48 protein-coding genes, 1 riboswitch and 1 other annotated feature (2 of these 50 only partly in view) are annotated in these 57,671 nt (G+C 30.5%); of the genes, 39 read left to right on the top strand and 9 right to left on the bottom strand.

All coding sequences use genetic code 11. The annotated features are described in order from the left end of the window. The 6 genes from KQI86_RS02360 to KQI86_RS02335 form a co-directional block, all read left to right on the top strand. Positions 1 to 2,108, top strand: partial view of a homocysteine S-methyltransferase family protein gene (locus tag KQI86_RS02360; RefSeq protein WP_216437552.1) — the 3' portion only. Its footprint begins 259 nt before the window's first position; 2,108 of the gene's 2,367 nt are visible here — the last part of the coding sequence; its start codon lies beyond the left edge, outside the window; its stop codon occupies positions 2,106 to 2,108. Positions 2,109 to 3,311: 1,203 nt separating this feature from the next. Then, positions 3,312 to 3,552: a binding site (T-box leader), on the top strand. A gap of 150 nt (positions 3,553 to 3,702) precedes the next feature. Continuing rightward, positions 3,703 to 4,875 carry an ABC transporter substrate-binding protein gene (locus KQI86_RS02355; protein ID WP_216437551.1) on the top strand — a complete coding sequence of 391 codons (1,173 nt, stop codon included), beginning with the start codon at positions 3,703 to 3,705 and terminating at the stop codon, positions 4,873 to 4,875. 66 nt (positions 4,876 to 4,941) lie between these two features. Next, a complete protein-coding gene (locus tag KQI86_RS02350; protein WP_216437550.1) occupies positions 4,942 to 5,826 on the top strand; it encodes a branched-chain amino acid ABC transporter permease in 885 nt (294 codons plus the stop codon). Positions 5,827 to 5,837: 11 nt separating this feature from the next. Beyond that, entirely contained in the window at positions 5,838 to 6,791 is a 954-nt protein-coding gene (locus KQI86_RS02345; RefSeq protein ID WP_216437549.1) for a branched-chain amino acid ABC transporter permease, read from the top strand. Then, positions 6,772 to 7,542, top strand: coding sequence for an ABC transporter ATP-binding protein (locus KQI86_RS02340; RefSeq protein WP_216437548.1), 771 nt, complete (start codon positions 6,772 to 6,774; stop codon positions 7,540 to 7,542). The genes KQI86_RS02345 and KQI86_RS02340 overlap by 20 nt, the downstream gene beginning before the upstream one ends. Then, complete coding sequence (locus tag KQI86_RS02335) at positions 7,536 to 8,240, top strand: ABC transporter ATP-binding protein (protein ID WP_216437547.1); 705 nt, start codon at positions 7,536 to 7,538, stop codon at positions 8,238 to 8,240. Before KQI86_RS02340 ends, KQI86_RS02335 begins: the two co-directional genes overlap by 7 nt. A gap of 178 nt (positions 8,241 to 8,418) precedes the next feature. On the opposite strand, the gene KQI86_RS02330 is transcribed toward KQI86_RS02335, so the two are convergent. Continuing rightward, entirely contained in the window at positions 8,419 to 9,837 is a 1,419-nt protein-coding gene (locus KQI86_RS02330) for an MATE family efflux transporter (protein WP_281417213.1), read from the bottom strand. Positions 9,838 to 10,176: 339 nt separating this feature from the next. On the opposite strand from KQI86_RS02330, the gene KQI86_RS02325 reads away from it, so the two are divergent. The 10 genes from KQI86_RS02325 to KQI86_RS02280 all read left to right on the top strand — a co-directional run bounded on the left by KQI86_RS02325 (position 10,177) and on the right by KQI86_RS02280 (position 24,750). Then, the gene (locus KQI86_RS02325; RefSeq protein ID WP_216437546.1) at positions 10,177 to 11,820 is read left to right on the top strand and encodes a M20/M25/M40 family metallo-hydrolase; all 1,644 of its coding nucleotides are present in this window, start codon (positions 10,177 to 10,179) and stop codon (positions 11,818 to 11,820) included. A 135-nt stretch (positions 11,821 to 11,955) separates the two neighbouring features. Next, complete coding sequence (locus KQI86_RS02320; RefSeq protein WP_343216128.1) at positions 11,956 to 13,050, top strand: AI-2E family transporter; 1,095 nt, start codon at positions 11,956 to 11,958, stop codon at positions 13,048 to 13,050. A gap of 10 nt (positions 13,051 to 13,060) precedes the next feature. Continuing rightward, entirely contained in the window at positions 13,061 to 13,759 is a 699-nt protein-coding gene (locus KQI86_RS02315; protein WP_216437545.1) for a DUF1287 domain-containing protein, read from the top strand. Positions 13,760 to 13,772: 13 nt separating this feature from the next. Then, positions 13,773 to 15,806: a helix-turn-helix domain-containing protein gene (locus tag KQI86_RS02310; protein ID WP_216437544.1), complete on the top strand. Its 2,034-nt coding sequence runs from the start codon at positions 13,773 to 13,775 to the stop codon at positions 15,804 to 15,806. Between the two features lie 203 nt (positions 15,807 to 16,009). After that, positions 16,010 to 17,380 carry an MATE family efflux transporter gene (locus KQI86_RS02305; RefSeq protein ID WP_216437543.1) on the top strand — a complete coding sequence of 457 codons (1,371 nt, stop codon included), beginning with the start codon at positions 16,010 to 16,012 and terminating at the stop codon, positions 17,378 to 17,380. A gap of 171 nt (positions 17,381 to 17,551) precedes the next feature. Further along, entirely contained in the window at positions 17,552 to 18,247 is a 696-nt protein-coding gene (locus KQI86_RS02300; protein WP_216437542.1) for a transglycosylase domain-containing protein, read from the top strand. Between the two features lie 215 nt (positions 18,248 to 18,462). Continuing rightward, positions 18,463 to 18,636 carry a hypothetical protein gene (locus KQI86_RS02295; RefSeq protein WP_216437541.1) on the top strand — a complete coding sequence of 58 codons (174 nt, stop codon included), beginning with the start codon at positions 18,463 to 18,465 and terminating at the stop codon, positions 18,634 to 18,636. A 187-nt stretch (positions 18,637 to 18,823) separates the two neighbouring features. Then, a complete protein-coding gene (gene nifJ / locus KQI86_RS02290) occupies positions 18,824 to 22,345 on the top strand; it encodes a pyruvate:ferredoxin (flavodoxin) oxidoreductase (protein WP_216437540.1) in 3,522 nt (1,173 codons plus the stop codon). Between the two features lie 240 nt (positions 22,346 to 22,585). Further along, the gene (locus tag KQI86_RS02285; protein ID WP_216437539.1) at positions 22,586 to 23,731 is read left to right on the top strand and encodes a helix-turn-helix domain-containing protein; all 1,146 of its coding nucleotides are present in this window, start codon (positions 22,586 to 22,588) and stop codon (positions 23,729 to 23,731) included. After that, complete coding sequence (locus KQI86_RS02280; protein WP_216437538.1) at positions 23,731 to 24,750, top strand: alpha/beta fold hydrolase; 1,020 nt, start codon at positions 23,731 to 23,733, stop codon at positions 24,748 to 24,750. Before KQI86_RS02285 ends, KQI86_RS02280 begins: the two co-directional genes overlap by 1 nt. Before the next feature lie 101 nt (positions 24,751 to 24,851). Here the strand turns inward: KQI86_RS02280 and KQI86_RS02275 are convergent, their stop codons facing one another. The 4 genes from KQI86_RS02275 to KQI86_RS02260 form a co-directional block, all read right to left on the bottom strand. Then, positions 24,852 to 25,925: a Gfo/Idh/MocA family oxidoreductase gene (locus tag KQI86_RS02275; RefSeq protein WP_425514345.1), complete on the bottom strand. Its 1,074-nt coding sequence runs from the start codon at positions 25,923 to 25,925 to the stop codon at positions 24,852 to 24,854. 17 nt (positions 25,926 to 25,942) lie between these two features. Beyond that, positions 25,943 to 26,413, bottom strand: a complete 471-nt coding sequence (locus KQI86_RS02270; RefSeq protein WP_216437536.1) for an FUSC family protein — start codon at positions 26,411 to 26,413, stop codon at positions 25,943 to 25,945. A gap of 128 nt (positions 26,414 to 26,541) precedes the next feature. Continuing rightward, complete coding sequence (locus tag KQI86_RS02265) at positions 26,542 to 26,718, bottom strand: CDIF630_02480 family spore surface protein (RefSeq protein WP_216437535.1); 177 nt, start codon at positions 26,716 to 26,718, stop codon at positions 26,542 to 26,544. A gap of 67 nt (positions 26,719 to 26,785) precedes the next feature. Next, complete coding sequence (locus tag KQI86_RS02260; RefSeq protein ID WP_216437534.1) at positions 26,786 to 28,117, bottom strand: VanW family protein; 1,332 nt, start codon at positions 28,115 to 28,117, stop codon at positions 26,786 to 26,788. 194 nt (positions 28,118 to 28,311) lie between these two features. Here KQI86_RS02260 and ptsP point away from each other — a divergent pair, with 194 nt between their 5' ends. The 6 genes from ptsP to KQI86_RS02230 all read left to right on the top strand — a co-directional run bounded on the left by ptsP (position 28,312) and on the right by KQI86_RS02230 (position 38,273). After that, a complete protein-coding gene (ptsP, locus tag KQI86_RS02255) occupies positions 28,312 to 29,964 on the top strand; it encodes a phosphoenolpyruvate--protein phosphotransferase (RefSeq protein ID WP_216437533.1) in 1,653 nt (550 codons plus the stop codon). Between the two features lie 193 nt (positions 29,965 to 30,157). After that, positions 30,158 to 30,811 carry a TVP38/TMEM64 family protein gene (locus KQI86_RS02250; RefSeq protein WP_216437532.1) on the top strand — a complete coding sequence of 218 codons (654 nt, stop codon included), beginning with the start codon at positions 30,158 to 30,160 and terminating at the stop codon, positions 30,809 to 30,811. A 285-nt stretch (positions 30,812 to 31,096) separates the two neighbouring features. Next, positions 31,097 to 33,052: a DNA gyrase/topoisomerase IV subunit B gene (locus tag KQI86_RS02245; protein WP_216437531.1), complete on the top strand. Its 1,956-nt coding sequence runs from the start codon at positions 31,097 to 31,099 to the stop codon at positions 33,050 to 33,052. 27 nt (positions 33,053 to 33,079) lie between these two features. Beyond that, a complete protein-coding gene (locus KQI86_RS02240; protein WP_216437530.1) occupies positions 33,080 to 35,944 on the top strand; it encodes a DNA topoisomerase IV subunit A in 2,865 nt (954 codons plus the stop codon). Positions 35,945 to 36,210: 266 nt separating this feature from the next. After that, positions 36,211 to 37,275: a PTS sugar transporter subunit IIC gene (locus KQI86_RS02235; protein ID WP_246582627.1), complete on the top strand. Its 1,065-nt coding sequence runs from the start codon at positions 36,211 to 36,213 to the stop codon at positions 37,273 to 37,275. An 11-nt stretch (positions 37,276 to 37,286) separates the two neighbouring features. Further along, positions 37,287 to 38,273 (top strand): D-isomer specific 2-hydroxyacid dehydrogenase family protein, encoded by a 987-nt coding sequence (locus KQI86_RS02230; protein ID WP_216437528.1) that lies wholly within the window; start codon positions 37,287 to 37,289, stop codon positions 38,271 to 38,273. A 42-nt stretch (positions 38,274 to 38,315) separates the two neighbouring features. Here the strand turns inward: KQI86_RS02230 and rocF are convergent, their stop codons facing one another. Continuing rightward, positions 38,316 to 39,212 carry an arginase gene (rocF, locus tag KQI86_RS02225; RefSeq protein WP_216437527.1) on the bottom strand — a complete coding sequence of 299 codons (897 nt, stop codon included), beginning with the start codon at positions 39,210 to 39,212 and terminating at the stop codon, positions 38,316 to 38,318. A 287-nt stretch (positions 39,213 to 39,499) separates the two neighbouring features. On the opposite strand from rocF, the gene KQI86_RS02220 reads away from it, so the two are divergent. From KQI86_RS02220 to KQI86_RS02190, 7 genes are all read left to right on the top strand, one after another. After that, a complete protein-coding gene (locus tag KQI86_RS02220; RefSeq protein WP_216437526.1) occupies positions 39,500 to 40,450 on the top strand; it encodes an acyl-CoA dehydratase activase-related protein in 951 nt (316 codons plus the stop codon). Beyond that, positions 40,422 to 41,510 (top strand): acyl-CoA dehydratase activase-related protein, encoded by a 1,089-nt coding sequence (locus tag KQI86_RS02215; protein ID WP_216437525.1) that lies wholly within the window; start codon positions 40,422 to 40,424, stop codon positions 41,508 to 41,510. Before KQI86_RS02220 ends, KQI86_RS02215 begins: the two co-directional genes overlap by 29 nt. Positions 41,511 to 41,840: 330 nt before the next feature. Further along, positions 41,841 to 42,107: a metal-sensing transcriptional repressor gene (locus tag KQI86_RS02210; RefSeq protein ID WP_216437524.1), complete on the top strand. Its 267-nt coding sequence runs from the start codon at positions 41,841 to 41,843 to the stop codon at positions 42,105 to 42,107. Between the two features lie 21 nt (positions 42,108 to 42,128). Next, positions 42,129 to 42,266, top strand: coding sequence for an LDCC motif putative metal-binding protein (locus KQI86_RS02205; protein WP_216437523.1), 138 nt, complete (start codon positions 42,129 to 42,131; stop codon positions 42,264 to 42,266). Between the two features lie 119 nt (positions 42,267 to 42,385). Further along, positions 42,386 to 44,683 carry a spermidine synthase family protein gene (locus KQI86_RS02200; RefSeq protein ID WP_216437522.1) on the top strand — a complete coding sequence of 766 codons (2,298 nt, stop codon included), beginning with the start codon at positions 42,386 to 42,388 and terminating at the stop codon, positions 44,681 to 44,683. Between the two features lie 47 nt (positions 44,684 to 44,730). After that, a complete protein-coding gene (locus tag KQI86_RS02195) occupies positions 44,731 to 45,132 on the top strand; it encodes a NusG domain II-containing protein (RefSeq protein WP_246582626.1) in 402 nt (133 codons plus the stop codon). Between the two features lie 106 nt (positions 45,133 to 45,238). Further along, positions 45,239 to 45,520, top strand: a complete 282-nt coding sequence (locus KQI86_RS02190; RefSeq protein ID WP_216437521.1) for a hypothetical protein — start codon at positions 45,239 to 45,241, stop codon at positions 45,518 to 45,520. 75 nt (positions 45,521 to 45,595) lie between these two features. Here the strand turns inward: KQI86_RS02190 and KQI86_RS02185 are convergent, their stop codons facing one another. Then, on the bottom strand, positions 45,596 to 46,714 hold the full coding sequence (locus tag KQI86_RS02185) for an MCP four helix bundle domain-containing protein (protein ID WP_216437520.1): 1,119 nt from the start codon (positions 46,712 to 46,714) through the stop codon (positions 45,596 to 45,598). 263 nt (positions 46,715 to 46,977) lie between these two features. Between KQI86_RS02185 and KQI86_RS02180 the strand changes: the two genes are divergently transcribed. The 6 genes from KQI86_RS02180 (at position 46,978) to glpK (ending at position 52,125) form a co-directional block, all read left to right on the top strand. Then, complete coding sequence (locus KQI86_RS02180) at positions 46,978 to 47,682, top strand: MIP/aquaporin family protein (protein WP_216437519.1); 705 nt, start codon at positions 46,978 to 46,980, stop codon at positions 47,680 to 47,682. Between the two features lie 35 nt (positions 47,683 to 47,717). Further along, on the top strand, positions 47,718 to 48,716 hold the full coding sequence (gene dhaK / locus KQI86_RS02175) for a dihydroxyacetone kinase subunit DhaK (RefSeq protein WP_216437518.1): 999 nt from the start codon (positions 47,718 to 47,720) through the stop codon (positions 48,714 to 48,716). A gap of 140 nt (positions 48,717 to 48,856) precedes the next feature. After that, positions 48,857 to 49,492: a dihydroxyacetone kinase subunit DhaL gene (gene dhaL, locus KQI86_RS02170; RefSeq protein WP_216437517.1), complete on the top strand. Its 636-nt coding sequence runs from the start codon at positions 48,857 to 48,859 to the stop codon at positions 49,490 to 49,492. A gap of 13 nt (positions 49,493 to 49,505) precedes the next feature. Further along, positions 49,506 to 49,895, top strand: coding sequence for a dihydroxyacetone kinase phosphoryl donor subunit DhaM (dhaM, locus tag KQI86_RS02165; RefSeq protein ID WP_216437516.1), 390 nt, complete (start codon positions 49,506 to 49,508; stop codon positions 49,893 to 49,895). Between the two features lie 12 nt (positions 49,896 to 49,907). Further along, positions 49,908 to 50,471, top strand: coding sequence for a glycerol-3-phosphate responsive antiterminator (locus KQI86_RS02160; RefSeq protein ID WP_216437515.1), 564 nt, complete (start codon positions 49,908 to 49,910; stop codon positions 50,469 to 50,471). Positions 50,472 to 50,634: 163 nt separating this feature from the next. Next, on the top strand, positions 50,635 to 52,125 hold the full coding sequence (glpK, locus tag KQI86_RS02155) for a glycerol kinase GlpK (RefSeq protein WP_216437514.1): 1,491 nt from the start codon (positions 50,635 to 50,637) through the stop codon (positions 52,123 to 52,125). A 153-nt stretch (positions 52,126 to 52,278) separates the two neighbouring features. Here glpK and KQI86_RS02150 read toward each other — a convergent pair whose 3' ends face one another. Continuing rightward, positions 52,279 to 52,719 (bottom strand): SoxR reducing system RseC family protein, encoded by a 441-nt coding sequence (locus KQI86_RS02150; RefSeq protein ID WP_216437513.1) that lies wholly within the window; start codon positions 52,717 to 52,719, stop codon positions 52,279 to 52,281. A 146-nt stretch (positions 52,720 to 52,865) separates the two neighbouring features. Between KQI86_RS02150 and KQI86_RS02145 the strand changes: the two genes are divergently transcribed. Further along, positions 52,866 to 53,420, top strand: a complete 555-nt coding sequence (locus tag KQI86_RS02145) for a DJ-1 family glyoxalase III (RefSeq protein ID WP_216437512.1) — start codon at positions 52,866 to 52,868, stop codon at positions 53,418 to 53,420. A gap of 11 nt (positions 53,421 to 53,431) precedes the next feature. Then, positions 53,432 to 54,661: a M16 family metallopeptidase gene (locus KQI86_RS02140; protein ID WP_216437511.1), complete on the top strand. Its 1,230-nt coding sequence runs from the start codon at positions 53,432 to 53,434 to the stop codon at positions 54,659 to 54,661. Between the two features lie 309 nt (positions 54,662 to 54,970). Here KQI86_RS02140 and uvsE read toward each other — a convergent pair whose 3' ends face one another. Next, entirely contained in the window at positions 54,971 to 56,206 is a 1,236-nt protein-coding gene (gene uvsE, locus KQI86_RS02135; protein WP_216437510.1) for a UV DNA damage repair endonuclease UvsE, read from the bottom strand. Between the two features lie 84 nt (positions 56,207 to 56,290). Then, a riboswitch (TPP riboswitch) is annotated at positions 56,291 to 56,399 on the top strand. A gap of 85 nt (positions 56,400 to 56,484) precedes the next feature. Between uvsE and thiW the strand changes: the two genes are divergently transcribed. Continuing rightward, positions 56,485 to 56,979, top strand: a complete 495-nt coding sequence (gene thiW / locus KQI86_RS02130; protein WP_216437509.1) for an energy coupling factor transporter S component ThiW — start codon at positions 56,485 to 56,487, stop codon at positions 56,977 to 56,979. Positions 56,980 to 57,081: 102 nt separating this feature from the next. Continuing rightward, positions 57,082 to 57,671, top strand: the 5' portion of a protein-coding gene (gene thiD, locus KQI86_RS02125; protein WP_216437508.1) for a bifunctional hydroxymethylpyrimidine kinase/phosphomethylpyrimidine kinase. It continues 253 nt past the right edge of the window; 590 of the gene's 843 nt are visible here — the first part of the coding sequence; the start codon lies at positions 57,082 to 57,084; the stop codon falls past the right edge of the window.

The raw sequence follows: 57,671 nt of genomic DNA, 5'->3' as shown, positions 1-57,671 counted from the left end.
ATAATGGAAAGGAAGCCATAGGAGATAGTGAAGTTTTATTAGCTTTAGATATTGGACCAATAGGTGAACTTTTAGAGCCCATGGGTACTTTAAGCTTTGAAGAATCCTACAATATATTTAAAAATCAAATTATTGCTGGAGTAAAATACGGAGTAGACTTAATTCTTATAGAAACCATGTCAGATCTTCATGAAGCCAAGGCAGCCATACTTGCAGCTAAGGAAAACTCCAATCTTCCAGTTTTCTGTACTATGACCTTTGAAAAGGATAGAAGAACCTTTACAGGTTGCACCATTTCTTCCATGGTTATGACATTAGAAGGGCTTGGAGTAGATGCTTTAGGTGTAAATTGTTCTCTTGGGCCAATTGAGCTTCAAGCTATAGTAGAAGAAATATTAAAATATTCTAATATACCTGTAATGATACAGCCTAATGCAGGGCTCCCTGTAGTACAATGTGGTAAGACCTTATATAAAATTACTCCAAAAGAGTTTTGTAGAGCTGCAGAATCTATGGTAGAAAAAGGAGTAAGTATAGTAGGTGGTTGCTGTGGTACTGATGATACTTTTATAGAAGAATTGTCAAAGCTTCTTAGAGGTAAAGAGGTAAATAAGAGAGAGGTACAATCATTTTCAGGTATATGCACTCCTTCAAAGTCTGTTTTCATAGATGGCGTTAAAATTATAGGAGAAAAAATAAACCCCACAGGAAAAAAACTATTAAAAGAAGCTCTAAAAAAGGGTGACATGGACTATGTTTTAAAAGAAGGGATAAGTCAGATAGAGGACGGGGCAGATATCTTAGACATTAACGTAGGTCTCCCAGAAATAAATGGCGAAGAGATGATGGTTAAGGTTATAAAAGAAATACAAAGCGTAACAGATGTTCCACTTCAAATAGACTCTAGCGACCCTAAGGTAATAGAAAAGGGGCTTAGAATATATAATGGAAAGCCTATAGTGAATTCAGTGAATGGTGAAGAGAAATCCTTAACTAAAGTATTGCCGCTAGTAAAAAAATATGGTGCCATGGTAGTTGGATTAACCTTTGATGAAAAAGGAATACCAAAAACTGCGGATGAAAGATTTAAAGTTGCAGAGAAAATTGTTAATAGAGCTTTAGAATATGGTATAAAAAAGGAAGATATAATTATTGATTGTCTAACCCTAACTGCATCAGCTCAACAAAAGGAAGTGCTAGAAACATTAAAGGCATTAACAATGGTAAAAGAAAAACTAGGGGTAAAAACTACATTAGGAGTTTCTAATGTATCCTTTGGATTGCCTAATAGAGAGCTTTTAAATAGGAGTTTTTTAAATATGGCTCTTTATGCAGGATTGGATTTACCAATAATAAATCCAAATAAAGAAGATATGATTGATTCTATAAATGCTTTTAAAGTGTTAAATAATGAGGATGTTAACGGAGAAAAATATATAAGTAATTACTCTGAAATAGTAAGTGAAACTAAAAATATTAAAAAGGTAGAAAAAAATTTAAAAGACATTATAGTAAATGGTATTAAAGATGAAGCTTATTCTGTTACAAAAAAATTACTTGATGAAAAGGAAGAATTAGAGATAGTAGAAAGTTTTTTAATACCAGCTTTAGATATAGTAGGAGAAAAATATGAAAAGGGAGAGATATTTTTACCTCAGCTTATTCAATCAGCAGAAACTGTAAAAAAAGCCTTTCAGGCTATAAAGGAAAAAATTATTCTTGAAGACAAAAATGAAATAAGTAAAGGTACAATTTTGCTTGCTACGGTAAAAGGTGATGTACATGATATAGGTAAAAATATAGTTAAAACTCTTTTAGAGAACTATGGCTTCAATATCATTGACTTAGGAAAAGATGTGGATAAAGAAGAAATTTTAGAAGTTGTATTAAAAAATGATATTAAATTAGTTGGTTTAAGTGCACTTATGACTACTACAGTAAAAAGCATGGAGGAGACAATTAGACATTTAAAAGAGAATGATGCTAACTGCAAGGTTATGGTGGGTGGAGCTGTGTTAAACGAAGAATATGCTAATATGATAAATGCTGACTTCTATGCTAAGAATGCAAAAGAAGGGGTTAATATTGCTAGGAAGTTTTTTGATTAAAAATCTTAGAAGTTCTTATTAAAGCGAGACATCATAAGAAGCATTATGTAACATTTTTATTTGTCGTATATATAAATTATGTTCACATTTATAAATTTCTACAAAAATAAATGGGTATTCCAAATTAGGAACTGAGGTACATAGTGACGTCGCTTCAAAAAAAGGCGCTCCTCCAACTATGCACCTCAGTTCCTTTATGTTTTACAAATATATTTTCAAATTAGTCTCTCAAACATTGATTTTTAAAATTTCATTATCTAAAACTTAAAAATGCTATGTAATGTGGACTATGCGTTTGAGCAAAATTTAGAAATTCTTGATTTATTTTAAAAAGATGCCGTTAAGATGCTGCACATGTTTGACCGAAGGGAGTTTGTCAGCATTAGGGAGCTTTATTTTATAAAATAAATTTTAGAAGTTCTTATTGAAGCGAGACAGCATAAGAAGCATTATATAACATTTTTATTTGTCGTATCCCTAAATTGTTCTCACATTTATATTTTACAGATTTTTATTGATTAAAATACATACTAAATATCTAATCAAGTAAAAAACTTTTAAAAAATATTAGCTTTTTATAAATTTACCTAAAATTTATGATAGATAAGTTTCATTTTAGCAAATCTAGCATTTCCAATGCATAGAACGTACACAACTTCAAGAACATCACAAAACTATGGGGAGATTAATAGTGAAAACATTACATAAATTTGACTTGATAAGGAAATATGCAAGAAAAATTTCGTCAAAAACAAATGTATTCTCAATAAGAACATATGATTTTATATAATTCAACTTTCATTTTCGTAAATTAATAAATACACTTTAATTAGATTTTATGAAGTAAATTTATCAAAATGATCAGATGTAATCAATTTCAATAGATAATTAACTCAAATTCTATTTAAATTTGAAAGTTATGAGGAAATTTAACATTCGCCAGTGAAAAAACTGCAACAAGCGAAGAAGGAAAACTTGCAAAAATCCGGATTGAAGAAAGTTTTTGTTTAATTATTTATGTATATAGATGCAATTAACAGTTCAATAATTATAATAATAGAACATTAAAAAAGTCTGTTGACCTTTATATTTCAGTGTGCTACAGTGTATATAATAATTTTTGCAGTGTGAAATTATTACCAAGAAATTATATTTATGCATAGATATATAATCCATTTTAACATACACATATAATTAAAAATTTTAACAATGATGATGGAAAGAAAAATATCTGAAAATTAGTTAAAGAGAGCTGGGGATGGTGGAAGCCTAGTGCTAATAGATATATAATGCTCACTCCTGAATTGTGTGGCTGAAATAATAGTAGGTCATTACCGTTTTGCATTACGTTATAGTGCAGGGTTTACTTAAAGAACCTTAAATGAGGTTACTGTTATAAAACAGTAACGAATTAGAGTGGTACAGCGAAGAATACGCCTCTATATGTATTGTCATACATATAGAGGCTTTTTTTTATACAACAATGAAAAGGGGGCGATTCTGTTGGGGCTAGTCAGTGGTCTGGATGAAGATGATATTATAGATATTTTGATTAAGAGAAGAAAGAATTGTATAAGAAGAGAGGAGAAATATTATGAATAAAAAATTATCATTATTTATGGCGTTGTTAATGACAGCATCCTTATTTGCAGGATGTAGTGGAAGTGGAGATAAAAAAAGTGGAGATAAAGGAGATACTATAAAATTAGGATTAAATTATGAACTTTCAAATGAAGTTGCCACATATGGACAAAGCTTGGTTGCAGGAATTGAACTTGCGTTTAAAGAAATGAACGAAGCCGGTGGAGTTTTAGGAAAGAAAGTTGAACTCATAAAAGCAGATAATAAATCAGACACAGCAGAATCTGCCAATGTGGCATCTAAGCTGGCAACTAGAGATAAGGTTGTAGCAATTTTAGGACCTGCAACATCTGGTAGTGTTAAAGCGGCAATTCCTCAAGCTACACAAAACAAGGTTCCGTTAATTTCAGCTTCATCAACAGCTGATGATGTTACTGTAGATAGTAATGGGAAGGTAAGAGAATATATATTTAAGACTTGTTTTAGTGACTCTTTCCAAGGAGTAATACTTGCAAACTTTGCAGCTCAGGATCTTAAGCTTATGAATGCGGCTATTCTTATGGACACTACAAGTGACTATAGTAAAGGTCTTACTAAAAGTTTTAAAGAAACCTATACAAGCTTAGGAGGAAAGATTGTAACAGAACAGGCTTATCAGAGTAAAGATAAGGATTTTAAAGCAGTTTTAACAAATATTAAAAACTCAAATCCAGATTTATTATATTTACCAGGATATTATGAAGAAGTAGGACTAATTGTTAAACAGGCAAGAGAATTAGGATTAAATGTTCCGATTCTTGGTGGAGACGGATACGATTCTCCAAAGTTATTAGAACTTGCAGGAAAAGAAGCTTTAAATAAAGTTTATTATACAAATCACTATTCATCAAAAGATACTAGTGAAGAAGTTGTAAAATTTAAAGATGCTTTTAAAAAGGAATACAACAAAGAACCAGATGCTTTTAATGCTTTAGGATATGATCTTGCCTATTTTGTAGCCGATGGATTAAAGAGAGCTGGAGAAGCAGATAAAGAAAAATTAAAAGATGCACTTGCATCAACAAAAGATTTCAAAGGAATAACTGGTTCCTTCTCCATTGATAGTAACCACAACCCAGTAAAATCTATAACAATATTAGAAGTAAAGGATGGGGAACCAACTTTCTTAAAGAAGCAAGAACCATAAAATTTAGTATAAAGAGGGGATGTTTCCCCTCCTACCCCTTCAATTTTAAGAAAAGGAAGTGATTCAATGGAGAAGTTTTTGCAGCAGTTAATTAATGGAGTTTCCCTTGGAAGTATATATGGGCTTATTGCACTAGGATATACTATGGTTTATGGAATTATAAATCTAATAAATTTTGCTCATGGTGATGTATACATGTTAGGAGCTTATGTAGGATTTGCAATGACATCAATTTTTCATATGAGCTTTATACCGGCACTTCTTATATCTATGTTAGCATGTTCCTTAATTGGAGTTATTATAGAAAAAGTAGCTTATAAACCTATTAGAAATTCTACAAGGATAGCTGCTCTTATAACAGCCATAAGTGTATCGTTATTTTTACAATACGGAACAATGTATTTTGTATCAGCGGAAACAAGAACTTTCCCAGAAGTTTTAAAAGGAAAACAAATAAGCTTATTTAGTGGGAAAGTATTATTGAATACCAAAGATGTCTATATAGTAGTAATAACAGTTTTACTAATGATATTACTTCAATATATCATTCATAAGACTAAAGTAGGTAAAGCTATGAGGGCTGTATCTCACGATAGAGAAGCAGCACAACTTATGGGAATAAATGTGGACAACACAATATCATATACTTTTGCAATTGGTTCAGCTCTTGCAGGGGCCGCAGGAGTTTTAGTTGGAGTATATTACAATTCAATAGATCCTCTAATGGGTATGTTACCGGGACTCAAAGCCTTTGTAGCAGCAGTTATAGGAGGAATCGGCGTCATCCCTGGTGCAATGTTTGGCGGAATGTTTTTAGGATTGACAGAAACAATGGTCAGTGCCTATGGAAATTCACTATATAAGGATGCAGTTGCATTTGCCATATTAATTATAGTTTTAATAATAAAACCTAATGGGCTTTTAGGTAAAAATGTAAAGGAAAAGGTATAGGGGGGGATACTTTGAATTGGTTTAGTAAAAAAAATATAATAAGTTTTATTTCAATAATTGCACTATATGTATTATCTCAAGGACTTATAAGTGCTGGAGTTATAGATTCATATATATTATTAAACTTAGTGCTAATTGGAATTAATATTATACTTGCTGTTAGCTTAAACTTAATAACAGGATACACGGGGCAATTTTCATTAGGACATGCAGCTTTTATGGCTGTTGGAGCCTATGTATCAGCAATTATGACCACAAAACTAAATTATCCATTTTTTATCTCAGTAATTATAGCTGCAATATGTGCAGCCTTCGCAGGCCTATTGATAGGAATACCTACATTAAGGTTAAAAGGAGATTACCTTGCTATAGCTACCTTAGGCTTTAGTGAAATTGTAAGAATAATTTTACTGAACTTTGATTATGTAGGAGGAGCTAGTGGATTAAATGATATACCTCAGTATACTACCTGGACTTGGATTTATTTTGCGGTGGTAGGAACCATTGTCTTAATAAAGAACTTTATAAATTCCTATGCGGGAAGAGCTTGTATATCCATTAGAGAAGATGAAATAGCAGCAGAAGCCATGGGAATAAATACTACTTTGTACAAGGTGCTTGCTTTTGTAATAGGAGCATTCTTTGCAGGTATAGCAGGAGCTCTTTATGCAAACTACTTCTACTTCATAAAGCCAAATAATTTTGGATTTATGAAATCTGTAGATATTTTGGTTATAGTAGTTTTCGGGGGAATGGGAAGCATTGCAGGTTCTGTTGCTGGAGCCGTTGCACTTTCTATAATATCTTTATTCCTTCAAAACATTCCTGAGCTTAGAATGGTAATTTATTCGGTAATATTATTTTTAATTATGGTATATAGACCTGAAGGTCTTTTAGGAAAATATGAAGGTAAGGGAAAATTATTTAAGAAAGGAGGAAAATTAAATGGCAGTATTAACAATTGATAATTTATCAAAAAGTTTTGGGGGTATAAAAGCCGTAACTAATATTAATATGATGATTGATAAGGGGGACATTGTAGGACTCATAGGTCCAAATGGAGCGGGAAAAACTACCTTTTTCAATCTATTAACTGGTATGTATACTCCAACTAGCGGGAAGATTTGTTTTGAGGATTCACATCTTAATAACTTAAAGCCGTATAAAATAACTGATTATGGTATAGCAAGAACTTTTCAAAATATAAGATTGTTTAAAAACATGACTGTTATTGAAAATGTAACTCTAGGTTTTCATAAAAATATTAAATATGGACTTTTGGCTAGCTTTTTTAAACTTCCTTCTTTTTATAAGGAAGAAAAGAGAGTTTATAATGAGGCCTTAGAACTTTTAAAGAAATTTGGCTTAGATCACAAAAAAGATGAACTTGCTAAAAATTTACCTTATGGAGAACAAAGACGCTTAGAGATTGTAAGAGCTCTTGCTTCAAAACCAAGCCTTTTACTATTAGATGAACCAGCAGCTGGAATGAATCCAAATGAAACAAGAGAGCTTATGGAATTAATAAGATGGATAAAAAGTAATTATGAACTCACAATTATTTTAATTGAACATGATATGTCCTTAGTAATGAATATATGTAATAAACTATCTGTACTTGATTATGGAACTTTAATAGCTGAAGGGGAGCCGCAATCCGTTATAAATAATCCAAGGGTTATAGAAGCCTATCTTGGGAGGAATGCAGCATGTTAAAGCTTGATAAAATTAACGTATATTACGGGGCAATTCATGCATTAAAGGACTTATCAATAGAAGTAAAAGAAGGGGAAATAGTAACTTTGATAGGTGCCAATGGGGCTGGCAAAACATCAATGCTTAAAACAATATCAGGTATAGTAAAACCAAAAGAGGGGGCTATAAAATATATAGATAAGGATATAACAGGTAGTTCAGCGTCAGATATAGTAAAAATGGGAATAGCTCATGTTCCAGAAGGAAGAAGGATCTTCGCTAATATGTCTGTTATGGAAAATTTAGAGATGGGGGCTTTTATAAGAAAAGATAAATCAGAAATCAGAGGAGATTACGAGAAAATATTTGAAAAATTTCCAAGGTTAAAAGAAAGAAGAACTCAGATGGCAGGTACTTTAAGTGGTGGGGAACAACAAATGCTTGCTATGGGAAGAGCTTTAATGTTAAGACCTAAATTAATACTTCTTGATGAACCATCTATGGGGCTTGCACCTATTATGGTAGATGAAATATTTTCAACAATACAAGATATTAATAAGTCTGGAACAACCGTGCTTCTAGTTGAGCAAAATGCCAATATGGCATTATCAGTAGCTAATAGAGCTTATGTTATTCAAACAGGAAAGATAGCTTTAGAGGGAAAAGGCTGTGATCTTCTAAAAGATGAAAATGTAAAGAAAACCTATTTAGGAGGATAGATTAAAAAGAGCTAAGCATATAGTGAAAAAGTGCCTTTTTTTGAAGCGACGTCACTATGTACTTAGCTCTCTATTTCGGAATCTAAATTATTTTTATGGAAACTTATAAATGAAAAACTAATTTTAGATACCTGAATTATCTTTTCGATATAACTAGCTTTGTATTGTAATTTTTCTATTAAGCGCTAAGACTAATTGCTTTGTCATGATTATTAGCATACTTTAAAAATCTTTTCTTAAAGAGCATATATATTCCAAGTCCTTGGAAGGCCCATTGAGCGCCTGTAATCCACCAATTGTAGTATATATCTACTTTTAAGTATCCTATGAAATATAACATTAATGGAATCCTAATTGCCCAAGCGGCGATAAGGGCAATATAGAATGGAGTTTTGGTATCTCCAGCTCCCTTTAAAGCTCCGCCGTAAACTAAATATAAGGCCATAAAAGGCTGCTCCACAGCACCTATCATAAGACATAGAGCACCTAGTTTTATAACTTCAACTTCACTCGTACTAATGAATAATGAAACTATAAATTTAGGGAATATTAAAAACATAATGGAACAAAGTCCCATAAAAATAAGCCCTAAAATAGCGCAGGTATGAGCATATTCATTAGCTTCTTTGAAATTTTTCTCACCTATTTTATGTCCAACTAATGCGGTACAAGCTACTCCAAACCCCGTTCCGGGCATATAAGAAATGGATTCAATAGTAGTAGCTATTTGATTTGCTGCAAAAGCGGTTTCTCCTAAACCCATCACCATAAAAATTCCCCATATTCTAGCTAAGCTATAGGCTGCTTCTTGTAAAGAAGAGGGAATGGCTAGTTTAACTAGACTTTTTAATTTTATTAAGGACATATCTTTTATGTATTTAAATCTAGGTTTTATTTTAGAATATTTAAAAGTATATATAAAAATAAATAAAAAACCTATTATATGGGAGAAGGAAGTGGCTATTGCTGCGCCTTTAACTCCTAATTCAGGGAAACCTGCCTTACCAAATATCATAGCCCAATCTAGAAATATGTTTATAACATTAATGATTGCAGCAGCAATTAGTGGAGTTTTAGTGTTTTTGGTTCCTCTTAATATAGAGTTTAGAACGTTCATAATCATATTAAAAAATAAACCTATGGAAGTTATTTTTAAATATATTACTCCCATATTTAATACTTGGTTTTTAGCTCCAGCGAAAGATAAAATTTTAGGTGCAAATACAAAAGCAGAGCTAGAAATTACTAAAGATAATATAATACCTATAACAAGAGAAAGTGAAGCATATTCCTCTGCTAAATCAAACTTATTTGCCCCCAAATTTCTAGAAACTAAGGATACAGCGCCTACACAGACACCTAAAACAATAAAAATGTTTACAATTCCTGTCATTATTTCAGAACAAAGTCCTACAGTGCTTACGGCAACTTGTCCACCATATTTACCTACCATCATTGTATCAAAAACCCAAACCATCATATAAAGGAACATTTCACCTACTGCAGGGAGAGCTATGGATAGCACTTCTTTCACGGTCTTCTTATTCAATTTACACTCATCCTTTACTATAAAATTGTCATAAATTTGCGCAAACAGAACTATAATATCATATAAAATGCATATAATCTACTTAATTTCCATGTTTCCTATGAATTTTTAGTTTTTCTAAGAAAATAATTATAGTTATAGTTAATAAATATAGAAATTTATTTAGTTATTTTACTAACACATATATAACAAATAATGAAGAATCATTTTAAATTGCTAGATTTAATAGGAAAATGAAATGGTGATGAATATAATATTCCATATAATTCCAAGTTTAATGTTAATTCCCAGGATTTGATCGAAAAATTATAGACAACTAGCCTTGAAACATATAAAATGTTTATGACTAATCAACAATATACTTATTTATAATTTGGAGGTATATGTATGAATATAAAAGATAAAATAATGGACACACTTTTAAAATTAGTAGAAGTGAGGGGAATATCCGGAACTGAGGATGAGAATCTCACTGCTAATAAAATATATGATATTATAAGTGAAATAGATTACTTTAATAATAATGAAGAAAAACTTCAGATATTGCAAATAGAAGGGGATCCTTTAAAAAGGCATTTTGTAAGCGCTTTATTTTGCAGCTCAAAACCATCTAAAAATACCATAGTATTAACTGGACATTTAGACGTGGTAGATGTAGAAGATTATGGACATTTAAAGGATTTAGCTTTTAAACCTTTAGAATTAATGAAAAAAATTGATGAACTTCCATTAAGTGAGGAAGCATTGAAGGATTTAAAATCGGGGGACTGGCTATTCGGAAGAGGTACTGCTGATATGAAATTTGGACTTTCTTTAGGTATAGAAATATTAAGAGAACTCTCAAAGAGGGATGATTTTGAAGGAAATTTATTATTTTTAGCAGTACCAGGAGAAGAAAGCAACTCTGAAGGAATGTTAGGAGCCATTCCTCATCTATTGACATTAAAAAAGCAGTATTTCTTAGAATATATAGGTCTTTTTGTTACAGAATGCTGTATACCTAAGGAAGTGGGAGAAGAGAAGAAAAGGATATATCTAGGTACATCAGGGAAAGTAATGCCTTTATTCTTATTTGTAGGAAAAGAAACTCATGTTTATGAATCCTATACAGGTTTAAACCCTAATCTTTTAGCTTCAGAATTAAATAGATTATTGGAATTAAACCCAGATTTTTGTGATGAGGACAGAGGAGATATAACTCCACCACCTATATGTTTAAAGTCTACAGATTTAAAGGAACTATACTCAGTTCAAACTCCTTTAATGGCTGCCTCTTATTATAATATATTAACATTAAATTTATCTGTAGATGACTTAATGGACAAACTAGAAAAATTGGCTTATCAGGCATTTGATAATGCTATTAATATTGTTGAAGAAAATATTGAAAAGTACAATGTTATTTCAAAAAGTAATAATATTAGAGAAAAAATTGAACCTAGGGTTTTAAATTTTGGAGAAGTATATGAAGAGGTTTTGAAGGAAAAAGGAGAAAAATTCGAAGAGTTTATTAAAGAGAAAATTAAGCTTTGGAGAGAAGAAAAGAAAGATTTGCAAACCATAGCTATTAATATAATGAAAGAAACCTATCTTCAGTATAGTGACAAAGCTCCTTGTATAATAATTGGATTTGCTCCACCATATTATCCTAATAAACACTTAAGTTTATCTAAAAAAGAAGACGAAATTTTACTAAAGGTTATTGAAGATGGGGTCAGATTTTCAAAAGAAGAGTTGAAAACAGATATAGAACTAGATCATTACTATATGGGGTTATGTGATATGAGTTATACAGGAGTAGAAGATTTAAATAATTTAAGTAATATTGTTTCTAATATCATCGGGATAAACGAGTGTTATTATATGCCAGTTAGAGAGCTATCACAGTTAAATATTCCTTCAGTGGTTCTAGGTGGCTTCGGTAAGGACTTCCACAAACATTCTGAAAGGGTTAATATATCATATTCATTTTCATTAGTTCCAAATATATTGGAAAATATAATATATAATCTTTTTAAACAATATGATTAACTATATTTTAGTATAAAATATGCAGCTATTAATTTCATGATATGACCATTAAAATTTAATAAATTGTTAATGGTCTCTCGTGGTAATAAGTGTTATAATTTAGAAAACATATGAATACCACAAGGAGGAGTATAGGTGCAGCTGTTTAAAGAAGACAAAATAAAGTATCTAGATATAATAAAAATAGTTATAACTATAATGATATCAATTAAAATTGTAGACAACTATGAACTGTTTTTTACATGGGTTAATAGAATTTTCAACATAATATCTCCCTTTATATATGCTTTTATCATAGCTTACGTATTAAATCCATTGATGAGTTTTCTAGAAAAAAGGTTCAAGCTTACTAGAGGGAAGAGTATTTTAATAACCTATATAACCATAGTTTTAATGTTAGGGATTTTTTCATCTTATTTAATGCCTAGAATCATAAATAGTGTAATGGATATAATTAAACACATACCTGAATTTACTAAAATAGCTGAAAATTATTTTGATACACTAATTAAAGATGAAAGGATACAAAATATACTTTATTCTACAGGTAATATAGAATTAAAAACTGATTTTATAATATCAAAGGGCAGCAGTATTTTTGCAAGTATATTAAATTCCTTCTTATCCAAAACGGTATCTTTTACAAACTACTTTGTAAAATGGGTTTTTGGTTTTATTATTTCTATTTATATTTTGGCGGACAAGGAAAGTATTTTAGAAACGACAAGAAAAATTTTGCATGCCATCTTAGGGAAGAAAAATGCAGGTAAAGCCTTGGAGTTTATTTCTAATTTACACAACATGATAGGAGTTTATATTGGAACTAAGGCTATAGACTCCACAATTATAGGAATAATGGCTTTAGTTGGCTTGTATATTATAAAGTCTCCATACGCATTGCTAATAGCTTTAATAGTTGGAATAACTAATATGATACCTTATTTTGGACCTTTTATAGGAATGGTAGTAGCTAGTATTATTAACCTATTCTTTAGTCCAATACGAGCACTAGTAGTATTGATCTTTTTATTCCTTCTCCAGCAATTTGATGGATGGTATTTAGATCCTAAACTTATAGGGAACAAGGTAGGATTAAAACCCTTTGCTGTAATATTTGCCGTAACATTAGGCGGGGGACTGTATGGTCCTGTAGGAATGATACTTGGAGTACCAATTATGGCTATAATAAGAACTTATTTAGAAAAACTATTATTAAAATTTAATAATTAAGAGGTAATTTATGAAAAGAAGTAAGAAAAGAGTATTTTTATTAATACCAATATTTTTATTGATTTTTGGATTCTTACTTTTAAGAACTGCGGATTATGATGTACAAAAATTAATTATTAAAATAGAACAAATGCTAGGAAAAAGGGTAGTTGTACCTGAAGAATATTCTAAAGTAGATAGAAATAACAATGGTATACCAGATTCTTTAGATATTGTAAAAGGTGCCAGAGAAGAGGCTAAGAATAAAACTAAATATGTAGATGCATATTATAATGGAGGTTACCCTCCAGATTCAGAAGGCGTGTGTACTGATGTTATATGGAGAGCTTTTAAAAGTATAGAAGTAAACTTGAAAGAGCTTATAGATGAAGATATTAAAAATAACACAAAACTATATTGGAGAGTTCAAGGAAAGCCAGAGCCCAATATAGATTTTAGAAGAGTTCCTAATCAAGATGTGTTTTTTAAGAACAATGCAGAAAGTTTGACTAATGAAATAATACCAGGAGATGTAGAAAATTTAAAGCAGTGGCAACCCGGTGATATAATTATTATGTATAAGCCATATGAACATGTGGTTATAGTTTCTGATAAAAGGGATAGGAATGGAGTGCCGTATATTATCCATAATTACTATCCCCATGCCAGAGAAACTCTTTATAATTATAAAAATTTAAAAGTAGATGGCCACTATAGATGGAAATACTAAAAGAGGGGAAATTATGAGAAGAGAGTATGTAGACTTTTTATCTAATATACCTATAAATGTATCTTATATTAATATTATTGAATATCCTATTCATTGGCACGATTGTATGGAAATAATATATTGCCTAAAAGGTAGGATTAAAATAAATATTGAAACAGAAACTCATATAATAAATGAAGGCGAACTAGAAATCATAAACTTTGATGAAGCGCACAGTATTACCAGTGTAGATAAGGACAATAGAATACTTATATTTCAAATTGACACCTCATTTTTTAATAAATATTATAATATAGAAAATATGTTTTTCTATACGGAGTCCTCAGCAAAGGATGTTCAAAAGCATGCCAAATATGAAGAGTTAAGAAGCTATTTGAGTATACTTCTTTGTGAAATAGCTCAAAGGGGAGAAGATTATGAAGATGTAATTGAGGATACCTTAGTTGATATTTTATATCATCTTATAAATAACTTTCATTATTTAATATATGATGAAGAGAGCTTAAAAGAAAATGAGGAGCAATTTGAGAGATACGACAGAATAATTAAATATATATATTCAAACTATAATAATAAAATAAGCTTACAAGATATTGCGCGAAGAGAGTACTTAAGTTCTCACTATCTTTCTTATAGTATGAAAAACACTGTAGGCTATAGCTTCAATGATTTTCTAAATCTAACTAGAGTTGAAGAAGCTATAAAATTATTATTAGATACGGATAAAACAATATCAGAGATATCAGAAGACTTAGGTTTTTCTCATACTAGATATTTTAATAAACATTTTAAAAAACACTATAAGTGCACTCCGATGCAATATAGAAAAAAATACAAGGTTGATGAAGAAAAATTTATGCAGATGAAAAAATTTACTGCTTATCCTATAAAGGAAGCCTTAGAAGAGGTTTCTTACTATTTACAAGACTATCTAAGATTCAATTATGAAGGAAAGATAAATAGGATAGATGTGGTATTATCATCAGAAGAAACTTTAGATAAGCCTTGGGAGAGTTTATTTGTATTAGGTAGCGTAAGTAAATTGTTTAAAGAAAAAAATAAAAAAATATTAAAGAGAATGAAAGAGGATATCAATTTTTCCTACGTTTTATTAAAGGATGTTATTTCAAAAGAAAATAGGAAATTCTATTATTGGGGGGAAATAAAAGAAGTCATTCAATCTTTACTGGATATGGACTTAAGACCTGCCATATATATAGAAGACTATTCCGTAGCATTTTATTCATTTTTAGACTATTTCGAGGACATCTATAGTAGTTATGAATTAGAAAAATGGAAGTTTTATTTAGATCACAATATGGATGATGAAAGCAAAGATAAGTTGAAAAAGTATTTAATAGATTACGGTTTAGAGGTAGTAGAAGAAGATATTAAAAAACCTAGTTATAATAAAATTCATGATAGTCCATTTATGCTCCCATATTTAATACAAAGAAACTTAGATAATAAATTTACAAATAATAATTTTTATATCATAGATGAATTTAATAGTGAGGAAATTATAGATAACGAAGTGTTTTTTGGATGTAATGGATTAGTTAATATACAGGGTATAAAAAAACCTTCCTATTACGCTTACTATTTTTTATCTAAATTAGGAGATAACGTACTATCAAAAGGTGAAGGATATATAATAACTGAAAAAGACGAAGAGATTCAAATACTTTTATATACCATTAAGGATAATTTGAAGGAAGAAAACTTAGATAATATTTATTATAACTTCAAAAAGGACAAAAGTACTATAGAAAATAAATATTCAATAAACTTTGAAGGATTACCTTGCGATTATAAGGTTATAAAATATGAAATTAATGAGAAAAAGGGTTCTGCTTATAACAATTGGGTAAGCATGGGTAAGCCAAAGCAGATAAATTATGATGAAATAAATCTTTTTAAAACTACAAGCAATCCCTATATAGGCCTGTCCTATAGCAGAAAAAGTCCTATTTATAATATAGTTGCAAAAGTTGAGGGATATGGAGCGGTACTAATTATACTGCAAAAAGTACAAAAGCACTTTTAACAAGGTGCTTTTTTTATATTTACAGAAAAAAACAATCTACAGAAATACTTAAAGTTATACTTTATACTAGGTAGATTGATGAATGAAGGTTGTACAAAAAGTATGTATACTTATATTATAAGACTTAGAAAAGAAGGTGAAAGTAGAAATGAGGGTGTGGCTCTTAAAGCATTATATATTAATTTAAATCGAGGAGGATTTTTATGAATAGTAGTAGTAGTATTTTTTATGAAAAAAGTACTAATAAATTGTTGTTAAAATTTGCAGTACCGTCTATTATATCTTTGCTAGTAGGAGAATTATATAATATGGTAGACACCCTTTATGTAGGAAGAACTATTGGTCCTATGGCAGTTGGAGGTTTAACAGTAGCTTTCCCTATACAAAGGTTGATAATAGCATTAGGTCTTATGGTAGCAGTAGGTGTATATACATCCGTTGCTAGACACTTAGGAGAAAAGAATGAAGAAGAAATTAAAAATTCAATAACGAATTCTATTAGTTTGATCATTTCAATAATTTTAGCCTTAACATTTTTCATTTATATATTTAGGGATAAAATAATCTTAAATTTAGGAGCAAGTCGTAGTATATTTCCTTATGCGAAAGACTACATTTCTATAGTAATATTTGGTGGTATATTTCAGTGTTTAACTGTTGTTTATTGCCATATAATGACTGCCTTAGGAGATACAAGAATAAACTTAAAAGCCACCTCTTTAGGTGCTATAGCTAATATTATTATAGACTATATTTTAGTAGTTCACTTTAATATGGGAGTAAAAGGAGCTGCTATTGCTACTGTAGTATCACAAATGGGTTCCTTTGTATATGCTTATTATTATTTTAATAAAAAAGTAAGAACTAGATTTAATCTTAAATTTCAATTTACTTTAGAAAAAGCAATTGTAGGATCGATAGTAAGTGTTGGATTTTCAACCTTTATAATAGAAATTTCTGATGCCATAGTGGCATTTATACTAAATAATCTACTATTAACTTATGGTGGAGAAGAATCAGTAATTATTTTTGGTTTAGTAACTAGAGTGTCAATGTTCTTGTTCATAACATTGATTGGAATAAGTTCAGCTATGCAACCTATAGCGGCGTTCAATTTTGGTAGAGAAGACTATAAGAAGGTTAAAGATGTGGTAATTAGTACAATAAAGATTGCTGTAATCTCATCCCTTATTTGTTGGGTAGGAATGTTTATATTCTCCCAAAATATAATGAGCTTATTTGTAAATGAAAGTGCAATATTATATGATGCAGCAAAAATATTTAGAATTGTAATTTTAGTATTCCCGATAGTAAGTGTGTATTATGTTGCAATATACTACTATCAAGCAATGGGAGAAGCTAAATCATCATTCTTATTATCTATATTTAGGCAAATAGTTGTATTTATACCTTTATTATTGATATTAATGCAGATGTTTGGAACCCTAGGAGCTTGGATTGCTTATCCATTATCGGATATAATATCGGGACTAACGGGAATATTCTTTGTAAAAAGAGGATTAGATATAGAAGATGAGGACGATACATTTGATTATGAAGTTAATGAGGCATAATATAAAAGACCTACAATCACTTATTTTGGTGGATTGTGGGTTTTTATTTATATATTGGAATTATTACAATTATGTAATAATAAACATAGCTTTTGTAAGATAAAAATATGGTGAAATCCTGTACTTTTTTATAATATATAAGTATAGATTTATAAAAAAGGTGAGTTATGTATGAGAAAAATAAAAAAAATAATTGTATTAATACTTATTATTGTATTTTCCTATAATATATATTTTTTAAACTTCAGCAATAATAACTTTTCTATGCAAGATGACTTAATAGAAAAGTTATCTAGTAATATGCCTAATTATACTAGAATAGATAAAATACCTGAATATCTTAAGAATGCAACAATTGCTGTGGAAGATAGAAGATTTTATACTCATGGAGGTTTTGATATAAGATCTATTGGAAGAGCCGCTGTTGTTAATTTAAAAGAAGGGGAAATTAAAGAAGGTGGAAGTACCATAACACAACAATTAGCAAAAAATTTATTTCTAACTAATGAAAAATCTTATATAAGAAAGATAAAAGAATTGGGATTAGCATTAAAAATAGAGGATAAGTATAGTAAGGATGAAATATTGGAGATGTATTTGAATGTAGTATATTATGGAGCAAATTCCTATGGAGTAGCAGAGGCTAGTAAAAAATATTTTAATAAAGAAGTTTGGAAGTTAAGTTTAGGAGAATGTGCAATGTTAGCAGGGTTAACTCAGGCTCCAAGTAGTTATGAACCTAGCAAATATTATACAAAGGCAAAAAAGAGACAAGAAATTGTACTAAAGAGCATGTATAGATACGGAAGTATAGATGAAAAGCTTATGGAAGAAGGTATAAAGGAAACTATAGATATCTATAACTAAACTCAATAGAAATCATATATTATTATTAAGGTCATCTCTTAAATCTCAAACAGGTGCAGTTGCATTATTTAACACAAATCAAATAATTGCTATTTCTTAATTAGATATAAAGGGATTTGATATTTATTATCAAATCCCTTTTATTATACTAGGATAAAGAACAGTTTATGAGGGAAATATAAGTCTATAATCAATAACTTTGAGGAGGAATTCAAGTGAAAAGTAGAGAGGAAGTAAAAAGCGAAAATAGAAAGAATTATAACCAAAAGGGACACAAATCTAAAGGACAATTTAGTAGCAGTAATATGGTTCAGACTATAGAGAGTCAAGCAATAAATGATAGCATTTTTGAAACTGAGAACGATGGATACGATGGATACGAGGGTTAAAAGAATAGCCTGCAAAAGTTTGCTTTTGCAGGCTATATATTTTAAATTTTAACTTATAAATTATGATTTATCTCATAACTAAGTGGTTCTAATATTCCTATCTATTAATATGCAGTTAATACATAAAACATAGGTATTAATATAATAATAACTTATATATGGTTAACATATATAAGGAGGGTAATTTATGAAAAAGATAACAAAAACAATGGATGGAAATGGTGCAGCAGCTTATGCTTCCTATGCTTTTACAGAGGTTGCAGCTATATTCCCTATTACTCCATCTACCCCAATGGCAGAAGGAGTAGACGAGTGGTCAGCACACGGTAAGAAAAATATATTTGGTCAAAGAGTTAAAGTAGTAGAAATGCAATCAGAGGCTGGTGCTGCTGGAGCAGTCCATGGTTCCTTAGCGGCAGGTGCTTTAACTACTACATATACGGCTTCTCAAGGATTACTTCTTATGATACCTAATATGTATAAAATATCTGGAGAATTGTTACCGGGAGTGTTTCATGTTAGTGCTCGTGCTATAGCTGCTCATGCATTATCTATATTTGGTGACCACCAAGACGTCATGGCTTGTAGGCAAACAGGATTTGCATTACTTGCGTCTTCTAATGTGCAGGAAGTTATGGATTTAGGATTTATTTCACATCTATCATCAATAAAATCTAGAATTCCGTTTTTACATTTTTTTGACGGTTTTAGAACTTCTCATGAATACCAAAAAATAGAGGTTATAGATTATGAAGATGTAACAAAGATTGTAGATTATAATTCTTTAAATGAATTTAAAAATAATTCTTTAAATCCTGAAAGACCAGTATTAAGAGGGACCGCTCAAAACCCTGATATATATTTCCAAGGGAGAGAAGTATCAAATAAGTTTTATAATGCAATTCCAGATATAGTAGAAGATTATATGGGAATGATAAAAAATATAACAGGCAGGGAATATCATCCCTTTGATTATTATGGTGCTGAAGATGCAAAGCATATAATTGTTGCTATGGGATCAGTATGTGACACATTAGAGGAAACGGTAGATTATCTATTAAAGCAAGGTGAAAAGGTAGGCTTTATAAAGGTGCACCTGTACAGACCTTTCTCAGAAGAGTATTTCTTTAAAGTGTTACCAAAAACCGTAGAAAGAATAGCGGTTTTAGATAGAACTAAAGAGCCAGGTTCTTTAGCTGAGCCACTTTGTCTTGATGTATCAAATTTATTTTATAAAAAAGAAAATAGACCTTTAATAGTAGGTGGAAGATACGGTTTAGGATCAAAAGATACAAGACCTTCAGAAATAATTGCAGTATTTGAAAATTTAAAGAGCGATAATCCTAAAGACCATTTTACAATAGGAATTACAGATGATGTTACTTATACATCATTATCTACGGAAAAATTTGTTGATACAACTCCAGAAGGAACAATAAATTGTAAGTTTTGGGGTCTAGGCTCTGACGGTACTGTAGGAGCAAATAAAACTGCAGTAAAAATCATTGGAGATAAAACAGATTTATATGCACAAGCATATTTTTCTTATGATAGTAAAAAATCAGGAGGAACTACAGTATCCCATTTAAGATTTGGAAGTAAGCCTATAAGGTCATCTTATTTGGTTTATAATTCTGATTATATTGCTTGTCACAACAGGTCTTTCTTATATAATTATGACCTTTTAAAAGGGCTTAAAAAAGGAGGTACTTTCCTACTTAACTGCCCTTGGAAGGAAGATGAACTAGATGAAAAATTGCCAGCTTCTATAAAGAAATATATTGCAGATAATAACATTAACTTTTATACAATAGATGCTGTAAACATTGCAAGAAACATAGGACTTGGTGGAAGAATAAATATGGTAATGCAAGCAGCCTTCTTTAAGTTATCTAAAGTTATTTCAATAGAAGATGCAGTAAAATACTTAAAAGACTCTATAGAAACTACTTATGGCAGAAAAGGTGAAAAAATCGTAGAAATGAACAAATCTGCTGTAGATAAAGGAGTAGAAGGATTAGTTAAGGTATCCGTGCCAAGTTCATGGAGTAGCGTAGAAATAGAAAAAGACTTAGAAAAAGATATTCCAGAGTTTGTTAAAAACATTCAAATTCCTATGGCAAGAATGGAAGGAGACGAATTACCTGTAAGTGCTTTCCTAGGAAGAGAAGATGGTTCTTTCCCATTAGGTACAACAGCCTATGAAAAGAGAGGCATCGCAGTACTTGTACCAGAATGGCAAATTGATAAATGTATACAGTGTAATCAATGCTCTTATATTTGTCCTCATGCTACAGTAAGGCCATTCTTGCTTACTGAAGAAGAAGTAAATAAAGCCCCATCAACCTTTAAGACTAAGAAAGCAGTAGGTAAAGGATTAGAAGACTATCAATATAGAATTCAAATAAGTCCTCTTGATTGTACTGGATGCGGCAACTGTGCGGATGTTTGTCCAGCACCAGGTAAGGCGTTAATTATGAAACCAGCTGAACAGGAAATAGAAATGGAAGGGGACAATTGGGATTTTGCTATAACATTACGTGAAAAGCATAATGTTCAAGATATTTATACTGTTAAGGGTAGCCAATACAATAAGCCGCTTTTAGAATTTAATGGAGCATGTCCAGGTTGTGGAGAAACTCCTTACGTTAGGTTGATAACCCAACTATATGGAGATAGAATGATGATAGCTAATGCTACAGGTTGTTCTTCAATTTGGGGAGGAAGTGCACCTTCAGTACCATATACTACAAATGAAAAAGGTCAAGGACCAGCTTGGGCAAACTCCCTATTTGAAGATAATGCGGAATATGGATACGGCATGTACCTAGGCATTAAACAAATAAGGGAAAGATTAGCCTTACTTATGGATGAAGCTTTAAATAAAGATATAGATGAGGAAATTAAAGAAGCTTTTGCTGAATGGATTGATAATATGAATGATGGTGATAAATCAAAGTCTTCATCAGAAAAAGTTGTAAATGCATTGAAGAAAGTAGATTACATGAAAGATCCTATATACAAGGAAATAATGAATAACAAAGACTACTTAGTTAAGAAATCAGTATGGATAATTGGAGGAGATGGTTGGGCCTATGACATTGGATATGGTGGGTTAGACCATGTATTGGCTTCAGGAGATGACGTAAATATTTTAGTTTTAGATACAGAAGTATATTCAAATACAGGTGGCCAGATGTCAAAATCAACACCAACTGCAGCGGTGGCTAAATTTGCTGCAGCAGGAAAGAAGATAAGGAAGAAGGATCTTGGTCTCATGGCTATGAGTTACGGTTATGTGTATGTGGCTCAAATATCTATAGGAGCTAATATGCCTCAAACAATTAAAGTAATAAAAGAAGCAGAGGAGTATAAAGGACCTTCATTAATAATAGCTTATGCTCCATGTATTAACCACGGCATTAAAACAGGTATGGGAACAAGTATTATGGAAAGTAAGAAAGCTGTTGAAACTGGATATTGGCATTTATATAAATACAATCCTAAACTTAAAGAAGAAGGAAAGAATGCGTTTATACTGGAGTCTAAAGAACCAAAAGGATCTTTCCAAGATTTTATAAGAGGAGAAATAAGATATACTTCATTAGCAAATGTATTCCCAGAAATTGCAGAGGAAATGTTTAATGAATCAGAAAAACATGCTAAACATAGATATGAAGTATATAAAAAGCTATCAGAAAACTTTTGATAAAAACTGTTGGATTAGCACAGGATATCTTCAAATATCCTGTGCTTTTTTCTTTTGTTATTTCCTAGGGAATATCCTTGTGAAGTTGTAATAAATATCTACTCACTAATGGAATAAAAGATTATAAATATTCCATGTTTCTTTACAGTTGATTTTGTCAATCAAAGTCAACTGTAAATCCTTTGAGTTCTTTAACCACAGTAAGTATAATTAAAATAAGAGAGCAGTAGAGGTGATGAAATGAAAGAAATAAATATTGCTAGAACACTTGTAGATAAGAGAAAAGAAAAATGCATTACTCAAGAGGAACTGGCAAAATATATTGGTGTTTCAAAGGCTTCCGTTTCTAAATGGGAAACGGGACAAAGTTACCCAGATATTACTTTTCTACCGCAACTTGCGGCTTACTTTAACATTAGTATAGATGATTTAATGGGATACGAGCCGCAAATGTCAAGAGAGGATATTTGCAAGCTTTATCATAAATTATCCGCGGATTTTACATCAAAACCCTATGATGAGGTTTTAAACAACTGTAGGGATATCATCAAAAAATATTATGCTTGCCTTCCTCTTCTATTGCAAATGGGGGTTTTGATACTCTTCCACAGTGATTTGGCAAAAGATACAGAAAAAACCACTGCCTTGATCTTGGAAGCAAAAGAGCTTTTTGTTCGAGTAAAAAAGGAAAGCGGAGATGTAGAGCTTATCAAACAGGCACAATATATGGAAGCGTTTTGCTATATTACTATTAGGGATCCACAATCTGCCATGGAATTACTTGAAGCTATGAACAAGCCCCTGCTCCCTGTAGAAGCACTTCTTGCTTCTGCTTATAAAATGTCAGGAAAAACAGATGAAGCAAAATCCACATTGCAAATAGGAATATATCAATATGTTATAGGCTTATTCAGTGTTTTTCCCTTATATCTTGCAATGTGTATCGATGAGCCAAAAAGATATGAGGAAATATTAAATCGCGCATTGGCAGTAGAGGAAACCTTTAATGTAAAACAGCTTCTTCCTACTGTTATTATGGAGCTCTATATAGTGGCTGCACAAGGGTATATAGTGCAAGGTAATTCAGAAAAAAGTCTTAATATGTTGCAAAAATACACAGAGCTCGCCACAAGTAATATTTATCAGTTGACGCCCCACGGCGATAATTTTTTTGATTCACTTGGTGATTGGCTGAATAAATTAGATTTAGGGGCAGGACTTGTTAAAAATGAAAAAACAATTAAGCAAAATGTGGTAGATTTAGTAGTTAATAATCCTGCTTTTTCTCAACTTGCTGATGAATGTAGTTTTCAAAGCATGGTAGAAAAGCTAAAAGCAATAAAAGGAGAACGGGATGAAGGGAGAAAAAGTGAAAGGAGAAAATAATGAAAACAAAAATTAAAAAAATAGGTAAAATAATTCTTTGGATTATAGGTATTATTGTGGGTTTGATAGTACTAGCTATGCTTACAGGTTTCACGTTGCATAATACTTATTACAAAAACCAGCTAGAGGAAGTAAAACCTTATGGTAAAATGGTTGAAGTAGATAGTGAAAATATGCACGTTTATTCCATGGGTAATGGGGAGGAGACTATCGTACTTTTAGCAGGCTTTGGGATGCCTCTGCCATCAGCGGACTTTGCTCCTCTTATGCGTAACTTAAGTAAAAAATATACAGTCGTGACGGTAGAATATTTTGGGGTTGGATTTAGTGGTGAAACAGACAAGCCACGTACTTGTGAAAATTATATGAAGGAAATCAGAACTTCCCTTCATAAGGCAGGGTTTAAACCTCCTTATATATTAATGCCACACTCAATATCAGGTATTTATAGCGAATATTACGCTACAAAATATCCAGAAGAAGTTAAAGGCATGATTTTGCTCGATACCACCTCAACAGCATTTACAATGGAGGAAATGCCAAAAGAGATGATTGTGCCTTATGATAATATTGGGAAATTTTTGCAACAAATAGGTTTGCTACCATTACTAATAAAGAGGACTCCAGGAAACCTGCTAATGGCGGAAAACGGTTATACGCAAAAGGAAATAGAGGATTATAAAAAACATATAGACTACGCTATAAATGATACAAAAATTGAGCAGATTGAAAACTTGTATAATTGTGTGAGAGAAGTTAAAGATTTACCATTTCCAGAGGATATTCCTGTGCTAAAAATTATAGCTAAACAAACAACGGAAAAGGTGGTACCACTTACAGATGAGGATATGAAAAAGACATTTGAGTATATAGGAAGTATGGAGTTTGAAGAAGACCACTTAAAGCGTTTGGGAGATAGCGCATCCTATGTTATACTTGAAGGTTCTCATATTATTTATCGAGACCAAACTGATGAAATCGTAAGACTTACAGATGAGTTTATAGCCAATTTGAAATAATAAAGCTTGATTTTCTGTAGAAAATCTGAGAATAGCAAGCCCCAGAAGAAGTAAATTGGCACTCCTGGGGCTCATCTAATTAGTTGCATACTCTAATATATTTAAGGTGTATAAGGTAATGAAGATTTATTCATATCACTTTCAATAGCCAATTCGATAATTCTAATCACATCTCTCCCTTGTTCTGGTGAGATTATTAGCTTTTCTTTACCTAAAAGAGTATTATAAATATTTTCATAGTATTTCCTATAGTCACCTAACTTACTTTCAACCTTCCCAATGATATGGGTTCCATTGATGTCTGTATTTATGTTTCCCCATATATTTTCATTTTCTCTTCCCCAGTTATCTTGGAGATTAGGAAGAAGTCCCTTCTTTAAGAATTCTTCTTGAGGATCTACACCATATTTTATAAAGGAGCCTTTATCCCCTAAAAGAGTAAACTTAGGAAGCTCTCCTCTTACAAGCATGCTGGAATTAAGATATACATTCAGATCCGGGTATTGAAGTTTTATATGAAAACTATCTGGGGCTTTTCCGCCTTCTCGTTCAATATATATATTTGCTGTAATATACTCAGGAAGTCCGAAAAGATATATGGATTGATGAATTAAATGAGAGCTTAAATCATAAAGTACTCCAGAACCTGGAGAGGGAGATTCTTTCCAAGTATTTGAAACTATTTCAGGTCTAAATCTATTAAAATTACATTCATATTTCACTAATTTACCCAATAACTTTTTCTCTATTATATCTTTAACTGTTAAAAAATCACTGTCCCAAGTTCTGTTATGATGAACAGATAATAGTTTGTTATTTTCCTTGCTTAATTTTATTAAATCATTACTTTCAACAGTTGTTATAGTAAAGGGTTTTTCCACGATGGTATGTTTATGATGTGAAAGAGACTTATGTGCTAATGAATAATGAAGAGGAGTTGGTGTAGCTATAATTACTAAATCTATATTGGGGTCTTCTAATATATCCTCTAAATTTGATACTATTGTGGCTTTAGGAAAATTATTTCGAGCATGATGAATATTATGATCTTTTCTTTCAAATATTTTTAGTATATTAAAGCCGTTAATACTTGATATTATTGGACCATTATAAATTCTCCCGCCAGAACTATAGCCAATTAGGCCAACATTAAATATTTTATTCAAATTAATCACCTTACCATATTTATATTTTATTTAAATTTATTGAAAAATTTAAAATTAAAGTATTTATTTACTAAAATTGATATTATTATTCCAATGCAGGTATCAACTGTTCTATTTATTACATATATGTATGAAGGAACACCTTTTAGGTTAGTCATTATAGCAGAAAATACAATGCAAGATATGGATATTGAATCATTTTTATTAAATATATTACAAAGATAAATAACCATGCATATTCCTAATCCAATGTAAACAGCATGCACCCAAAAATTAAATTGAGGTAGATAGGAAAAAATTAAACCTACTGTAGCACCTATAGCAGTTCCTATAAGTCTGTTTTGCCCAGCTTTAAAAGAGTCAGAAATTGAGCTTTGTAGAGTTACAACAGCAGCTATACAGGCGTAAAATGGATATTCTCTATTTAAAAGTTCAAATAATATTACACATAGAACTACAGATATAGAGGTTTTTATATTTCTCATACCTATTTTCATAATTTTGAAGTCCTCCTACTTATAAATGCATATATTAATATTTTATCATAAGAAAATAGATTTTTAAAACTAGGATATTGAATATTAAAAAAATAAAACCTCGTTTAAAACAAGGTTTTATTTGAAATTTATTTTTGATTTGAATCTACCCACTCTTTAGCATTAAACATTTCTACTTCACTAGGCACAGAAACTTGAGAAACAGGTTTTAAGTATTCTATATTCGCCCATGCTGCTGTATCGTGTTGTTCTATAGGTCTTTTTTTTGTATTTGAATTTACTTTAATAGAATCTCTAGTATTCATAATAGCCTCCTTTAAAATAATATTCTTTCAAAAATATTATTATCATCAATGATAAAAGTTATGCTTTCTATTTAGTCCCTCTTTTTATTACTTCATCTGAAGGTTTATAAATATCTTTTGATATGAGTTCCTTTGACACTTCTTTTCCGTCTTTATGTCCAATTAAATACACATTTACTTTACAGCCGGGTTTAGCAGATTGAACTTTCTTCACCGTACCTTTAGGAAGAGTAGGATCATCTTCGTATATAGTTTTTGGCTCTGTTTTATCGTAAATTTCATTGATTAACTTATATTTTACTTTGTTTAATGAGGAGTTAGAATAAATATTAAACGTTATCTTCTCTTCATTTGCAATGCCTTCAATATATAGTGGATAAGGTAATGTGTTTTTAAATTTATAGTCTATAGAATTCTCACTAACAGTTGCATCAAAACCTGGATCTATATAAGCTGGAGGTATGGAATGGTTTTTTCTTTCAATGGGTTTTATATTTGAGGTAGTAATAGCATTATATAGAGTTGTAGAAACTTGACAAATACCTCCGCCGATACCTTTTTCTAAACGATTTTTTATTATAACTGGAGCTTCTACAAATCCTCTTTCTACAGAGATTTTGCCCACTTTATCATTGAAGCTAAAACTATTTTCTGGCATTAATAGAGTACCATTAATAAAACTAGTACCTAGATGTATATTTTTAACTCTGCCTGGAGGAGAGCCTCCCAGATTAGTAGAGAAAGATGATATCAAGGAGTCAATTTGCTGCAATTTTTTTTCTGTAATATTAGCTTCATATTGTTTTATTTTTGCTATAATTTCACTATCTTTTGTATTTTCTTTAAGGGTTGAATTAATTTTGTTTATTAAATCCTCCTTGTCTAGCTTTTCGCCTGGTATGTCTTTAGATATTACTGGTTTTCCAGAGGAGATGGATTTAATGTATGCATCTACAGGTGCTTTACTTACATCCTTATTTATTTTCTCTATTATTTTATCCATATTACCTTTATAGTTTAATAAAACATCGTATTCTCTTTTATTAGGATTTTTAATTGTCTTATATTTACTATATATATTAAGGTCTTTACTATAAGCTAAAGCATTATTTAATACGCTGTCTAAAGAGTTTGTTTTACCATCAGATAAATTAAGATTATAAATTTTATTTCCAGCTTTAATTCTTATATTTATATTTTCTATTTCTTTTAAATGATTCTCTAAAATTTCTTTAGCCTCTTCTTTTGTTTTACCAGATACATCAATACCATTTATTAAAGTATTTGGATACATTTTATTATCCCATTTTGAAACTTGAAGATAAAATGAGCCGTAAAGTGCTACAGCTCCTATAAGTAGGGTAGTTATTAAAATCCACCATGTCTTGCCAGCTTTCATAAAATCATCCCCTTATCTTTTATCTATCCTTCTTAGTTTTAGCAACTTAATATTTTTTATTACTTTAATATAAATTTAATTTAATGATACTTACTAATGAATTCCCTATGAACTGGAAATTTTTAATGATATAATATATGTAATATCTTTACATATTTATTTGATGAAACTAATAATATTTGGGAGGATTTTTTATGTTAAAAGGTATAAAAGCGTCATCAGGAATAGCTATAGGCAAAGCATTTGTGATAAAAGAGTATGATTTTAAACCTTTAAAAATTAAAATAGAAGATAGTAGTTTAGAGGAAGAAAGATTTAATAAGGCTGTAGAGAAAGCAAAAAAAGAATTAGAAGAATTAATAGAATCCACTATTAAAAATTTTACTGAAAATGAAGGTGAAATATTTGAGGCTCATTTGACTATGCTAGATGATCCAGAGCTTATTGGAACAGTTAGTGAAAAGATATTAAAGGAAAATATAAATGCTGAATATGCTTTAAAGACTGTATGTGATGAGTTAGTAGAAATATTTGAAGGAATAGAAGATGAGTATTTAAAGGAAAGAATTGTAGATATAAAAGACGTTACTAAAAGGATGTTAAGAATATTAAATGGACAAGTCGAGGAAGGTGTAAACAACATTAAAGAAGAAAGCATAATAATATCAAAAGATATTACACCCTCTCAAACTGCTCAAATGGATAAAAATAAGGTGTTAGGTTTTGTTACGGAGACAGGAGGAGTTACATCTCATTCAGCAATAATAGCTAGAACTTTAGGAATTCCTGCGATATTGGGTGTACACAATTTATTGGATAAAATAAAAAATGGAGATGTTTTAATAATAGATGGAAATGAAGGCGTAGTTATATTAAATCCTGATGAGAAAACTTTAAAAAACTATAGAGAAAAGATAGAACGATATATGGAAGATAAAATAGAACTATTAAAGTATAAGGATTTAGAAAGTATTACTTTAGATTTTAAAAAAGTAGAAGTAGCAGGAAATATAGGATCCGTAGAAGAAGTGGATAGCATAATCGAAAATGGAGGAGAAGGTATAGGACTTTTTAGAACCGAGTTTTTGTACATGGAAAAGGAAGTTTTGCCTAATGAAGAAGAACAATTTTTAGCATATAAAAGTGTAGTTGAGAAGCTAAATGGAAAGCCTGTAGTAATTAGAACTCTAGACATCGGAGGAGATAAAAAACTATCATATTTACCAATTAAAGAAGAGTTAAATCCATTTTTGGGATATAGAGCTATAAGGTTATGTTTAGATAGAAAGGATATTTTTAAAACTCAGTTAAGAGCTCTATTAAGAGCTTCTAAGTATGGAAACTTAAAGATTATGTTCCCTATGATATGCAATTTAGAGGAACTTTTAGAGAGTAAAAAAATTTTAAAAGAGTGCAAAAATGAGTTGAAGGAAGAAGGCTTAGAATATGATGAGAATTTAGAGGTAGGCATAATGATTGAAGTTCCATCTGCAGCTATTATTTCTGATATTTTAGCAAAAGAAGTAGATTTTTTTAGCATCGGAACAAATGACCTTATACAATATACTATGGCAGTGGATAGGATGAATGAAAAAGTTTCATACCTTTATGATTTTAATAATTTAGCAGTACTTAGGTTAATAAAATTAGTAATAGAAAATGGACATAGAGAAGGAATATGGGTAGGAATGTGTGGAGAGATGGCAGGAAGGGAGGATTTAATTCCGTTACTTTTAGGAATGGGACTAGAGGAGTTTAGCATGAGCCCATCCTCTATATTAAAAGTGAGAAAAATAATAAGAAATTTAAGCTTTAAAGAATCTAGCAAAATAGTTAAAAAATTATAAATAATAAAAACTAGTGTATAAAAGTTTATACACTAGTTTTTATTATAATATTTATATATTTATTAACAATATTAATATCAATACTTGCGTTATTAGAATATCTTACAGTAAAAGTTTAAATTTGAATAAAGTGTTTATTTGTTGTATGATAGTAGTAATATTAAAAATATTTCCATAATGTAGGAGAAAAAATATGAAAAATAAAAAGACTATATTAAAAATTGCCCTTATTATCATCATTATAATGTTAGCTTTTTATACAATAAAAATATTCCATATAGACATAAGAAATATAAAAATTGATGATTTAGCAGACTATATATCTACTTATGGTAAATTTGCTGTAGTATGCTTTTTAATTATGTGTTTATTAAAGCCACTTTTAGTTTGTGTACCGGCAGCTATATTTTCAGTAATTGGTGGAATGCTATTTGGGCCTATTAAAGGATTTATGCTAAGCATGATAGGATTCTTCTTATCTGGTACAGTAGCTTTTTCAATAGCTAGATTTTTTGGACAATCCAAAATAAGTCAGATGCTAAAAGGAAGAGCTGCTAATATAAATGCCAATATTGAGAAAAATGGATTTAAAATATTGCTTTTATTAAGACTTCCTCCAGTGTTACCTTATGATCCACTAAGCTATACCTGTGGACTTAGTAAAATAAAATATAGAGATTTTATTTTAGCATCTCTTATTGGAGTAATGCCTGAAACTTTATGCTATTCAATTATGGGGAGGAATATATTTAAATTTAATTCTGCTAAATTTATTATTCCTTTAGTTTTTATAATTTTTGCAACCATTTCATCTACGTTTTTTTTCAAAAAAGCAAATGATTTGTAAAAAGAATAGAGAATAAAAATAAATTTAAGGTTTATTAAGTTGGTGTTCAATTATTTAATTAACAGTGGAAAGTGGATAATAAATAATTGATTTTGTCAGTAAAAATCTAAATGATTAAAGGTTTTTGTGCTAACGCCAGAAACCTTTTTAATTTCTAATAATTTTTTAAAATAATAATTTTCCACCATTAAATTTCAATGTTTAACTAAATAAGAACATTTGTTTTTGCAGGTTATTTCTGCTATAATTTTAATTTGTGATATATTAGCAGTTAGGAGGAGAAATATGGATAAAGATTTGCAGATGGACTCTATATACGATGTAACTGCATTAACTTCCTTAGAAAAGTTAGAGCCAGTACGTGTAAGACCAGGAATGTACATAGGCTCTACAGGTAGCAAAGGTTTACATCACTGCATATGGGAAATATTAGATAATGCTATAGATGAGATAACCAATGGTTATGGAGATAGAGCTATTATTAGTTTAAATAAAGATAAGACCGTTACTGTACAGGATAATGGTAGAGGAATACCTACAGGAATACACCCTACAAAGAAAAAGTCTGGAGTAGAGATGGTGTTTACTGAACTACATACAGGTGGTAAATTTAATAATTCTAATTATAAAACATCTGGAGGGCTTCATGGTGTAGGTGCATCAGTAGTTAATGCCTTGTCTGAATGGTTAGAAGTTGAAATAAAACAAAATGGAAATATATATAGGCAAAGATTTGAATATTCCTATGACCAATCTTTAAAAAAAAGCATGCCAGGAACAGCAGTAACAAAGTTAGAGGTAGTAGGAAAGACAAAAGAAACTGGTACTAAAGTCACGTTTTTACCAGATAAAGAAGTTTTCTCAACAATAGATTTTAAATTTGACATAATTGATGAGAGACTTCAAGAATTAGCATTTCAAAATAAAGGAATAACTTTAGTTTTAATAGATAATAGAAAAGAAGAACCTATAACAAAAGAATACCACTCTGAGAGGGGACTTTTAGATTTTATAGATTATTTAAACGAAAGTAAAACCGTATTACACAATCCTCCAATACTTTTTGATGGAGAAAGAGAAGTAAATGGAATTAGTATGTATGGGGAAGTGTGTATTCAATTTACAGATTCAACTACAGAGCATATTGCAAGCTACGTAAATAATATCCCAACCACGGAATCAGGAACCCATGAAACAGGCTTCAAGACAGGTATGACTAGGGCTTTTAAAGAATGGGCTAAAAAGCTAAATATTTTAAAGGAAAAGGATAAGGAATTTGAAGGGGATGACCTTAGGGAAGGTATGACTGCCATAATAAGAATAAAGTTAACTAATCCTATATTCGAAGGTCAGACTAAAACAAAATTAGGAAATAATGAAGCTTATGCTATGATGAATGATTTAGCATATACAAGACTATCTGAATGGATTGAGGATAATAAAGATACTGCTACATTGTTGATAAACAATGCAATGGAAGCGGCGGCGAGAAGAGAAAAAATTAAAAAAATAAATGAAGCTGAAAAGAAAAAGATAGGAAAAGGTACAGCACCTCTTGCTGGTAAAATAGCTGTTTGTACCCTAAGAGATGCTAAGTCTTGTGAATTTATAGTAGTGGAAGGAGATTCCGCTGGAGGATCTGCCAAACAAGCAAGGGATAGAAGATTTCAGACCATAATGCCTTCAAAGGGTAAAATAATGAATACAGAAAAACAAAAACTAGAGAATGTGTTGAGCAGTGAGGAACTAAAAATATTTAATACTGCTATTGGTACTGGAGTTCTTGATAATTATAACGAAGAAGATTTAAAGTATGATAAAGTAATTATTCTATCAGATGCGGATGTGGATGGATATCATATTCGTACCTTGTGGATGACATATATTTATAGGTATATGAGGCCATTGATTACAAATGGACATCTGTATATTGCATCACCACCTTTGTATAAGGTATATAAAGATGTTAAAGGAAAAGAAGTAATTAAATATGCCTATAGTGATGAAGAATTAGATAGTGCAAAGAAGGAAATCGGAAAAGGGTTTTTAATTCAAAGATATAAAGGGTTAGGTGAAATGAATCCTGATCAACTTTGGCAAACTACTTTGAACCCAGAAAGTAGAACATTACAAAGAATAACCATAGAAGATGCTGCAAAGGCAGAAAAAATGGTATCTTTACTTATGGGAGATGTTGTTGAGCCTAGAAAAAACTACATGTATAAATACGGAGAGTTTTAACCTATTTAAGTCTAGAGAGGTGTTTAAATGTCTAAAAAAAATAATATACCAGAAGATAAAAATATAATTAATATACCAATTGAAGAAGCTATGCCGGATAATTATCTTCCTTATGCAGTAGAGGTTGCAAAAGATAGAGCTCTGCCGGACGTGAGAGATGGATTAAAGCCAGTTCATAGAAGGATTATATACGGTGCGTATAAGTTGTCTGCCTTTCCAGATAAACCATATTATAAATCTGCAAGAATCGTAGGGGATATTCTAGGTAAATACCACCCTCATGGAGATTCATCTGTTTATGATGCCATGGTAATATTAGCTCAGGATTTCTCAACTAGAATGCCATTAATAGATGGACATGGAAATTGGGGAAGCGTAGATGGAGATAGTGCTGCAGCTATGCGTTATACAGAAGCAAGACTTACTCCTATTGCTTTAGAACTAACTAGAGATATTGAAAAAGATGTAGTAAACATGGTGGATAACTACTCATCTTCAGAAAAGGAACCAGCAGTGCTTCCTGCTAGATACCCAAATCTTTTAGTAAATGGTGCTTTTGGAATAGCGGTAGGGCTTACAACTAATATACCGCCTCACAATCTTGGAGAGGTTATAGATGCTACTTTAGCTTATATAGATGATAGTAGCATAAGCACTAAAGATATGATGAAACATATTAAAGGACCTGATTTACCTACAGGGGGTATTTTAATAGGTAAGAATTCACTTTTATCCGCTTATGAGACAGGATCAGGAAAGGTTACTTTAAGAGCAAAAGCTTCTTTAGAGAAACTTGAAAATGGAAGACTAGGTATTGTCATAACTGAATTTCCATACAGACGAAATAAGGCTAGAATATTACAGACCATTTCTGAAATGACAGCAGATAAAAGACATGCAAAATCCCTTGAGGGAATCAGCGATATAAGAGATGAGTCTGATAGAACTGGTATAAGGGCTGTTATTGAATTAAAAAAATCCGTAGATGAAGAAATAGGGGAAAAGATTTTAAAATATTTATATAAAAAAACTGAGCTACAATGCAATCTATCATTTAATATGGTTGCTTTAGCTGAAGGAAAACCTGAAACTATGGGTCTTAAGACTATAATTCACCACTATGTTGAACATCAAAAAGATGTAGTAACGAAAAGAACTTTGAGAGAATTAGAAATAGCAGAAAGAAGATTTCACATAGTAGAAGGTTTTATCAAAGCTATAGGTATAATGGATCAGATAATAGAGACAATAAGAAGTTCTAAATCAAAAAAAGATGCTAGGCAAAATCTTATAAATAAGTTTGGATTTACAGAAATTCAAAGCGATGCTATATTAGAGCTTATGTTATATAGACTTACAGGACTTGAGATTAAAGCCTTTGAAAAAGAATATAGGGAACTTGAAAGACAAATAAATAAGCTAAACAAAATATTACAAAGTGAAAAAGAATTGCTAAAGGTAATAAAAGAAGAAATAAATGAAATTAAAGATAAATATGGTGACAATAGAAGAACTGAAATAGTAGAAGATGATGATGAAGCCAAAATAGATATAGAGGAATTGATTATAGAAGAAGAAGTTGTAATAACTATGTCTAATGAAGGCTTTGTAAAGAGAATATCTCAAAAAACTTATAATCGTTCCAATACTGATGTTGAAGAGATCGATTATAGAGAAGGAGATTATAATAAATTTTTACTAAACTCCAACACTAAAGATACCTTAGCTCTATTTACAAACACGGGGAATATGTACCAAATAAAAGTGGTAGATATACCTGAAATGAGATGGAGGGAAAGAGGAGAGAGAATAGATTATATTATAAAGGGATTAGATCTTGAAGAAGAAAGGATAATCAATGCTTATTCTATAGAAGATTTCTCTTGTCAAAAGGATATTATATTCATAACCTCAAAGGGTGCTATAAAGAAAACAGGGCTAGATAAATATATTACTAGCTATACTAAGCTAGTTGCATCTAAATTAAAGCAAGGTGAAGAATTAATAAAAGTTGACTTAGTTTCAAGAGATAGAGAAGAGGCTTTTATTAAAATATTAACTAAAATAGGCTTTGAATTTACAATAGAAGAACCTTCATTAGAAAGTGTAGATAGAAACATACTTCCAATTCAATTATTTTCTATTAGTGAAAAAGATGAAGTAATAGAGGCTAGCTTTGTAAAAGAAGGGGTATTTAATAGCTTTAAAATATTGTGGAATAAATTTGGAGATATTAAGAAAGGCAATAAATTAGAAAAAGGCTTTCATCTCACATTGAACACAGATTCAAGTAGTAAATTGCTTATATTCTTTAAAGATGGAAAAGTGGTATCTATACCTTCATTTATGTTAGAAAACTTAAGTGATAAGGGAATAAGTCTTGAAGATTTATTGGAAATTGATAAAAGTGAAATATTAAATATAATTTCCATTAAGGATGAGGAAGAGGGATACGTATATTTCTTTACTAAAAGTGGCTTAGTAAAAAAGACAGCTTTAAGCGAATTTAAGGGAGAAAACTTCTTATGTCAAGGATATAAATTTAAATGGGAAAAAGATTCATTAGTATCAGTACAGTATTCTAAGGAGGAAGAAGAAGATATAATTATAATAACTGAAAAAGCCATGTGTATAAGATTTCTATCCTCCAGCGTAAGTCTTATGGGAAGGATTGCTTCAGGAGTTACAGGTATAAGTCTAAAAGAGGACGATAATGTAGCATTTGCTTTTTTAAGAAAAGAAGAATATAAACAACTACATTTAATTTCAAAGAAAAAGAATGAGGAAAAGATAATTATAGATAATATTAAATCTCAAAATAGAGCAGGAAGAGGAAATAATATAATGCTAGTAGTTTTTGAAGATTTTATAGATAAGATAAAGATCAGCTAATTAGGCTGATCTTTTTTTTATTTTTATAGTTAGAATAAATGACTTGTATAAAGAAATAATATTATTAAAACTCTATGAAGATTATCTAAAATTAAGCAATCTCTATAATAAATACTTATATTTAAAATAGAGTTGTTATTTACAGGATATTTGAGCACCTGTAAAGTTTATAAAAAATTATTTTAAATGGTTAATGTTACAAAATAGTTTCTAGTAAAATATAAAATGCGACAAAATATGCAATAAGCTGAAGGAGGAATATGCGAATGTCAAAAAATAATGGAAAAGTGTCAGGTGGAAATTTCTTCAATAAAGTTCTTGCGGGGTTAAGCATAGGTATAGTTGTTGCACTAGTTCCAGGAGCTTTACTTGGAGAATTAGCTAAAGCACTATCGCCTGTATTTCCTGGTGCTAAATTAATTATAGATATGACAAACTTAGCGGCAAGAATGCTACCTATGGTTATTGGAGTAACAGTAGCAATGCAATTTGGATTTACTCCAATACAGACCGCATCAATAGGAATCGCAACGGTAGTAGGTTCTGGAGTATCCATGGCTGGAGAGAAAGGGGTATTTGCATTTACTGGAACTGGTGATGTAATAAATGCTGGTATAACAGCAGCGATAGCAGTAGTAATAGTACTATTATTAGGTTCTAAATTAAAGGCATATACCATACTGCTAGTTCCCACCATTGTAATTACAGTAGCAGGAGCTTTAGGATTATTTACATTACCATATATTAAGTTAATCACAGAGTGGATTGGTAGGATAATACAAAACTTTACACTACTGCAACCAATACTAATGGGTATTTTAACAGCAATTGCTTTTGCATTATTAATTGTATCACCAATCTCTACAGTGGGTGTTGCTACAGCAATTTCCCTATCAGGAATTGCTTCTGGAGCAGCAAATTTAGGAATTGTTGCAGCAGGATTTGGATTGTCCATATCAGGATGGAAATCCAATTCTGTGGGTACTTCAGTAGCACACTTTTTAGGATCACCTAAAATGCAAATGGCTAATTTTATAAAGAAACCTAAGATGATAATACCAATTGTTTGTAATGCAGCAGTATTAGGAGCTTTAGCTGGAATGTTTAATATACCTGGAACGCCAATGAGTGCTGGCTTCGGCATATCAGGATTAATAGGACCAATTAATGCATTAAATTTAATGAGTGGTGGATGGTCGGTAACAAATATTATGATGGTGACATTAATATTTGTTATTATACCTATACTATTAGGCTTTGTATTTAACTATGTATTTACTAAAGTAGTTAAGTTAGTAAAGCCAGAAGACTATAAACTAAAGTTTGAATAGGAGAGATTAATATGAAAGTAATAGCTTATGCTGTACGGCCAGATGAAATAGCCAGTTTTGAAGAATATTCTAAAATATATAATCATAATGTTACTTTGATAAAAGAGTCCTTTGGACCACATAATGCTCATTTGGCAGAAGGTTTTTATGGAGTTAGTATACTAGGAAATTGTAAGGCTAATAAAGAAGGAATAGAAGCTATTGCAAAACTTGGAGTAAAATATTTAGCCAGTCGTTCCGCAGGTGTAAATAATATAGATTTAGAAACAGCTAAAAAATATGATATAAAAGTTTCTAATGTACCAGCCTATTCTCCAAATGCGGTTTCAGAATTTGCAGTTGGAATAACATTATGTGTCCTCAGAAACATTCAACAGGCTATACGCCGTGTAGATGTTCAAAACTTTGGGCTGTCTGGTCTTATGGGTAGTGAGCTTAGAAATAAGACTATAGGATTTATTGGCACAGGTAGAATAGGTTTGGCTACCATCAAAGCTTTTTCAGGCTTTAGTGGTAAATTAATTGGATATGACCTATATGAAAATGAAGAAGCTAAAAAATATATTGAATATAAAAATTTAGATGAGCTATTTGCTAAATCTGATATAATATCCCTACACTGTCCTTTAACTCCGGAAAACTATCACTTAATCAATAAGGAGAGCATAGCTAAAATGAAAGATGGAGTAATAATAGTGAATACTGCCCGTGGTGGATTAATGAATGCAGAGGATCTTATAGGAGGCCTTGAATCTGGGAAAATTGGTGGCCTTGCAACGGATGTTTATGAAAATGAAGTTGGTATATTCCATAGTGATCACAGAAATTCTATACTTGAAGATGATGTTTTAGTAAGACTTTTAAAATTTCCAAATGTGTTATTCACACCTCACTATGCATTTTATACTGATGAAGCTGTAGATAACATGGTGGAATATTCACTAGAGAGTTTAAGTGAATTTGAGAAAACAGGTAAGAGTAAGAATGAAGTAAAATAAAATAAAAACTGCTGTTTAACTACAGCAGTTTTTATAAATATATTATTTTATATATCTAAATGTCCAGTCAATTAAGTCTATACATAAATCAGCAGTTTCATCTTCCTTATCTAACCTTGGATTTAATTCAACAAAGTCCATGGATTTTATAAGATTTGTTTCAGCTAATGACTTTAAAAGGGTCTTAGCTTCTCCTACAGTCATTCCATTTTTCACAGGTGTACCAGTTCCAGGTACGTAATCTGAATCGATACAATCAATATCAAAGCTTAAATGTATGGCTTTAATATTAAGTCTATTTATTTTAGTCAATATATCATCAATTATTGAAGTAATCCCATCTTCATGAAGTCTTGAGGTGGAGTATACATCCAACTTTTTCTCTTTAATAAGGTCTGATTCTCCTGCATCTAAATCCCTTGCTCCAATTATAAATACATTTTGAGGCTTGATTTTTGTTCCGTGGAAATATAAATTTGTTAAATCTTCATATCCAATTCCCATAGCAGCGGCTAATGGCATTCCATGAACATTTCCGCTAGGAGAGGTTAAATAAGAATTAATATCTCCATGAGCATCAACCCAAATAACAGCAAAATCTTTATAATATTTGCTTACCCCAGAAATACTTCCTAAACCGAGTGAATGATCACCACCAAGTACAAGAGGAAATTTTCCAGAATTTAAGGAGGTATACACCTTATCTGCTAAATCTGTATTTACTTCGATTATAGGTTTTAAATATTTCATTTTAGGATGATAAAAAAACTTATTTGAGACATTTTCCTCAGGAACATTTACATCGCCTAAGTCATAAATTTTATGGTATTTACTTAAAACTCCATAAATATTTTTTTCTCTCAGCTTTTGCGGTCCAAATTCCACACCTTCTATGTCGCTACCATAAAACATTGGAACTCCAATGACATCAATATTCAAATCTATGACCCCCTTAATTATAAAATATAAAAATTCATATAACGATTTAATTATAGTACGATAGAAAATTATATACCATAATTAAAAGATATTTAAGTACTTTTTAATTATACAGACAATTAAAATTATTCAAAATTAGTATTCGCATAAAAATTATATTTATAAATTTTCAAGGTGTTACTAATTAATAGTATAGATATTGTTTTTTAGTCATTTGGTGCCTCCTTGTATATTACATAAAACTAATGTTAATAATATAAACAGTTTTGCTTATTATGAGGTAATTTATGATAAAAAAAGTAGGTATTCCCAGGGGGTTATTATATTATGAGTATTATCCTTTGTGGGTGTGCTTTTTTAAGGAGTTAGGAGTGGAGGTAGTTATATCAGACCCCACAAATAAAGAAATTTTAAATGAAGGTATTAGGAATGCTGTAGATGAAGCTTGTATTCCTGTTAAGTTATTTCATGGCCATGTACTTAGCCTAAAAAATAAGGTTGACTATATATTTATTCCAAGATTAAAGAGTGTTGAAAATGGAGAATTTATATGTCCTAAGTTTTGCGGTCTTCCAGAAATGATAAAATATTCTCTCAAAGATTTACCAACCATAATTGATACAGAGATAGATTTTTTAAAATCTAAGAGAAGTTTAAAGAGCATAATTTTAGAAGTTGGAAGATATTTTTGCAGTGACGAAAAGCAGATTATAAAGGCTTATTATAAAGCACTAACAAATTATAAAAGTCACAAAGAGCTATTAAAAACATGTAAAGATCCAAGAAATAAAAAGAAAAGCGTTCTTATACTAGGTCACCCTTATCATTTATACGATATTTATCTTAATATGGGAGTTATAGAAAAAATAAAAGACATAGGAATTGATATATTTACTCCTGATATGATTGATGAAGTTGATATAAATGAGCAAGCTAACACCTTTGAAGATGAGCTTTATTGGACTTTTGCAAGAAAGCTTATAGGGAGCACTATACATGCCATAAATTCAAAAAAAGTGGATGGAATAATATATATATCTACCTTTGCTTGTGGTATAGATTCTGTTGTGGTAGATATTGTTGAAAAAACTATAAGAAATCAAAGCAATATTCCTTTTATGCTCTTAACATTAGATGAACACAGTGGTGAAGCAGGAATAAATACAAGAATTGAAGCTTTTATTGATATGATTAAATGGAGGGATAATTATGAAAATAACCTTTCCGCACATGGGTAATTTATATGCAGGATTAAAAGGAGTTTTTGAAGATTTAGGAGTAGAAGTGATTTGTCCTCCAAAGTGCAGTAAAACTACGTTAGAAATTGGCACTAAAAATTCACCAGAACAAATATGTATTCCTTTTAAAATAACCTTAGGTAATTATATAGAAAGTATTGCAATGGGAGCGGATACCTTATTTATGTGGGGAGGTTGTGATGCTTGTAGAATTGGTTTTTATAACACATTACATAAGCTTATATTGAAAGATCTAGGCTATGATATTGAATTAATTTGTGTAAAGCAACTAAACTCTCCAGAAAGAATAAAAACCTTTTTAGAACAACTAAAGAGGGTTTCTGGAAATGCTAGTTATTTTAAGTTAATATCTTTATTTAAAAAGGGTGTGGATTTAATCTATAAAATTGAAACATTAGATGAGCTTGCACTTAAAGTAAGGCCTAGAGAAATTAACAAGGGTTCTGTAGATCATTTATATGATAGATTTGAAGAAGAAATTTATAAAGTAAAGGGCTGTGATGAGACTTCTAAGCTTATTGAAAACTATATTGATGAGCTAAAGAGTATTCCTATTAATAAGAATAAAGAATGTTTAAAGATAGGAATTGTTGGGGAAATTTACACCGTAGTTGAGCCCTTTATCAATTTTAATATAGTAAAGAAGCTTGGAAACCTGGGAGTAGAAGTAGATATGGCTGTAACCACTGGTAGATTTTTAAAAGAACAAATTGATTTTCTGCCTTTTGTAAAATCTAAAAAGAAGGAAATACACAAAGCAGCAGCTCCTTATATTAATCTAGAAATTGGAGGCCATGCAAGACACACAGTAGGAGAAACAATTTTATATAGTAAAAGTAATTACGATGGAGTAATTCATCTTCTTCCTTTTACTTGTATGCCAGAAATAGTGGCTCAAAGTATTTTACCTACAGTGGAAAAGAACCATAACATGCCTATACTTAAGCTAGTATTAGATGAAATGACTGGAGAAGCGGGATATTTAACTAGGCTTGAAGCCTTTGTAGATTTACTCAATACAAGAAAAAAGATAGTCTAGAATGAATAGATACGAATACAAAGATAAAGAGACGGGCTTCTGTCTCTTATTTTTATAAATTTTATATAGTTACTACTAAAGTACATTAATAAATCTTCATAATATCTTTAAAGTACATTGATATAATACTTATTAATTTACAATTAATACTTTTAAGATCATGAAGAAATAAAAAATATTTAAAAACTTTTATTTCTTCATATAGTATTCATAAGATTTGGTTATTATATATTTATAGATAACTAAAACATATGGGAGGAAAAATTAAATAATTTTTTTGCTCCCTATCCCCTCCCATGGGTGTAGGGAAAGAAGTGAAGGAGGGAAGTAATGAATCAAGAGAGAACAAAAGCGTTAATGTTATTAAAAACTGCAAAAGGACAAATTGAAGGCATTATAAAAATGATAGAAGAAGAACGATATTGTGTTGATATATCTAATCAAATTATTTCATCACAAGCTCTTCTAAAGAAGGCAAACATGCTAATTTTAAAGCAGCATATACACCATTGTGTAAAAGATGCTGTTAAAGAAGAGAAGGGTGAAGAAAAAATAACTGAGATAATAGATATTTTAGAAAAGATTATTCAAAAATAAATTTTGGGGGGGGAAGACATTATGAAAAAATTTTTAAAGGATTTTATAAAAAAGATTGCAGATGAAAATAGTAAAACTTTTGGTGATAGTAAACTTGATTGTTGCGATTTAAATAAAACAAACAATACAAATAATAAAGTTAACGATAAAAATAAATAAATTAAAAGATATGTAGATAATGACTTAGAAAAAAAGAGCTTTGGTAAAACAAAGTCTTTATCAAAGCTCTTTTTTTAAAAAATATAATACAAGTTATTAAATAATTAGGGGGACCAATTGTGGCAAAAAACATTAAAACAATAAAAGAACCTAGGTATACGTGGCTTCTATATTTTGCAATATTTTTTACTACAATGTCGCTTTTCACATATGAAACATTACTTACTAGATTATTTTCAGTTATTTTAACTTATAATTTGGTTTTTGTAGTGGTATCTTTTGCAATACTAGGAAGCGGACTTGGAGGGATATTAGCTTATAGGGCATTACAGATGAGGAAGGATGTAGAAAATATTTTGGTATTTTCCTCAGTTTTGCTTCCTATAAGCTTTATTGTATCTATATCAATAATGTATTTATTTCCTTTTGTTCCAACATATTTAATATATATGCCAGCATCACTTTTTCCTTTTATTTTAGGAGGAGTAATAACCTCTATTATATTTAAGGAAAGGTCTAAATATAGTGGTAAGCTTTATTTAATGGATCTATTTGGAGCAGCAATAGGCAGTTTATTAATTATAAAGCTTATGAATTCCTTTGGATTTTTAAAAAGTGTCGTTGTAGTAAGTATTGTAATGATAATTTCAGCCATATTAATAAGTAGTTTTTATAAAAAAAGACAAGCTATCATTTTATCTTCTAGCCTATTGGTAATAATGAGTTTGTTATCTTTAAACAATAATTTATTTGATTCTATAGAAAAAAGATTTTATTCATACTATACAAGCCCTGCAACAGTAATAGGAAGGTTAAATAACTCAAAGGAGAATGCTGAAATTTCATTTTCAAAGTGGGATGCTATATCTAAAACAGATGTAATTGATATTAAAGATAAAAATGAAAAGCTTATAGTTACTGATGGGGGAGCAACTGCTCCAATTGTAAAGTTTGATGGAAATTTGAAATCAGTACAAAATTTAAAATCTGAGGTTAATTCCATTGCCTTTTCATTTGGCAAAAATGAAAAATCCCTTGTCATAGGCTCCGGTGGTGGTAAAGATGTACTTTTTGCCTTACTTGGAGGAAGTAAAAAAGTTGATGCAGTAGAAATAAACCCGTCAACCATAACAGCTGTAAATAAGTTTAAAGAATTTAGTGGTGATATATATAACTATCCAGGGGTTAATTTATATAATCAAGATGGAAGATATTTTATAGAGAATAGTAAAGAGAAGTATGACAATATATATTTATCAATGGTAATGACAAATTCTGTGGAAAATACTATGTATTCTTTAGCAGAATACTATATATTTACACAGGAAGCATTTAATCAATATTTTGATCATTTATCTGATAATGGAAAATTAACCTTTATGCTTCATGATAGAAAAGACCTGATGAAAGTAGTGAATACAGGAATTAAAGTATTGATGGATAGAGGAGTAAAAGAAAAAGATGTTACTAATCACTTTGTGATAATAAATGGTATAACTGAAGCTGAAAGTGAGGTTCATGGGAACAAAGTAGTCATGCCTTTGGTAATGTTTAAAGATGTACCATTTAGTCAGGAAGAAATTGATTCAATATTAAATACTGCTAATTTACAAAATAGAGATATGATTCATTATACCGGAAGTGAAATGGAACCATATAAATCTTTAAAAACTGGAGAAATCAACTATAAACAGCTTATAGACAAAATAGACTTCAATTCTAAACCTATTAATGATAATAGTCCATTTTTTTATAACTACTCAAAGTTTGTTCCTGAAGTAATGATTTTGATAATAGTTGCAATTTTAATTATTTATCAATCTATAAAGAAAAGATTTATAACTAAAAGAGATCATGAAAAAGCATCTATTTATTTTGCGGCATTAGGAATGGCATTTATGTTAGTTGAAATTCCATTAATACAAAAGATGGTTTTGTATTTTGGGAGTTCATCTATAGCTTTTAGTTTTGTTCTATTTAGCTTATTAGTTAGTAGCGGTGTGGGAAGCTTTATTAGCGGAACTAGAATAGTAAACAAGCTAACTGCCAAGTCACCTTACTATATCCTAGCAGCAGGAATTATGATTATAGTAAATCAACTAGGTTTAAATACTATTTTAAATCTAACAAGGGATTGGGATACAACATATAAATTCTTTGTAGTGTTTTTTAACTTATTTCCTATGGGACTTCTAATGGGTATGGCTTTTCCTTCAGGAATACAAAAATTATGTAATGTTAAAAAACAAGAGAATATAGTTCCACTTATGTATGGAGTAAATGGAATTTTTTCTGTACTAGGCTCAATATTAGCTGTAGTCATTTCTATGAAATTTGGGTTTAATGCAACTATATACACTGGAGCAGCCATTTATATTATACTTTTCATTTTAAATCCTTTAGGAACATTTAAGTAATCCATAAATATTATATTTTAGCATATTGAAAGTGATGAAGGTTTGCAATGAAAATAGTAAAAATGAAAAAATTAGATAAGATAATTATAATAGTTTTTTTATTATTAAGTATTTTACCAATGGGGTTTTTAATGCTAATAAAATCCGATAATGAGAATAGCAGCATTATTATTAAGGTTGATGGTAAAGTAGAAAAAACTATTCCATTAAATAATAAAGATACAAGTGAAATTTATGATTTTAGTTTTAACGAAAATGTAGGATATGTTGAAGTGAAGAATGGAAGAGTAAGAATGCTAGAGATGAGTAAGGAAATTTGTCCAAATGCTATTTGTTCAGATACAGGGTGGATAAATAAAGGATACCAGAGTATTGTATGTCTCCCTAATAATATTATTGTCACAATTGAAGGAAATAAAGATAAAGACATAGATGCTCAAACATACTAAATAAATCTTCCATTTTGCATCTCTTCATATAATCTTTATATAAACAATATAAAATGTAATTAAAAGTAATTACTTTTAAATTAAAGAATATATTGGAGGAATGTTTATGAAATGTCATGGAGATAATAAAGAAAATGGGGAAGCTCGTAAACATAGTTCATTTAAACATATGTTACACATGATTCTTTGTTGTGGATTGCCTATAGTTATTATACTATCTTTACCGCTTATAGCGAGATTTAGCCCAAAAGCGGCTGGTATGCTAGGAATAATAGCGCCATTTATATGTCCTTTAATGATGATTTTTATGTTGCCAATGATGTTTGGTAAAAATAAAAAAGGAAGTTGCTGTAGCAATGAGGATGAGAGCGTTGTAAAATCAGAATGATGGAATACTTTTAATATAGTTAATTATTACTGTGAAAAGCCTTATGAATTTAAAAAGTCATAAGGCTTTTGTTATTTATATTTCTACTTTAAAATATTTTACCATGGAATTTAAATTTTCGGTCATTGAAGAAAGAGTTTCAGATGTTGAAGTAATCTCTTCTATAACCGCTATTTGCTCTTCAATAAATGAATTATCCTTTGCTTCATTTGCAAGACGAGAAACTTTGCTTGAACTTAATGATATGGATTTTATATTGCTGTTTGTTTCTTTTATAGTGGTAGTAATCTTTTGTATGCTGTCTGTAGAATTTATAATTTTTTCACCAATTTCATTTGTTGATATATTTGTGTTCTCCATAGCTAATGCAAGCTGGTCACTACCTAAATTAACCTCCATAGATGTTGATTTGATTCTGGATACAATATCTTTAAGTTTGGCTCCGGTATTGTTTAATGCATCTATCAATATACCTAATTCATCTTTTGTTTTTATATTTAAATTATCAGTTAAATCTCCATTAGCTAAGTTTTGGGCAAAGTATATGCTCTTTTGCAGTGGTTTTATAATAGAAGAAGACATAGTAATTGTTAAAGTGATACTTACAATTAGAGCAATTATAGAGAATGCTAAAACAGATTCTATTATATTATAATATATAGTTATACTGGCTTCATATTTTTGCTTTGACTCTTGAACATTATTAATAGCTATAGTATTTATCTCATTTTCAATACTTTGGAATAGTTGGAAATTCTCCTTTGAAAGCGCCAGAGCCTCTTTAGTTTTATTGTTCATACTTTTATCTATAATATCTTTTTGCTGTTTTCTAGCTATATTAATATTTTCAAGTAATAAATCTATTCTATTATTATCATTGATATGAGATAATTTTTTATACTCATTAAGATTTTTAATGATGCCATCATCAAAAGCTTCATCTACATGCATTATATGTTCTTTTTTCTCTTCTAAACTTGAAGATAACAACACATCTTTTTCAGCTATCTGAACTTCAGCAATATAAAGTTGAGCATCTTTTATGTAATTAACTGCCGTTGCTTGATGATACATATTTTCCACATTATGATTTATTTGATTTATATCATATAAACTTACTGCAGATAATAAAAACATGAGAAACAATGTAACCCCAAAGGCAAGAAATAATTTTTTTCTTATAGTATATTTCATCTATAATTCCTCCAATGCTTATTTATCAATATATATAATTGCAATACATAACTTAATATTATACAAAAGTTATGAAGAAGATATGAAAATATGGATATGGTTGGAAGATATCTGTAAGCTTCTGTTATTTGCTAAAATTATATTTATAAATTTTAAGCATGTTGCTGATCAAGTAAGTAATTATATGTAAAAAATAGAATATAATATATATAAGGGAAATAACCGGTTATATATCCCTAATCAGATTTATGGGGGGATTTATTATGACAAGTTTTATGGCTGAAGTAATTGGAACCATGTTACTAATTCTTTTGGGTGATGGTGTTGTTGCTAACTGTGTATTAGGTAAAACTAAGGGTAACAATTCTGGTTTAATGGTTATAGCTACAGGATGGGCTATAGCAGTTGCTGTTCCAGCATTCATATTTGGAAGTTTCAGTGGAGCTCACTTTAATCCTGCTTTAACAATAGCATTAGCGGCAATAGGAAAATTCCCTGGTAGCCAAGTGTTGCCATATATAATTGCACAATTTATAGGAGCAATTATAGGTGCAACATTAGTTTATCTTATGTATTTACCACATTGGGATGCTACAGATGATGCAGACGCTAAATTAGCAGTATTTTGTACTGGACCAGCTATAAGAAATAAGGCAACAAACTTTGTATCAGAAGTTATAGGTACATTCGTACTTGTTTTTGGTATACTTGGATTAGGACTGCAAAAAACTGCAGATGGAGTAGGAACATTATATGTAGGTTTATTAATATTAGTTATAGGGGTATCCTTAGGTGGAACAACAGGATATGCAATAAATCCAGCAAGAGATTTAGGACCAAGAATAGCACATGCATTATTACCTATACCTAAAAAAAGAGATTCAGATTGGGAGTATTCTTGGATACCAGTTCTAGGACCTATCGTAGGTGGATTATTAGCAGCCATAATATTCAAAGGGTTATTTTAATAATTGATGATTTATAAATTTAAGGGGGAATAAGGATGAAAAAGTTAATAAACAATGTGGACTATATTGTTGAGGAAATGCTTAATGGTATGGTAGTAGCGTATCCAAGTTACATTAGAAAACTAGAAGAAGGAAATATTTTAGTAAGAAAAAACTCTCCTATAAAAGATAAAGTGGCATTGGTGAGTGGTGGTGGAAGTGGACATGAACCAGCTCATGGTGGATTTGTAGGAGGAGGGATGCTAGACGCGGCTGTAGCAGGAGCAGTATTTACATCACCAACTCCAGATCAGGTATATGAAGGAATTAAGGCTGTAGCAGGAGACAAAGGTGTCTTGCTGATAATAAAAAATTATAGTGGAGATGTAATGAATTTTGAAATGGCAAAGGATATGGCTGAGGCAGAGGGAATAGAAGTAGATTATGTAGTAGTAAATGATGACGTGGCGGTGGAAAATAGCACCTATACTACAGGTAGAAGAGGAATTGCAGGTACAATTTTTGTGCACAAAATAGCAGGTGCTCTAGCTGAAAAGGGTGCAGATCTAGGAGAAGTAAAGAGAATTGGTGAAAAGGTAATAGAAAATGTAAGAAGTATGGGAATGGCATTAACACCTTGTATTGTACCGGCAGCTGGTAAACCTACCTTCACACTTGAGGAAAATGAAATGGAGATAGGCATGGGTATACATGGAGAGCCTGGTACTCACAAGGAAAGTTTAAAATCTGCTGATGAGGTAACAGAACATCTAGTTTCTAAAATATTAGAAGATATGAAACTACAAAAAGGTGATGAAGTAGCAATCATGGTTAATGGTTTAGGCTCTACACCATTAATGGAATTATTTATTGTGAATAATAAAGTAGATAAGATATTAAAAGAAAAGGAAATAAAAATATATAAAACCTTTGTGGGTGAATACATGACTTCATTGGAAATGGCTGGTTGCTCAGTAACGCTACTAAAATTAGATGAAGAGCTAAAGGAATTATTGGATGCTCCAGCAGATACACCAGCCTTTAAATCCATATAATAAGATTTCAAATGATTTTATAGGTTGAGAGGTGGTGAAAAGTTAAGAGTGAAGAATAAAAAGTTATGGATGAAATTCCTACACTATTGCTATTCACTTTTAACTTTGCACTCTCAACTAAAAATAAAGGGGGAATTACCATGTCAATAAACGTTGGACAAACTATACAGCTTATAAACAATATTGCTGATGTTATGGAAAAAAACATAGAATATTTAACAGAGTTAGATTCAGCTATAGGAGATGCAGATCATGGAATTAATATGGCAAAAGGATTTAAAGCTGTAAGGGAAAAATTAAATGGAATTAAAGCAAATAATGTGGGAGATGTACTAAAAACAGTAGGACTAACTTTGGTATCTAATGTGGGAGGAGCGGCAGGTCCTATATATGGCACTGCTTTTATGAAAGGAGCAGTTGCCGCAAATAAAGAGGAAGTAGATATGGAAGATTTTATAAATATATTAAGAAATGCAGTAGAAGGTATAAAAATGAGAGGGAAGAGTAGAAGAGGTGAAAAGACAATCATTGATTCACTAGAGCCAGCATTAGAAGCTTTAATTCGTGGTAAAGAAGAAAATCTAGATAGTATGGTTATACTAGAAAATATGAGAGATGAAGCATTAAAGGGAGTGGAGTACACAAAAGGAATAATTGCAACTAAGGGTAGAGCAAGTTACTTAGGAGAAAGAAGCTTAGGTCATCAGGACCCCGGCGCTACTTCCTGTTATTTAATGTTAAATGAAATTTATGATTTTTTAGCAAAAGATAATTAGAGGTGAGTTTATTATGGTAGGTATGGTATTAATATCACATAGTTTTAAAATAGGAGAGGGGCTTAAGGAGTTAGCACTTCAAATGGCTCCAGAAGTAAACATATCTGTAGCGGCAGGCACTAAGGACGGAAGAATTGGTACTGACATAGATCTTATAACAGCTGCTATAGAAGAAGTATATTCAGAGGATGGTATAGTAATATTATTTGATTTAGGTAGTGCATTAATGAATGCAGAAATGGCATTAGAATTTTTAGAAGAGGAGAAAAAACATAAAATTGAAATAGTTGATACTCCTTTAGTAGAAGGTGCAATTACAGGAGCTGTTGAAATAAGCATTGGAAAAAATATTAGAGAAGTTAAGGAACTATTGGAAGAAATGAAGCTAGGGAAAAAAGCGTAAAGGGGAATGAGTATGGGTAATATTAAAGAATTACTTATAGAAAATCCTATAATTGCAGCATTAAGAAATGATGATGATTTAGAAGAGGTTATAAAAAGTAAAGCTTTAATAGTTTTCATTCTCTATGGAAATATAATTAATATAGGGTCTATATGCAAAAAATTAGAGGAAAATAAAAAGCTTCCCTTTATACACTTAGATATGATAGAGGGTTTAAAGGGGGATTTTTCAGGCATTGAATTTATAAAAGAAAATGCTAATCCTAGGGGAATAATCACTACTAAAACAAGCAATATAAAATACGCAAAACAATTAGGACTATACAGTATTCAAAGGATTTTTATTATAGATTCCTTATTTCTAGAAAAGGGTATAAAAAGCATTCATGATGCCTCTCCTAATGCAGTAGAGGTTATGCCAGGAGTTGCGTCAAATATAATTGCAAACATGGAAAAAGAAATAGGTATGCCTATTATAGCAGGGGGACTTATAAAAACTAAAAAAGATGCAATGAACTCGTTAGCAGCTGGTGCTATAGATATTTCTACAAATTGCAAAAAATTATGGAATTTATAGAGTGACAAGTGAATATCATTTAATAGGGCGGAGAATAAGAGAGCCATATTAATTAAGCCTAAATGGCTTTCTTAACTATGGTTCTCTTTATATATTATGGCATCTTTCAATATTTATTTTAGATGCCTAAACATAAACAAATATATAAAATGGGGGTATTAAAATGTCGAGATTTATAATGGCACTAGATCAGGGGACAACCAGTTCAAGATGTATCATATTTAACGAAAAGGGATTAACAGTGAGTGTAGCACAAAAAGAATTTACTCAGATATATCCTAAGGGTGGCTGGGTTGAGCATGATCCAATGGAAATATGGGCTACTCAATTTAGTGTTGCAGCAGAAGCTATGGCAAAGGCTAATATAGAGGCAAAAGATATAGCAGCTATAGGAATAACAAATCAAAGAGAAACTACAATAGTTTGGGATAAGAGAACAGGAATTCCTGTATATAACGCTATAGTTTGGCAGTGCAGAAGAACTGCTCCAATTTGCGATGAATTAAAGGCTAAAGGATTAGAAGAAGATGTAAGAAAGAAAACTGGATTGGTTGTAGACGCGTATTTCTCGGGCACTAAAATTAAATGGATACTAGATAACGTTCCAGGAGCAAGAGAAGAGGCTGAAAAGGGAAATTTAATATTTGGTAACGTGGATACTTGGTTGATATGGAACTTGACTAAGGGCAAGGCTCACGTAACTGATTATACAAATGCATCAAGAACTATGATTTATAATATACATGATTTAAAATGGGATGAAGAATTATTAAAGGAATTGAACATACCAGCATCAATGTTGCCAGAAGTTAAGCCTTCAAGCTGCGTATATGGTGAGACTAGTTCAGCATTATTTGGTGAGCCAATTCCAATAGCAGGAGATGCAGGAGATCAGCAGGCAGCCTTATTTGGACAAACTTGTTTCCAAGAAGGAACAGCAAAAAATACCTATGGTACAGGATGTTTCTTACTTATGAATACTGGAGAGAAAGCTGTAGAATCTAAGAATGGCTTACTTACAACTATAGCTGTTGGAATAGATGGAAAGGTTGAATATGCTTTAGAAGGAAGTATATTCATAGGGGGAGCGGTTATTCAATGGTTAAGAGATGAATTAAAGATGCTTGAAAGCTCTGCAGATTCAGAAAAATATGCAGCTACTGTTGAAGATACTAATGGAGTTTACTTAGTACCAGCTTTCGTTGGTATGGGAGCACCATATTGGGACGCATATGCAAGAGGAACTGTAGTAGGACTTACAAGAGGAGCTAAAAAAGAACATTTAATTAGAGCGGCTCTTGAATCCATGGCCTATCAGACATATGATGTATTAGCTGCTATGGAAGAAGATTCAGGAATAGAACTTAAAGCTTTAAAGGTAGACGGAGGTGCTTGTGCTAATAACTTCTTAATGCAATTCCAGTCAGATGTTTTAGGAGTTCCAGTTGAAAGACCTGAAGTTATAGAAACTACAGCACTAGGAGCTGCATACCTTGCTGGACTAGCGGTAGGATATTGGAAGGATAAAAATGATGTATCTCAAAACTGGGCTATCTCAAGAACTTTCGAATCTACAATGGATGGAGAGAAGAGAAGAGATTTAGTAGAAGGTTGGAGAGAAGCGGTTAAGAGATCAATGGGATGGGCTAAATAAATTGCTCATTGAATAAATTATAGCTGAGAGTGTAAAAATGAAATTAAAAAGGCTGTCAGTAATTTGTTTACTAACAGCCTTTTGCACTCCAAGTTCAGGGCAGAACCCTTTAATGATACTATATAAATATATAACTGTATGTCCACTCTCAACTTAAACTTCCCATCCTGCCTTCTTTAATTCTTCTGCAGGAATAATTCTAACAATTGAAACTGTTTCTTTACGTTCTTTTTTATGTTTATTATTAACAATTCTTAATATTCCATAGGACACTGCTAGAAATCCTAAACCTGAAAAAGCTGATACTAGTTCACTTTTAGTTAAAAAATAGCCTACAGCAATTCCTAAAAGCATCAACATTAAAGGAAGCGCATAAGCAAAAAAAGTAAGTTTAAAGAAAGTATCGTCTTCCATAACAACTTCTACTACGTCTCCGGGTTTAGCAGATATCATATTATCCATATCTAAGATTAATGGAGGAGATTCACAGTGGCCAGAACAAGTAGAACAATTATCTCCACATCCAGACATTCTTTTAAATATAACGTTAACTTTATCTCCGTTAATTGATGTAACATATCCAACTTGATTCATTAAATCACTCCTTAATGTTGAGTAGTTTACTATGATATTATACCATATAGATGCAAAAATACAATAATAATTGACATTGTAAAAATATTCTTACATAATTGTCTTAAGTGATTTTTTATTTCATAAAGGAAAGAGGAGGGCAAGTTATGAAAAGAGTACTAGTTTTGTTGGCTGACGGATTTGAAGAGATAGAAGCTTTGACAGTAGTGGATGTACTAAGAAGAGGCGGAGTAATATGTCATCTTTGCTCCATGGATGAAGAAGATATGGTAAGAGGAACACATAATATATATGTAAAATGCGATGTTAAACTGGATCACATAAAAATAAACACTTATGATGGAGTAGTGCTTCCAGGGGGAATGCCAGGAGCTTCAAACCTTAAAGATGACTATAGAGTTATTGAATTAATAAAAAAATATGATAGAGAAGAAAAGATAATAGCTGCAATTTGTGCTGCACCAATAATATTGCAAGAAGCGGGTGTATTAAAAGGAAAGGAAATAACATCTTATCCATCCTTTGAAAATGAATTCAGTGAAAGTGTATATGTAACAGAAAAAGTTGTACAATGGGATAATATAATAACAAGTAGAGGACCCTCAACAGCTTTAGATTTTTCTTTCAGAATATTGGAAAATTTTGCAACAACAAAAGAAGTAAATCAATTAAAAGAAGATATGCTTTTGACAAATAATTAAAGGGGACAAACATGAAGAGTATTGTATTAGAAAATGGTATAAAATTAATATATAAACCTATAGAAGGAGATATAACATCTTTTTGCATTGGTTTTAATGCTGGAGCTTTAGAGGAGGAAGGATATCCTTTAGGCATAGCTCATGCAGTAGAGCATATGGTTTTTAAAGAAACAAAACATAGAAGCGAAGATGAAATCAATAGGCTATGTGACCAAATATTTGGCTTTCAAAATGCCATGACAAATTACCCTTATGTAGTATATTATGGGACATCCTTATCTGAAGATTTTCAGGTTGGATTGGATTTGTTCTCAGATATATTGATAAATCCAACTTTCCCTGTGAATGGATTTAATGAAGAAATAGCTATAATAAAAGAAGAGTTGAAAGAATGGAAAGATGATGTCTATCAATCTTGTGAAGATGAATTGTTATATAATGCTTTCAATACTAGGAGAATAAAAAATTTAATCATAGGCACTGAAGACAGTGTATCTTCAATTACATTAGACCATATTAAAAGTTTTTATAATGAATTTTATAGACCAGATAATATGGTCATAACCGTTGTTACTTCTTTAGACTATGATGAAGTTATAGAGATAGTTTCTAGATTATTTAAAGATTTTAGAAAAGAAGATATGGGTGACATTGAAAAAATAAACCACATAAAATTATACGAAGAAAATAATCCAGGATTATTCTCTAAGGTAAGAGAAGATATTAATGGAGCTAAAATTATGGTTACCTATCCCCTTCACCACTTAAATGACGAAGAAATTAAAGCTTTAGAAATATTTAACCATTTTTTTGGTGTAGGTACTAGCAGTATTTTATATAATAACATAAGAACTAAAAATGCCCTTGCCTATGAGGTAGGAAGTTCTATTAAAAACGAGAGGGGAATAAAATTATTTTCAATTCACTTAGGTACTTCTAAAGATAAAGTTGATAAAGCCATAGAAATAATTAATAGCTCTATTGAAAAGGTTAAAAATTGTAGTGATTTATTTACTAAAGATGAAATAAAAAATGCCTTTAAGAGTATTAAATTAAAAAGAGAATTAAGACTTGAAAAATCAATTCAGTTGGCGAAGGATTTAACCTGTTATCAGTTGATGTATGGATCATACAATAAAGTTTATGAGGAAGTTGAAAGCACTAATAATATTGATAGTGAGTTTATATATACAGTAGTCCATAAGGTATTCAATAATCCAACAATACAAATATTATCTTAAATAAAGATTGGGACGTAAAACTAACTATAGCCTTCGCTCAAATGCATCGGGCACATTACATAGCATTTTTCAAATTTTATAAGATAAAGATAAACAAGTATTCACAATATGTATAATAATTTATATTTGAAAATATATTTGTTAAATCTAAAAAAGTTAAGTATGTAGTGAAATAGCGATTTTTTATTGGAGCGGCTTCACTACGTACTTAACTTTCTATTTGAGAAAATAAATTATCGTCGTAGAAACTTACAACTGTGAAAATATATTTGTTAAACATAATTATAATTTCAATGCGTCATAATCCATCTATATAATAAAATAATAAGATTGCAATAGATATTCTACATTATATTTTTTACATAGCCTTTGTATTAAATTTTTTGCCTTTTGAAGATCTTTAAATTCTTCAAAGACTTTAAAAAATGAATCCTTTTCTTTATCAGATACTTTATCCTTTAAATATCCCCAAGTATGGTAAATGGTATTTTTGAAATTATCTTTGTTATAAGGTAAAGATAGAGACCTATCCACTGTCTTATAAAAATCTACTAAAGGACGTGAAGAATTAATTATTTTACTGCATTCTTTATAAAGAGAATAGTCTTTTTCCATTACCGAATATTTATATTTTGCCCATTGCTCATATCTTAAAGAAGATTTATCTGATAAATTTAATGAATTGATACATTTTATTGCAGATAATTCCTTATCTTTAACTTCAAGCATTATGTCTACTGGGAAGTTTTTTACTTTGTTATAATAGTTTATAAAATTTTCAGTGTTTACATGTTGTGAATGCGCTCCATGTTTCTTGCTTTCATCACCATCGGAATAGTGAATTTTAATATTACCATCTTCTTTCTTCCATGTTTTAGCTACATTTTTAAGTATAATATTTATATCATCATTAGCTCCAGGATTAAACTTATTATGGAGATTATCAAAAACTGTAGGAATATTTATACTTTCACATATCATAATTACTTCATCTATATTAAATATTCTTTCATCATTTTCTAATACTAATCTTTTTTGAGCAGAAGTAGAAAGTCTTTTAAAATTGTTTTTGAATCTTTCCATAGAAAGCTTTTTATCACCGTAAGCTCCACCCATATGTAGTACTATTTTATTACTGTAATTTACACCTAAAGAATCTAAAAACATAGTATGATACTCAATATCTTTAATACTTCTATTTACTATATCTTCAGAGAGGGAATTTAACACAGTGTATTGGCCAGGGTGCATTGAAACTCTTATATCATTATTACCTATATACTTTCCTATATTAGATAACTCCTCATTAAAAATATTCCACCAATCTATATCATTAATTTCATGACTTCCAAATGGTATAATGTCTGAACTTATTCTAAACATATAGATTTTATTATCTATATTATATTTTAATATTTTTTCTAAATCAGAAAGATTTTCTTTTACACAGGTATAAAACCTATCATATGTAAAATTTCTGATTATAAAACTCCTAGTAGTTTTAGCATTTATACCCATAGGGATACAAGCATAACCTATTTTCATAGCATATTTCCTCCTCTAGTGTATACCCTTGACCTTGTTAAACTTATATATTAATATTATATTATGCAATAAAATTTAATAAATCCACAGTCACGGGGGTGCTAGTTTTGCTAGCTGAGATTAAGAACGAAATTCTTTGACCCTTAAACCTGATCTGGTTAATACCAGCGTAGGGAGTTGAATTATATTGTATTATAGTGCAATTTAAGGTACAAACTTTACGATGGTTTGTACCTTTTTTATTTTTGTAAATTCATTTTAAGAGAGGAGTAAGAATAATGAATACTAAAAAACTCACATTTTCAGCATTGCTAATAGCTATAGGAGTTTTTACTGGGACAATGATTTACATACCAGTAGGAGTAGCAAAATGTTTTCCGGTACAGCATTCAATAAATGTATTAGCCGGAGTATTACTAGGACCTCGCTACAGTGTAGCTATTGCTTTTTGTATTTCTTTATTAAGAAATATTTTAGGGACAGGTTCTTTACTTGCTTTTCCTGGAAGTATGATAGGAGCATACTTAGCTGGTATGCTATATGAAAAAAGAGGAAACATTATGAATGCTCTTACAGGGGAGGTTGTTGGAACAGGTATAATTGGAGCATTAATATCTTATCCCATAGCAAAATTTATATTAGGTAAAAAAATAGCTGCATTATTTTATGTAGCCCCATTTCTTATAAGTAGTTTGGGAGGAGCTATAATTGCCTTTTCTATTTTGAAAATCTTTTCTCATAATTTATTTTTGAAAAAATTTAATAAAGTTTAGAATTGGTTATATCAAAATTTTTACAATTTAACATTTAGAAAGTTATTATGAAAGTTTCATTTATTATTAGTAATTCATTATTAATTACAAGGAGGATTAACAATGAAAAAAGTATTGACTATTGCTGGGTCAGATAATTCTGGTGGAGCTGGAATTCAGGCTGATTTAAAAACTATGTCAGCTCATGGGGTATTTGGAATGAGTGTTATAACTGCAATAACAGCACAAAATACTCAAGGGGTTTTTGCAGTACAAGATGTAGATAGGGATATAATAGGAGCACAAATTGATGCTATTTTTACAGATATTGAAGTAGATGCTTTAAAAATAGGTATGGTATCTCTAATCGATACTATTGAAATAATAAGCGAAAAATTAAAAGAGTATAAACCTAAAAATATAGTGATAGATCCAGTTATGATATCTAAAAGTGGATATGATCTTTTAAAGCCAGAATCAAAAATGGCGTTGGTTACTAAGCTGCTTCCACTAGCTACAGTAGTAACACCTAACTTGCCAGAAGCTGAGGTAATAGTTAAAACCTATAATGAGATATTACCAGAGCAGGATAGATTAAATATAGATAAGATAGAAAATAGTGAAGATATGGAGAAAGTAGCTAAATTCATATGTAAGATGGGACCTAAATATGTGCTGATAAAGGGAGGACATTTAAAGGATGATGCTGTAGA

Origin of the sequence: Clostridium mobile (genome assembly GCF_018918285.1) — a bacterium.
GTDB lineage: Bacteria > Bacillota > Clostridia > Clostridiales > Clostridiaceae > Clostridium_AW > Clostridium_AW mobile.
Note: the sequence above shows the minus strand (reverse complement) of the source record. Positions and strands in the feature narration are given on the sequence as shown.

Excerpts from the sequence above, each read along its gene's own strand:
- KQI86_RS02355 (WP_216437551.1), top strand. The coding sequence starts at position 3,703 with ATGAATAAAAAATTATCATTATTTATGGCGTTGTTAATGACAGCATCC.
- KQI86_RS02350 (WP_216437550.1), top strand. The coding sequence starts at position 4,942 with ATGGAGAAGTTTTTGCAGCAGTTAATTAATGGAGTTTCCCTTGGAAGT.
- KQI86_RS02340 (WP_216437548.1), top strand. The coding sequence starts at position 6,772 with ATGGCAGTATTAACAATTGATAATTTATCAAAAAGTTTTGGGGGTATA.
- KQI86_RS02335 (WP_216437547.1), top strand. The coding sequence starts at position 7,536 with ATGTTAAAGCTTGATAAAATTAACGTATATTACGGGGCAATTCATGCA.
- KQI86_RS02325 (WP_216437546.1), top strand. The coding sequence starts at position 10,177 with ATGAATATAAAAGATAAAATAATGGACACACTTTTAAAATTAGTAGAA.
- KQI86_RS02315 (WP_216437545.1), top strand. The coding sequence starts at position 13,061 with ATGAAAAGAAGTAAGAAAAGAGTATTTTTATTAATACCAATATTTTTA.
- KQI86_RS02310 (WP_216437544.1), top strand. The coding sequence starts at position 13,773 with ATGAGAAGAGAGTATGTAGACTTTTTATCTAATATACCTATAAATGTA.
- KQI86_RS02305 (WP_216437543.1), top strand. The coding sequence starts at position 16,010 with ATGAATAGTAGTAGTAGTATTTTTTATGAAAAAAGTACTAATAAATTG.
- KQI86_RS02300 (WP_216437542.1), top strand. The coding sequence starts at position 17,552 with ATGAGAAAAATAAAAAAAATAATTGTATTAATACTTATTATTGTATTT.
- nifJ (WP_216437540.1), top strand. The coding sequence starts at position 18,824 with ATGAAAAAGATAACAAAAACAATGGATGGAAATGGTGCAGCAGCTTAT.
- KQI86_RS02285 (WP_216437539.1), top strand. The coding sequence starts at position 22,586 with ATGAAAGAAATAAATATTGCTAGAACACTTGTAGATAAGAGAAAAGAA.
- KQI86_RS02280 (WP_216437538.1), top strand. The coding sequence starts at position 23,731 with ATGAAAACAAAAATTAAAAAAATAGGTAAAATAATTCTTTGGATTATA.
- KQI86_RS02270 (WP_216437536.1), bottom strand. The coding sequence starts at position 26,413 with ATGAAAATAGGTATGAGAAATATAAAAACCTCTATATCTGTAGTTCTA.
- KQI86_RS02265 (WP_216437535.1), bottom strand. The coding sequence starts at position 26,718 with ATGAATACTAGAGATTCTATTAAAGTAAATTCAAATACAAAAAAAAGA.
- KQI86_RS02260 (WP_216437534.1), bottom strand. The coding sequence starts at position 28,117 with ATGAAAGCTGGCAAGACATGGTGGATTTTAATAACTACCCTACTTATA.
- ptsP (WP_216437533.1), top strand. The coding sequence starts at position 28,312 with ATGTTAAAAGGTATAAAAGCGTCATCAGGAATAGCTATAGGCAAAGCA.
- KQI86_RS02250 (WP_216437532.1), top strand. The coding sequence starts at position 30,158 with ATGAAAAATAAAAAGACTATATTAAAAATTGCCCTTATTATCATCATT.
- KQI86_RS02245 (WP_216437531.1), top strand. The coding sequence starts at position 31,097 with ATGGATAAAGATTTGCAGATGGACTCTATATACGATGTAACTGCATTA.
- KQI86_RS02240 (WP_216437530.1), top strand. The coding sequence starts at position 33,080 with ATGTCTAAAAAAAATAATATACCAGAAGATAAAAATATAATTAATATA.
- KQI86_RS02235 (WP_246582627.1), top strand. The coding sequence starts at position 36,211 with ATGTCAAAAAATAATGGAAAAGTGTCAGGTGGAAATTTCTTCAATAAA.
- KQI86_RS02230 (WP_216437528.1), top strand. The coding sequence starts at position 37,287 with ATGAAAGTAATAGCTTATGCTGTACGGCCAGATGAAATAGCCAGTTTT.
- KQI86_RS02220 (WP_216437526.1), top strand. The coding sequence starts at position 39,500 with ATGATAAAAAAAGTAGGTATTCCCAGGGGGTTATTATATTATGAGTAT.
- KQI86_RS02215 (WP_216437525.1), top strand. The coding sequence starts at position 40,422 with ATGAAAATAACCTTTCCGCACATGGGTAATTTATATGCAGGATTAAAA.
- KQI86_RS02210 (WP_216437524.1), top strand. The coding sequence starts at position 41,841 with ATGAATCAAGAGAGAACAAAAGCGTTAATGTTATTAAAAACTGCAAAA.
- KQI86_RS02205 (WP_216437523.1), top strand. The coding sequence starts at position 42,129 with ATGAAAAAATTTTTAAAGGATTTTATAAAAAAGATTGCAGATGAAAAT.
- KQI86_RS02195 (WP_246582626.1), top strand. The coding sequence starts at position 44,731 with ATGAAAATAGTAAAAATGAAAAAATTAGATAAGATAATTATAATAGTT.
- KQI86_RS02190 (WP_216437521.1), top strand. The coding sequence starts at position 45,239 with ATGAAATGTCATGGAGATAATAAAGAAAATGGGGAAGCTCGTAAACAT.
- KQI86_RS02185 (WP_216437520.1), bottom strand. The coding sequence starts at position 46,714 with ATGAAATATACTATAAGAAAAAAATTATTTCTTGCCTTTGGGGTTACA.
- KQI86_RS02180 (WP_216437519.1), top strand. The coding sequence starts at position 46,978 with ATGACAAGTTTTATGGCTGAAGTAATTGGAACCATGTTACTAATTCTT.
- dhaK (WP_216437518.1), top strand. The coding sequence starts at position 47,718 with ATGAAAAAGTTAATAAACAATGTGGACTATATTGTTGAGGAAATGCTT.
- dhaL (WP_216437517.1), top strand. The coding sequence starts at position 48,857 with ATGTCAATAAACGTTGGACAAACTATACAGCTTATAAACAATATTGCT.
- dhaM (WP_216437516.1), top strand. The coding sequence starts at position 49,506 with ATGGTAGGTATGGTATTAATATCACATAGTTTTAAAATAGGAGAGGGG.
- KQI86_RS02160 (WP_216437515.1), top strand. The coding sequence starts at position 49,908 with ATGGGTAATATTAAAGAATTACTTATAGAAAATCCTATAATTGCAGCA.
- glpK (WP_216437514.1), top strand. The coding sequence starts at position 50,635 with ATGTCGAGATTTATAATGGCACTAGATCAGGGGACAACCAGTTCAAGA.
- KQI86_RS02150 (WP_216437513.1), bottom strand. The coding sequence starts at position 52,719 with ATGAATCAAGTTGGATATGTTACATCAATTAACGGAGATAAAGTTAAC.
- KQI86_RS02145 (WP_216437512.1), top strand. The coding sequence starts at position 52,866 with ATGAAAAGAGTACTAGTTTTGTTGGCTGACGGATTTGAAGAGATAGAA.
- KQI86_RS02140 (WP_216437511.1), top strand. The coding sequence starts at position 53,432 with ATGAAGAGTATTGTATTAGAAAATGGTATAAAATTAATATATAAACCT.
- uvsE (WP_216437510.1), bottom strand. The coding sequence starts at position 56,206 with ATGAAAATAGGTTATGCTTGTATCCCTATGGGTATAAATGCTAAAACT.
- thiW (WP_216437509.1), top strand. The coding sequence starts at position 56,485 with ATGAATACTAAAAAACTCACATTTTCAGCATTGCTAATAGCTATAGGA.